At 70.0% G+C, this 57,671-nt stretch carries 46 protein-coding genes (2 of these 46 cut by a window edge); 22 read left to right on the top strand and 24 right to left on the bottom strand.

Going from position 1 to position 57,671, the window contains the following annotated elements:
- Positions 1-664, top strand: the 3' portion of a protein-coding gene (locus AC3EO4_RS31855) for a thioesterase family protein (protein ID WP_379582424.1). 167 nt of this gene lie to the left of the window's left edge; 664 of the gene's 831 nt are visible here — the last part of the coding sequence; its start codon lies off the left edge, out of view; it ends in the stop codon at positions 662-664.
- 18 nt (positions 665-682) lie between these two features.
- Here the strand turns inward: AC3EO4_RS31855 and AC3EO4_RS31850 are convergent, their stop codons facing one another.
- The 3 genes from AC3EO4_RS31850 to AC3EO4_RS31840 are packed head-to-tail and all read right to left on the bottom strand — an operon-like array spanning position 683 to position 3,602.
- The gene (locus AC3EO4_RS31850; protein ID WP_379582423.1) at positions 683-1,183 is read right to left on the bottom strand and encodes a flavoprotein; all 501 of its coding nucleotides are present in this window, start codon (positions 1,181-1,183) and stop codon (positions 683-685) included.
- A gap of 7 nt (positions 1,184-1,190) precedes the next feature.
- The gene (locus tag AC3EO4_RS31845) at positions 1,191-2,645 is read right to left on the bottom strand and encodes a 4-hydroxyphenylacetate 3-hydroxylase family protein (RefSeq protein WP_431899024.1); all 1,455 of its coding nucleotides are present in this window, start codon (positions 2,643-2,645) and stop codon (positions 1,191-1,193) included.
- A 24-nt stretch (positions 2,646-2,669) separates the two neighbouring features.
- Positions 2,670-3,602 (bottom strand): thioesterase family protein, encoded by a 933-nt coding sequence (locus AC3EO4_RS31840; RefSeq protein WP_379582419.1) that lies wholly within the window; start codon positions 3,600-3,602, stop codon positions 2,670-2,672.
- Positions 3,603-3,768: 166 nt separating this feature from the next.
- Here AC3EO4_RS31840 and AC3EO4_RS31835 point away from each other — a divergent pair, with 166 nt between their 5' ends.
- The 7 genes from AC3EO4_RS31835 (at position 3,769) to AC3EO4_RS31805 (ending at position 15,288) form a co-directional block, all read left to right on the top strand.
- On the top strand, positions 3,769-4,659 hold the full coding sequence (locus tag AC3EO4_RS31835) for an ABC transporter ATP-binding protein (protein ID WP_431899021.1): 891 nt from the start codon (positions 3,769-3,771) through the stop codon (positions 4,657-4,659).
- 2 nt (positions 4,660-4,661) lie between these two features.
- Positions 4,662-5,390 (top strand): tryptophan 2,3-dioxygenase family protein, encoded by a 729-nt coding sequence (locus tag AC3EO4_RS31830; RefSeq protein ID WP_379582415.1) that lies wholly within the window; start codon positions 4,662-4,664, stop codon positions 5,388-5,390.
- Between the two features lie 17 nt (positions 5,391-5,407).
- The gene (locus AC3EO4_RS31825) at positions 5,408-6,052 is read left to right on the top strand and encodes an O-methyltransferase (protein WP_431899019.1); all 645 of its coding nucleotides are present in this window, start codon (positions 5,408-5,410) and stop codon (positions 6,050-6,052) included.
- 14 nt (positions 6,053-6,066) lie between these two features.
- Positions 6,067-8,445 carry a lantibiotic dehydratase gene (locus AC3EO4_RS31820; RefSeq protein ID WP_431899017.1) on the top strand — a complete coding sequence of 793 codons (2,379 nt, stop codon included), beginning with the start codon at positions 6,067-6,069 and terminating at the stop codon, positions 8,443-8,445.
- 72 nt (positions 8,446-8,517) lie between these two features.
- Positions 8,518-13,035, top strand: a complete 4,518-nt coding sequence (locus AC3EO4_RS31815; protein WP_431899015.1) for an amino acid adenylation domain-containing protein — start codon at positions 8,518-8,520, stop codon at positions 13,033-13,035.
- Positions 13,032-14,075: an SDR family oxidoreductase gene (locus tag AC3EO4_RS31810; protein ID WP_431899013.1), complete on the top strand. Its 1,044-nt coding sequence runs from the start codon at positions 13,032-13,034 to the stop codon at positions 14,073-14,075. Before AC3EO4_RS31815 ends, AC3EO4_RS31810 begins: the two co-directional genes overlap by 4 nt.
- Positions 14,076-14,088: 13 nt before the next feature.
- Positions 14,089-15,288, top strand: coding sequence for a cytochrome P450 (locus tag AC3EO4_RS31805; protein WP_379582405.1), 1,200 nt, complete (start codon positions 14,089-14,091; stop codon positions 15,286-15,288).
- Here the strand turns inward: AC3EO4_RS31805 and AC3EO4_RS31800 are convergent.
- A complete protein-coding gene (locus AC3EO4_RS31800; RefSeq protein ID WP_431899011.1) occupies positions 15,257-16,927 on the bottom strand; it encodes an AMP-binding protein in 1,671 nt (556 codons plus the stop codon). The two genes, AC3EO4_RS31805 and AC3EO4_RS31800, sit on opposite strands and share 32 nt — an antisense overlap.
- A gap of 159 nt (positions 16,928-17,086) precedes the next feature.
- Here AC3EO4_RS31800 and AC3EO4_RS31795 point away from each other — a divergent pair, with 159 nt between their 5' ends.
- A complete protein-coding gene (locus tag AC3EO4_RS31795; protein ID WP_379582401.1) occupies positions 17,087-17,362 on the top strand; it encodes an acyl carrier protein in 276 nt (91 codons plus the stop codon).
- 8 nt (positions 17,363-17,370) lie between these two features.
- Here the strand turns inward: AC3EO4_RS31795 and AC3EO4_RS31790 are convergent, their stop codons facing one another.
- Positions 17,371-18,423 carry a phosphotransferase family protein gene (locus AC3EO4_RS31790; RefSeq protein WP_431899009.1) on the bottom strand — a complete coding sequence of 351 codons (1,053 nt, stop codon included), beginning with the start codon at positions 18,421-18,423 and terminating at the stop codon, positions 17,371-17,373.
- Positions 18,420-19,682 carry a cytochrome P450 gene (locus AC3EO4_RS31785; RefSeq protein WP_431899007.1) on the bottom strand — a complete coding sequence of 421 codons (1,263 nt, stop codon included), beginning with the start codon at positions 19,680-19,682 and terminating at the stop codon, positions 18,420-18,422. Before AC3EO4_RS31785 ends, AC3EO4_RS31790 begins: the two co-directional genes overlap by 4 nt.
- A 169-nt stretch (positions 19,683-19,851) precedes the next feature.
- Here AC3EO4_RS31785 and AC3EO4_RS31780 point away from each other — a divergent pair, with 169 nt between their 5' ends.
- Positions 19,852-20,670 (top strand): FAD binding domain-containing protein, encoded by an 819-nt coding sequence (locus tag AC3EO4_RS31780; RefSeq protein ID WP_431899005.1) that lies wholly within the window; start codon positions 19,852-19,854, stop codon positions 20,668-20,670.
- Positions 20,663-23,488, top strand: coding sequence for a molybdopterin-dependent oxidoreductase (locus AC3EO4_RS31775; RefSeq protein WP_431899003.1), 2,826 nt, complete (start codon positions 20,663-20,665; stop codon positions 23,486-23,488). Before AC3EO4_RS31780 ends, AC3EO4_RS31775 begins: the two co-directional genes overlap by 8 nt.
- On the opposite strand, the gene AC3EO4_RS31770 is transcribed toward AC3EO4_RS31775, so the two are convergent.
- Positions 23,421-24,956, bottom strand: a complete 1,536-nt coding sequence (locus AC3EO4_RS31770) for a GMC family oxidoreductase (RefSeq protein ID WP_431899001.1) — start codon at positions 24,954-24,956, stop codon at positions 23,421-23,423. The genes AC3EO4_RS31775 and AC3EO4_RS31770 overlap by 68 nt on opposite strands.
- Positions 24,957-25,028: 72 nt before the next feature.
- Here AC3EO4_RS31770 and AC3EO4_RS31765 point away from each other — a divergent pair, with 72 nt between their 5' ends.
- Positions 25,029-26,132, top strand: a complete 1,104-nt coding sequence (locus AC3EO4_RS31765; protein ID WP_379582392.1) for an XdhC family protein — start codon at positions 25,029-25,031, stop codon at positions 26,130-26,132.
- A gap of 67 nt (positions 26,133-26,199) precedes the next feature.
- Here the strand turns inward: AC3EO4_RS31765 and AC3EO4_RS31760 are convergent, their stop codons facing one another.
- On the bottom strand, positions 26,200-27,042 hold the full coding sequence (locus AC3EO4_RS31760) for a DUF7064 domain-containing protein (RefSeq protein WP_431898999.1): 843 nt from the start codon (positions 27,040-27,042) through the stop codon (positions 26,200-26,202).
- 90 nt (positions 27,043-27,132) lie between these two features.
- Here AC3EO4_RS31760 and AC3EO4_RS31755 point away from each other — a divergent pair, with 90 nt between their 5' ends.
- Together AC3EO4_RS31755 and AC3EO4_RS31750 are read left to right on the top strand one after the other, a co-directional pair.
- Positions 27,133-27,906, top strand: a complete 774-nt coding sequence (locus tag AC3EO4_RS31755; RefSeq protein ID WP_431898997.1) for a thioesterase II family protein — start codon at positions 27,133-27,135, stop codon at positions 27,904-27,906.
- Positions 27,899-29,107 (top strand): cytochrome P450, encoded by a 1,209-nt coding sequence (locus AC3EO4_RS31750; protein ID WP_431898995.1) that lies wholly within the window; start codon positions 27,899-27,901, stop codon positions 29,105-29,107. The genes AC3EO4_RS31755 and AC3EO4_RS31750 overlap by 8 nt, the downstream gene beginning before the upstream one ends.
- Here the strand turns inward: AC3EO4_RS31750 and AC3EO4_RS31745 are convergent.
- From AC3EO4_RS31745 to AC3EO4_RS31730, 4 genes are read right to left on the bottom strand one after another with little or no spacing between them, the layout of a single operon-like run.
- A complete protein-coding gene (locus tag AC3EO4_RS31745) occupies positions 29,077-29,964 on the bottom strand; it encodes an alpha/beta fold hydrolase (RefSeq protein WP_431898993.1) in 888 nt (295 codons plus the stop codon). The genes AC3EO4_RS31750 and AC3EO4_RS31745 overlap by 31 nt on opposite strands.
- A gap of 28 nt (positions 29,965-29,992) precedes the next feature.
- Positions 29,993-30,280 (bottom strand): acyl carrier protein, encoded by a 288-nt coding sequence (locus AC3EO4_RS31740; protein WP_379582383.1) that lies wholly within the window; start codon positions 30,278-30,280, stop codon positions 29,993-29,995.
- Entirely contained in the window at positions 30,262-31,782 is a 1,521-nt protein-coding gene (locus tag AC3EO4_RS31735; protein WP_431898991.1) for an amino acid adenylation domain-containing protein, read from the bottom strand. The genes AC3EO4_RS31740 and AC3EO4_RS31735 overlap by 19 nt, the downstream gene beginning before the upstream one ends.
- The gene (locus AC3EO4_RS31730) at positions 31,779-32,915 is read right to left on the bottom strand and encodes an acyl-CoA dehydrogenase family protein (protein WP_379582379.1); all 1,137 of its coding nucleotides are present in this window, start codon (positions 32,913-32,915) and stop codon (positions 31,779-31,781) included. The genes AC3EO4_RS31735 and AC3EO4_RS31730 overlap by 4 nt, the downstream gene beginning before the upstream one ends.
- Positions 32,916-33,081: 166 nt before the next feature.
- Here AC3EO4_RS31730 and AC3EO4_RS31725 point away from each other — a divergent pair, with 166 nt between their 5' ends.
- Both AC3EO4_RS31725 and AC3EO4_RS31720 read left to right on the top strand, forming a co-directional pair.
- Entirely contained in the window at positions 33,082-33,735 is a 654-nt protein-coding gene (locus AC3EO4_RS31725; RefSeq protein ID WP_379582377.1) for a class I SAM-dependent methyltransferase, read from the top strand.
- 43 nt (positions 33,736-33,778) lie between these two features.
- The gene (locus tag AC3EO4_RS31720) at positions 33,779-34,162 is read left to right on the top strand and encodes a VOC family protein (RefSeq protein WP_431898988.1); all 384 of its coding nucleotides are present in this window, start codon (positions 33,779-33,781) and stop codon (positions 34,160-34,162) included.
- Positions 34,163-34,229: 67 nt separating this feature from the next.
- On the opposite strand, the gene AC3EO4_RS31715 is transcribed toward AC3EO4_RS31720, so the two are convergent.
- From AC3EO4_RS31715 to AC3EO4_RS31705, 3 genes are read right to left on the bottom strand one after another with little or no spacing between them, the layout of a single operon-like run.
- A complete protein-coding gene (locus tag AC3EO4_RS31715) occupies positions 34,230-35,390 on the bottom strand; it encodes a cytochrome P450 (protein ID WP_431898986.1) in 1,161 nt (386 codons plus the stop codon).
- 60 nt (positions 35,391-35,450) lie between these two features.
- Complete coding sequence (locus AC3EO4_RS31710) at positions 35,451-36,632, bottom strand: cytochrome P450 (protein ID WP_431898985.1); 1,182 nt, start codon at positions 36,630-36,632, stop codon at positions 35,451-35,453.
- Entirely contained in the window at positions 36,629-37,942 is a 1,314-nt protein-coding gene (locus AC3EO4_RS31705; RefSeq protein ID WP_431898983.1) for a tetratricopeptide repeat protein, read from the bottom strand. Before AC3EO4_RS31705 ends, AC3EO4_RS31710 begins: the two co-directional genes overlap by 4 nt.
- Before the next feature lie 218 nt (positions 37,943-38,160).
- Between AC3EO4_RS31705 and AC3EO4_RS31700 the strand changes: the two genes are divergently transcribed.
- On the top strand, positions 38,161-39,198 hold the full coding sequence (locus AC3EO4_RS31700; protein WP_379582368.1) for a methyltransferase: 1,038 nt from the start codon (positions 38,161-38,163) through the stop codon (positions 39,196-39,198).
- A 5-nt stretch (positions 39,199-39,203) separates the two neighbouring features.
- On the opposite strand, the gene AC3EO4_RS31695 is transcribed toward AC3EO4_RS31700, so the two are convergent.
- From AC3EO4_RS31695 to AC3EO4_RS31670, 6 genes are all read right to left on the bottom strand, one after another.
- Positions 39,204-40,817, bottom strand: a complete 1,614-nt coding sequence (locus tag AC3EO4_RS31695; protein WP_431899162.1) for a (2,3-dihydroxybenzoyl)adenylate synthase — start codon at positions 40,815-40,817, stop codon at positions 39,204-39,206.
- A 30-nt stretch (positions 40,818-40,847) separates the two neighbouring features.
- The gene (locus AC3EO4_RS31690; RefSeq protein ID WP_431898982.1) at positions 40,848-42,026 is read right to left on the bottom strand and encodes a pyridoxal phosphate-dependent aminotransferase; all 1,179 of its coding nucleotides are present in this window, start codon (positions 42,024-42,026) and stop codon (positions 40,848-40,850) included.
- Positions 42,020-42,772, bottom strand: a complete 753-nt coding sequence (locus AC3EO4_RS31685) for an SDR family NAD(P)-dependent oxidoreductase (protein WP_379582364.1) — start codon at positions 42,770-42,772, stop codon at positions 42,020-42,022. Before AC3EO4_RS31685 ends, AC3EO4_RS31690 begins: the two co-directional genes overlap by 7 nt.
- A 2-nt stretch (positions 42,773-42,774) precedes the next feature.
- Complete coding sequence (locus AC3EO4_RS31680; protein ID WP_431898980.1) at positions 42,775-46,221, bottom strand: non-ribosomal peptide synthetase; 3,447 nt, start codon at positions 46,219-46,221, stop codon at positions 42,775-42,777.
- 127 nt (positions 46,222-46,348) lie between these two features.
- Positions 46,349-47,599 (bottom strand): condensation domain-containing protein, encoded by a 1,251-nt coding sequence (locus AC3EO4_RS31675; protein ID WP_431898978.1) that lies wholly within the window; start codon positions 47,597-47,599, stop codon positions 46,349-46,351.
- Positions 47,587-48,822 carry a cytochrome P450 gene (locus tag AC3EO4_RS31670; RefSeq protein WP_431898977.1) on the bottom strand — a complete coding sequence of 412 codons (1,236 nt, stop codon included), beginning with the start codon at positions 48,820-48,822 and terminating at the stop codon, positions 47,587-47,589. Before AC3EO4_RS31670 ends, AC3EO4_RS31675 begins: the two co-directional genes overlap by 13 nt.
- 542 nt (positions 48,823-49,364) lie before the next feature.
- Between AC3EO4_RS31670 and AC3EO4_RS31665 the strand changes: the two genes are divergently transcribed.
- Complete coding sequence (locus tag AC3EO4_RS31665) at positions 49,365-50,636, top strand: hypothetical protein (RefSeq protein WP_431898975.1); 1,272 nt, start codon at positions 49,365-49,367, stop codon at positions 50,634-50,636.
- Between the two features lie 340 nt (positions 50,637-50,976).
- Here AC3EO4_RS31665 and AC3EO4_RS31660 read toward each other — a convergent pair whose 3' ends face one another.
- The 3 genes from AC3EO4_RS31660 to AC3EO4_RS31650 all read right to left on the bottom strand — a co-directional run bounded on the left by AC3EO4_RS31660 (position 50,977) and on the right by AC3EO4_RS31650 (position 54,243).
- Positions 50,977-52,377 (bottom strand): polysaccharide lyase 6 family protein, encoded by a 1,401-nt coding sequence (locus AC3EO4_RS31660; protein WP_431898973.1) that lies wholly within the window; start codon positions 52,375-52,377, stop codon positions 50,977-50,979.
- Between the two features lie 67 nt (positions 52,378-52,444).
- The gene (locus AC3EO4_RS31655; RefSeq protein ID WP_431899160.1) at positions 52,445-53,257 is read right to left on the bottom strand and encodes an AraC family transcriptional regulator; all 813 of its coding nucleotides are present in this window, start codon (positions 53,255-53,257) and stop codon (positions 52,445-52,447) included.
- 5 nt (positions 53,258-53,262) lie between these two features.
- Positions 53,263-54,243, bottom strand: coding sequence for a hydroxyacid dehydrogenase (locus tag AC3EO4_RS31650; RefSeq protein WP_431898972.1), 981 nt, complete (start codon positions 54,241-54,243; stop codon positions 53,263-53,265).
- Between the two features lie 155 nt (positions 54,244-54,398).
- Between AC3EO4_RS31650 and AC3EO4_RS31645 the strand changes: the two genes are divergently transcribed.
- The 4 genes in view from AC3EO4_RS31645 to AC3EO4_RS31630 are tightly spaced (at most 6 nt apart) and all read left to right on the top strand, a layout consistent with a single transcriptional unit that may run on beyond the window.
- Positions 54,399-55,715: a sugar ABC transporter substrate-binding protein gene (locus AC3EO4_RS31645; protein ID WP_431898970.1), complete on the top strand. Its 1,317-nt coding sequence runs from the start codon at positions 54,399-54,401 to the stop codon at positions 55,713-55,715.
- Positions 55,712-56,641 carry a carbohydrate ABC transporter permease gene (locus tag AC3EO4_RS31640; RefSeq protein ID WP_431898968.1) on the top strand — a complete coding sequence of 310 codons (930 nt, stop codon included), beginning with the start codon at positions 55,712-55,714 and terminating at the stop codon, positions 56,639-56,641. The genes AC3EO4_RS31645 and AC3EO4_RS31640 overlap by 4 nt, the downstream gene beginning before the upstream one ends.
- Positions 56,638-57,504 carry a carbohydrate ABC transporter permease gene (locus AC3EO4_RS31635; RefSeq protein WP_379582346.1) on the top strand — a complete coding sequence of 289 codons (867 nt, stop codon included), beginning with the start codon at positions 56,638-56,640 and terminating at the stop codon, positions 57,502-57,504. The genes AC3EO4_RS31640 and AC3EO4_RS31635 overlap by 4 nt, the downstream gene beginning before the upstream one ends.
- A gap of 6 nt (positions 57,505-57,510) precedes the next feature.
- On the top strand, positions 57,511-57,671 hold the 5' end (the start) of the coding sequence (locus tag AC3EO4_RS31630) for an alpha-L-fucosidase (RefSeq protein ID WP_431898966.1). Its footprint extends 1,054 nt past the window's final position; only the first 161 of its 1,215 coding nucleotides appear in the window; its start codon is at positions 57,511-57,513; its stop codon lies beyond the right edge, outside the window.

Genomic DNA, 57,671 nt, shown 5'->3' with positions numbered 1-57,671 from the left:
CACCCACTTCCTGTCCGGCGCCCGCCATGGCCACGTGGACATCGACGTCACTACGCTACGGACCTCCAGAAGGGCGGAGTCCATCCGGGTGTCGATGTCCCAGGAGGGCCGTCCCGTCTGCGAGAGCCTTGTCTGGATGGTCGCCACCGACCTGGTGGGACTCGTCCACGACCACGTGCGACGGCCGGACCTGCCCGGCCACGAGCAACTGCTCTCGATCATCGATCTGGTGGGCCCGGACATGGAACCGCCGATGCCGATCTTCCGCAACATCGAATGGAAGCCCTTCGCATGGCAACACCCAGGCGTGCCCGACCCCGCGGCCGCCGAGGCACGGTGGTCCGCCTGGTGGCGCTTCCTCCCGCAAGCGACCTTCGACGACGCCTTCGTCGACGCGGCCCGAGCGGTGATCCTCCTCGACCTCAACACGTGGGCGGCGGGCAGCAAGGGGCGCCCGTACGAGATCAGCTACCTCGCGCCGACCATCGACCTGTCCATCCAGTTCCACCAGGCCCAGCCGGACTCCGAATGGCTGCTGGTCGACGGCATGGCCGACATCGCAGACGAGGGGCTGGTGTCCGGCCAGAGCCGCCTGTGGAGCTCGGACGGCACGCTGATCGCCTCCGCTTTCAGCACCCTGCTCTGCAGGGAGATCCGGTCCTGAGCCGTCTCACCTGGCAGGTCACGGCCGGCCGTTCGACCTCTGGAGGGCGGCCAGCGCCAGGTGCCACGGGAACGCGCCGGCTCCCTCGGGGGTGCGCACCACGTGGACACCCTCGGCCCGCAGGCTTTCCACTGCGGCGCGGAACGGAACGCGCGCTGCCAGAGCGCTGTTCACCGCGGGCAGGACCACGAGCGGGATGCCCAGGCCAGGAGCCTCGGCCATGACCCCCAGGGCATAGGAGTCCGTGATGCCCTGGGCGAACTTGTTGATCGTGTTGAAGGTCGCCGGAGCCACGACGATCGCATCCGCTCTGGGGGACTTCGGCTCGTTGGGCTTGCGGTACGTGCTCCGAACCGAGCGGCCGGTCTGCTTCTCCAGCGCCGGGACGTCGATGAAGTCGAGTGCCGACGGCGTGGCGACGACCTGGACGGCCCACCCCTCGTTCTGGGCCATCTCGACCAGGCAACCGACATCCCCGGCCACACCGGCCGCGCATATGATCACGTAGAGCACCGGCACCTGCGGCTCACCAGTCGTCGTCGAGGCGGTAGGAGGCCAGGAACTCCTCCACGTCGGCGAGCGACTCCTCGTACCCGAAGTTGCGGTACGCGTATCCCTTCGCCACGTACGGTGCGCCCGCGTAGAACATCTCGTACTGATGGTGGCGTCCGCCGAACTCGCTGCCGACAGCGTCCCAGGCGAGCTTGAACAGCTTCACGCGCTCCTCGGCCGGGACACCGGGCGACTGGACGTATCGGTCGATGTCGGGACGTGTGGCAGGATTGCGAAACTCGGCGACCGACGACGGCACCTGCAGCACGCCACCGCCGGTGAGGTCGCGCAGGATGGCGAGCACCCGCGGGTACAGCTCGGCCTGCATGGCCATCGCGCCGTAGAGCGGTCGCGGCCGCGGCAGCCACACGCCGGCGTCGTCGGGTTCGGCACCGTACTCGGCTGCGAGCACCGCCGACTCCACGAGGGACACGATCGCGGCGAGCTCGCCGAGCTTCTCCTGTACGCCGGGGACGCGGTCGACGCCGGTCGTCTGCGCGACCTTGCGCGCGATTCCGGCGAGGAACCGGAGCTTCGTGGCGAACCTGATCTGTGCCTGCGAGTTGCCCAGGACGTGGGCCCCCGTGGCGAAGAACTGGCGCCTCAGGCCGTCGATGTCCCGGTAGACGAAGACCCGTTCCCACGGCACGAACACGTCGGCGAAGACGACCAGCGCGTCGGTCTCGTCGTAGCGGCTGCTGAGCGGGTAGTCGTACGGTGAGGTCGCCGCGGGGGCGTAGGGGCGCCGGCAGTACAGCTTGAGACCGGGTGTAGCGATCGGCACCACGAAGCCGAGCGCGAAGTCGCGGTCCTCCGGCGTCAACGGTTTGATGCACGACACGAAGATCTCGTCCGCGACCGCCGCGCCGGTCGCGAGCATCTGGGCGCCGCGCACCACGATGCCGTCGTCGCGCTCGTCGGCCACGCCGACCTGGATCAGGTCGCCCTCCCACGCGTGCGCGGTCGTGATCCGGGAGACCTGTGGCGGGATGATGGCGTACGAGACGTAGAGGCTGTCACGCAGCAACCGCTCGTAGTACGTGGTGACGTTTCGCGAAAAGTCGTGTTTCTCGGATCGGAACGCCTCGGGATGAGCGGCGAAGCCGGCCAGGAACGAGCCGACGTGATCGGGGCCGCGGCCCACCCAGCCATAGGTGTGCCGCGCCCACGTCTCGATCGCTTTGCGCCGCGCCACCAGCTGCTCGTGACTCTGCGGCATGGAGTACACGATGTTGGCCGGTCCGTCGATCTCCCTGGCGTACGCGGTCATCCCGCTCGCCGGGTCGGCGGCGATGTCGTAGAGCTCCGACACCGTCCGCGCGATCGGCGCGAACGCCGGATGTCCGGTGACGTCGCGGACGCGCTCGCCGTCGACGTAGACCTCGCGCTCGTCCCCGATCGCGGACAGGTAGTCCGATCCCTTACGCATGGGCTGTCCCTCGGCTCCCTGCCGTCACTCCTCTGTCAGCTGGAACCACGACTTGCCCAGGCGCTCCGAGGTCTTGGGCTCCGCGAAGTCGTGGTAGGTCATCTTGGAGTTGGCGGTGGCGATGAAGTCGCCATCGCGCGTCCAGAGCCTGGTCTCCGCGCCGAGGATGCCGTCGCCCGCGTAGCTGCCGACGGCGTCCGCCAGCAACCATTGCGCTTCCGGGTGGAAGGTGTGGAAGTCGACGGTGAGGCTCATCGTCGGCGCGATGAACTGCAGCGGCGGCGTGAAGGGGTCGGCGACCGTCGCGAACTGCATGGCCGCGGTGATGATGATGGAACGGCAGGCGTCGACCCACGGATCCTTCTGTCCCTCGCCACAGGCCATCCGCTGCCATCCTCGGATGTGCGCGTCCCGCCTCGGAGTGAACTTGAGCTCCTCCTGCGTGAGGTGGTCGATCCCCGGGTAGTTGTGCGACCCCATCAGTCCCTTGATCATGCGGAACTCGAGGTTCTTCCAGAACGGTTCCTCGCCCATCAGCGCGAGCACGTCGTCGTCGAGAATGGTCGCCTCGGAGTCCTCCGGCGCGGGTGCGGCGGGAGCCTCCTGCCAGTTGAGTTTCGGCCCGACATCGACGGCGGGTGCGGCCGCCACCAGCGCGGCGAGGATGTCCCGGCCATCCTGGGTCATCCGTACGAGGAACGACGACGCCCGGTCGGTGCTGCGCAACGTCGTGACCTCGAGGTCGGCTGGGCCGACCCTCGCCTCGTTCAGATAGTGGCACGACACGCTGACCGGCTGGGTCGTCGTACTCGACGCGTGGGCCTGAGCCGCGCGCAGGGCGATCGAGGTCAGGTACCCGCCGACCGGTACCCACATCCTCCAGTCCTCGACGATCTCGCCTCTGTAGGTCCCGTCGCCTGTCCGTTCGACCGCGGTTTGCCGCTCCAGATTCGACATACGGGACACCTACCACGGGCGAAATACCAGCCGACAGCAGCGCTTTTCGCGCGGGGACGGTGCCGACTGTGGGAATGCCGCAGTTGGTCACTTCTTCGTGCGTCACAGGGAATGGCAGGATGTGCGGGCCGTGGGGGTTGCCCCTACTAACGGTCTGGAGGCTCGTATGAGCGTTGACGATGAATCCGGAGAGGCTGCCCTAGCCTCGACTCGGCCCGCCGCGCGGGTCCGGGGGCTGCGGAAGGCCTACGGCGACGTGATCGCACTCCAGGGACTCGACCTCGATGTCATGCCTGGGTCGGTGGTCGGTCTGATCGGGCCCAACGGCGCCGGCAAGACGACCGCCGTGCGGTGCATGGCCGGGCTGCTGAAGCCGGATTCCGGCGACGTGGGCATCGCGCCGAGCAGGACACCGGGCCGATCGCCTGTGGCGATCGCCGCCCAGGAGATCGAGTTGTATCCGGGGCTGCCCGTCGAGACGAACCTGATCTTCTTCGGTCACCTGTCGGGGGTCGAGAACGCGGAGGAGGTGCTCGCCGAACTGGCCGTCGAGCTCGAGCTCGGGCCGTTGCTCGGCAAGCTGCCCAAGGACCTGTCGATCGGACAGCAGCGGCTGGTCCACGTCGCCGCGGCCATGGTGGCGGTGCCGGACCTGCTCCTCCTCGACGAGCCGACGGCCGCGCTCGACGTCGGCTCACGCGAGACGCTGTTCGCCGCGGTGGCGCGCCGTCGCGAAGCCGGTGTCGCGGTGCTGCTGTCCAGCCATCAGCTCCAGGAAGTCGAAGCCACCTGCGACTCGATCGTGATGATCAACCATGGCGAGGTCATCGCCGCCGGTGACGTCGACGACCTGATCGGCAAGCACGGGGGCGGCCAGATCGAGATGACCGTGGACGGGACGGTGCAGGTGGTCCAGGGCGATGACATAGCCGCGGCGATCGCTCAGGTGACCGCCGGCGGCGGCCGGTTGGAGGCTGTGAACGTCATCAAGCCATCCCTCGAAACGGTGTTCATCAACCTCACCGGCATGCGCAGCATGGATGTCGAGGCGTCCTGATCGTGGCTGGATACCACGAGTATCTCGAACTCGACCGTCTGCTCAGCCTGCAGCGGCCCCGCACCGGGCACACCGCAACCGAGCTGCCCTTCATCGTGGTACACCAGGTCAGCGAGCTGTGGTTCAAATTGATCATCGAAGACATCCAGGGTGCGATCCAGGCCCTCGGCGCCGACGAGGTGGGTGCGGCCCTGCAACGGCTGCGCCGCGTTCGTGAGGTGGAACGGCTGCTGATCGACCAGTTCGTGTTGATCGACCAGCTCCCTCCTGGAGGCTTCGGCGCGCTGCGCCCGGCCCTGGGCACGACCTCCGCCGCCGAGTCACGGCAGTTCGCCGTCATCGAGCGGCTCTCGTGCCCACCCCCCGGCCCCGGAACCCCGGCTGCCGACCCGGGCGAGGATCTCTGGTCCGCGCTGTGCTTGCACGCACAGGGCGACGGCCACGACATGCCCGTCGACGACACCGGCGAGGCCCGCGCCCGGCGGGCGCGCGCCCTTCTGGAGATCTACCGGCAGGCAGGGCCCATGTTCGCGCTCTGCGAAGCGCTGCTCGACCACGACCAGGCGTTCAGCATCTGGCGGCAGCGGCACGCCCTGGCCGCCGCACGGCAGATCGGCAATGCTCCCGGCACCGGCGGTACGACCGGCGTCGCGTTCCTGGAGCACCGTTGCAACCGCAGGTTCTACCCCGATCTGTGGTCGATCCGGCCAGATCTCCAGTTCTCCGGCTGAATCAGAGGCGACCTGTCATGATCGTCCGACCCAAGATCGAGCTGTACGCCGAGGAGCACACGAGCCCGCCCTCGCCGCTGCTCGCCAAGGTGGCCGCCGCCACCAGATCGACGATGGAACGACCCGAGATGATGATCGGCGCGGTCGAGGGCGCGCTGCTCGCGATGCTGGTGGCGATGGTACGGCCGCGGCGCATCCTGGAGATCGGCACGTTCACGGGTTACTCGGCGCTGTGCATGGCCGAGGCCATGCCCACCGGCTGCCGGATCGTGACCCTCGAGGCTGACGCCCCCACCGCCGCGATCGCCCGCACCCACATCGCGGCCTCGCCGTACGCGGATCGGGTCGAGGTGCGAGAGGGACTGGCCCTCGACACCCTCGCCGAGCTCGGCGGGCCTTTCGAGCTGGTCTTCCTCGATGCGGACAGGCCGTCCTACATCACATATCTCGACGCCGTGCTTCCCCTGCTCGGCGAACAGGGGTTCATCGTGGTCGACAACGCGCTGCAGTTCGCCATCACCCCCGACCCGGAAGAGGCGGCGGCCGTCCACGCCTTCAACGCTCACGTGGCGAGCCGGGCCGACCTCGTCCAGGTGATGCTGACGATCCGCGCCGGAGTGACCGTGATCCGCCGTGCCTGCCCCGAGCCGACCACTCGGTGATGACTGGAGCACACATGACCGATGCCATCACCGGCGAAGCCACCACCGGCATGGTGCCGGACGCGTCCGGCACAGCCGCAGAACCGCTCGCCCGTCTGGACGCCCCCAGCCCGCAAGCCTCGTCACTGCCACCGGGCACTCTCCTCCCGCTGCCAGGGGGGTTCACGGTGCTCTCGCAAGGCGTGCTCCGCAGCGCCGGGTTCCCGATCGGCGGTCTGCTCGAACTCGGCGACGCCGACTACGCCGCGGCCGTGGACCGCCGGCTGGACGAGGCGGGCGGCGATCTGGACGCGGTGGTCGCCCGGGCCGGCGCGCGGCAGGCCGAACTGCTGCGCAGGATCGCCCGCCGCAGCGATTTCCAGGAGGCCATGGCCTGGCAGAACCCCGACCTCATCGAGCCGATGATCATCACGCTCGGACAGTCGGGCCCGGACACCCCGAACAACCACCGGCTGCGCAAGCGCCAGCGGCTCGTGGCCAACTACTGGACCAGGTACTGCGCGAAGAACGAGACGATCGGCTTCTTCGGCCCGGTGAGCTGGTTCGGCCTCCGGTCGAGCGGGGAGACGCTGCGCATGAGACCGGGCCCCGCCCTGGCGAGCCATGGCGAACTCTTCCTGGAACCCTGGGCCATCGACGTGCTGGCGGCGACCCTGTCCCAAGACCCAGAAGTGCGCCCGTGGATCGCACCGCGCCGCCACCCCACCGTCTACGTCTCGGGCACGCACGCCCGGACCATGGCGGGGCCGGTCGAGCTCTCCGCCGACGAAGCCCGGCTGATTGCCCTCCTGGACGGCGGGCGGGCCGCGCGGGAGATAGCCGCCGAGTACGGCTCCGACCCCGCCGAAGTGTACGCAGAGCTGGACCGCCTGGCCGCCAAGGGGCTCGTGCTGTGGGACCTGGAGCCGCCGCTGGTGCAGAACGCCGAGCGTGAGCTGCGCAGGCGCCTCGACGCCATCGGCGACGCCAAGGTCCGTGAGCGGGCGACCGAGAAGCTCGACCGGCTCGAACAGGCGCGTGACGCACTCGCGGGCTACCGCGACGTGGCCGACCTGCTCCGCCTGTACCGGAGCCTGGAGCGGGAGTTCACGACGCTGACCGGAGTCGATCCGATGCGGCGCCCCGGCCAGGCCTACGGTGGCCGGCGTCTGGCCTACATCGAATGCGGTCGTGACGTGGAGCTGTCGTTCGGGCCTCAGGTGTTGGAATCCTGCGCCGTCCCGCTGTCGCTGCTGCTGACGAGCGCCCGCTGGTTCGCCAGTGAGGCGGCACGGCAGGTGCGGGCCGTGTTCTCCGAGGCGTTCGACGCGTTGGGCGTCGAGACCGTCGGCCTGGCCGAGCTCGTGTTCGCCTGCGCCGACAAGGTGTTCGTGCCCGGTGATCGCCCGGTGGACCATCTGGCGAAGGAGTTCGTGGCGCGCTGGCGCGCGGTCCTCGACCTGGACACCGACGCTCACGTGGTGACGCGCGCCGGCGACGAGATCCGCCCGCAGGTCGAGGAGACCTTCGCGGACGCGACCCCGAGCTGGGGATTCGCCTGGACTCACAGCGTGGACCTGCTCATCGCGGCCGACGACGCCGAGGCGTTCGCGCGCGGCGAGTTCCAGCCCGTGATCGGCGAGCTCCACGTCGCCTACTGCCCGTTCGAGATGCCCGTCTTCGCAGGGGGACACCCCGACATCGAGGAGCTGCGTGCCACGCTGGCGACGGTCATCCCCGACAGCCGGGTGCTGCTCAGCCCGGTCAAGGACTATCCCCGGGTGGCCGCGCGGATCTATCCGTGGCTCCACGACGAGCACGACTGGTGGCTGTGTGTGTCCCCGTTCCCTCCGCGCGGTTCCGACCGGCTGCTCCCGCTGTGCGGGCTGGAGGTCCGCCGCGAAGACGGCAGGCTGGTCACCGGGCTGCCCGGCGCCGACCGGTGGTTCGACATCGCCGACGTCCACGGCACCTGGCTGATGTACGAGTTCATGGACGTGTTCAAGCAGGTGGTCAAGGGATATGACCACACGCCCCGGGTGGTTGTGGACAACACGGTCGTGTTCCGCGAGACATGGTCCTTCCGGGTCGCCGAGCTGGACTGGATCTCCGTGCGCAGCGACGCCGAGCACTTCCTGGCCGCCCGGCGCTGGCGGCGCGAGCACGAACTGCCGGAGATCGTGTTCGCCTCGGTCAGTTCGGAGACCAAACCGGTGTTCGTGGACCTCCGCAGCGAGGTTCAGGTGGCCAACCTGGCCAGGCTCCTGCGGGCCGTCGCCGTGAACCAGGACGCGTCGGTGACCTTCTCCGAGATGCTGCCCGGACCCGAGCAGTCGTGGCTGGCCGACTCCGAAGGGAACCGCTACACCGCGGAGCTGCGGCTGCTGTTCGTGGACCGTGCCACGGCCGACTGAGCGTTTTCCCCACTCGAACACCGATACAGACGCGTTCTACAGTGCACACCGGACACGCGAGAAAGGACGGGCGTGAGCGATATCGAGTCAGACGCCCACCCCGCCGAACTGGTCGATCGGCTCGAGGCGGTCGGTGTCCAGCTCTGGGCGGAAGCCGGTGAACTGCGGTTTCGAGCGCCCCGCGGGGTGCTGACCGATGACGACCGAGCGGAGCTGCGGCAGCACCGGTCGACGCTGCTGGAGTACCTGAGGCAGGACGTCGGCCCGAGCCTGCTCGTGGCGGACCCGGCCAACGCCGGCGAGCCCTTCCCGCTCACCGACATGCAAACCGCCTACCTGCTGGGGCGAAGCGACGGCCTGGACTACGGCGGTGTGGGCTGCCAGGTCTATCTCGAAGCCGACCTCGCCGACGTCGACCCGCGACGGCTGCCCGCCGCCTGGCGGCAGCTCATCGAGCGGCACCCGATGTTGCGGGCAGTGGTCGATGAGCGGGGATTCCAGCAGGTACTGTCCCACGCTCCCGCCTTCGAGATTCCCGTTGTGGACCTGCGTTCCGAAGCGGCGGAAGACGTGTCCGCGGTTCGCGAGCAGATGTGCGACCGCTCGTATGAGCCAGGCCGTTGGCCGATGTTCGACGTCAGGTTGTCGCTGACGGCGCAGCGCTCGGTGCTGCACCTCTCGTTCGACTTGCTGATCGCCGACTTCATGAGCGTCCAACTGCTGCTCGACGAGTTGCACCAGCTCTGCCAGGCCCCAGACGAACCGCTGCCCGCACTGGATCTCACCTTCCGTGACTACCTCGCGGCGCAGACGCGCCTTGCGGATCGGCGGGGTCACCGCCGCGCGCGTGACTACTGGTGGGCACGGATCGACGATCTTCCGCAGGCGCCGAGGCTGCCGATGAGGGCCGACCCGCGCAAGCGCGGGCACGCCCGCTTCCACCGGTGGCAGGCCCGGCTGGCTCCCGCGCAATGGCGGCGGCTGCGAGAGCTGACCGCGAGCCGCGGACTGACGCCGTCGGGTGCCGTGCTGGCCGCCTACGCGGAGACGGTCGCACGCTGGACGTCGCAGGACCGCTTCACGCTCGGCGTGACCATGCTCAACCGGCTGCCGGTGCACCCGCAGGTCGACCGGATCGTCGGCGACTTCTCCTCCGTGGACCTGCTGGAGGTGCGGCCACGTGCGGCTGACTCCTTCACCGAGGCGGCGCGCGCGCTGCAGGCGCAGCTGTGGATGGACCTGGACCACATGGCCTGCTCCGGCGTCGAGGTGTTGCGTGAGCTCGGGTCGCGCAGGGGACGCGGCGAGGCGCTGATGCCGATCGTGTTCACCAGCGCCCTCGCGCTCGACGGGGAGTCGGCGTTCTGGCGGGACGCCACGCTGGTGCACGGCCTGACCCAGACCCCGCAGGTGTGGATCGACTGCCAGACGCTGGTGGCCGACGACGCGTTGCTCGTCAACTGGGATGTTCGCGAGGGGATCTTCCCTGACGGGCTGATCGACGACATGTTCGCGGCCTTCGAAGGCCTGCTGCACAGCCTGGCGGACAGCGACGACGGCTGGGAGCGGCCGGTGCTCGTGCCGCTGCCTGACGCTCAGTCCGAGCGTCGCCGGGCGGCGAACGCGACCGCCGCACCCGACCTGCCCGCGCACCGGTTGCTCCACGAGCCTGTGGTCCGCCAGGCCCTCCGCACACCCGATCTCCCCGCCGTCGCCGGCTCCTGGGGCACCCTGAGCTACGACGAGGTCCTCCGCCGGGCGGTCGGCCTCGCCGTAGAGCTGACGGGTACGGGCGCGCGGCCCGACACGCCGATCGCGATGATCTCCGATCGCGGCCCCGACCAGCTCATCGGCGTGCTCGGCATTCTGCTGGCCGGCGCGCCGTACCTGCCGATCGACACCAACCAGCCGCCCGCCCGCCGCGACCGGATGTTGTCCGACGCCGGTGTCACGACCGTGGTGACGCAGGAACATCTGCGCGCGGGGACGTCCTGGCCGGCCGGATCGACCGTCGTGGCCGTCGACGCGCCGGGCGGGCGCGAGACGGACGTGGACCTCGCCTCGTTCTGCCGTGAGGCGCTCGCGCGGCCCGTCCCCGACCTCGCCTACGTCGTCTACACGTCCGGCTCCACCGGGTCGCCGAAGGGCGTGCGGATCAGCCACAGAAGCGCGCTGAACACGGTGGAGGACGTGAACCGGCGGTTCGGAGTCGGTCAAGGCGACAGGATCCTCGGGCTGGCGAACCTCGGTTTCGATCTCTCGGTCTACGACATGTTCGGTCCGCTCGCCGTCGGTGGCTGTCTGGTCGTGCCCGACCACGACCGGCGTGGCCTGCCCGCGCACTGGGCGGAGCTGATCGCCAGGCACAGGGTGACGCTGTGGAACTCGGTGCCCGCTCACCTGCAGATGATGGCCGACTTCCTCTCCGCGTCCGGCGCTGACATCTCTTCGTTGCGGGTGGCGCTCCTGTCCGGCGACTGGATCCCCGTGAGCCTGCCCGATCGGATCCGCCGTCTCGTTCCCGGCCTCGAGCTGATCAGCCTCGGCGGGGCGACAGAAGGGTCGATCTGGTCGATCCACTATCCGATCGGTCCCGTCAAGGAGGGGTGGCGCAGCATCCCGTACGGTAAACCGCTGTCCAACCAGCAAATGCACGTGCTCGACCGGCGCTGGCAGTCATGCCCGGACGGTGTGACGGGGGAGATCTTCATCGGCGGCGCGGGTGTCGCCGAGGGCTACCTCGACCCCCGGCTCACGGCGGAGCGGTTCGTCGTGCACCCGCTGACCGGTGAACGGCTCTACCGGACGGGCGATCTCGGCCGGTACCTGCCGGACGGGAACATCGAGTTCCTTGGCAGGCAGGACGACCAGGTCAAGATCAGGGGACATCGGATCGAGCTCGCCGAGGTCGAGGCGGCACTGGCCGCCGATCCGCAGGTCGGCAACGCGGCCGTGATCGTGGACGATGCCAGGGATCGACGGCTGGTCGCGTTCGTCCAGCCCGCGGCCCGAGCCCGCGGCGCCGCCGAGCCGGCGTCCGCCGTGGCCGAGACGGCCGCCGCGACGGCCGACGCCGGCGCTGCCGACGTCGACCGCGCCCAGTACGTCGCCTATCTCCGGCGGCTGGACGACCTCGCGTTGTTGTGCATGCTGCGGGCGTTCCAGGACGACGGCCTGTTCCAGGACCTGGGGGAGGTGCACTCGCTGGAGCGGATCCTCGCCGGGACTCAGGCGCCGCCACAACACCATCGGGTGGTTCGCCGCTGGGTCCGGGTGCTGACCGACCACGGCCTGCTGGTCGAGGAGGGAGCCGGTCACTATCGCGCGGCTCTCCACGTCGAACCGTCCGCCATAGCGGCGGGCTGGTGCGAGGTGGACGATCTGGTCGCGCGGCTGGACCCTGCCTCGGCCAAGGTCCACGACTACTTCAAGGCGTCTACGGAAAGCCTGTCCGAGGTTCTCAGAAGCGAGGGGGGCGACGCCGTACAGCTGCTGTTCCCCGAAGGCAGGATGGACATCGGTGAGTCGCTGTACAACGTCACCCTGTTCAACCGCTGGGCCAACGAGGTCCTCACCTCCGCGGTCACGGCCGTCGCAGCCGACGCCGCGCATCCGCTGCGCGTGCTCGAGATCGGCGCCGGAGTCGGCGGCACCAGCATGGACGTCATCCCGGCCCTGGCCGACTTCGACGTGGAGTACACCTTCACCGACCTGTCGCAGTTCTTCCTCAACCGGGCCAAGGAGACCTTCGGGGAGTATCCCTGGGTGCGCTACGCGATCCTGGACATCAACACCGACTTCCGCGCCCAGGGATTCGCGCCCAACTCCTTCGACGTCGTCGTCCTGGGCGACGTCTTCCACGCGACCAGGCATGTCGGCGAAAGCCTCGCGGCGGTACGTGAGCTCCTGGCTCCGGGGGGCTGGTTGTTGTTCGCCGAGATGACCCGCGACCACTACCAGATCATGACCTCGATGGAACTGCTGCTCGGCCAGGGCGAAGACTTCGCCGACATGAGGCGCGGCCGGGACCAGACGTTCGTGTCGCACCCGGACTGGCTGAGGCTGCTCGGCGACGAGCTGGTGTTCGCCATCCCCGGGGAGCACGACGCCTTCACCGAGATCGGGTTGTACGTGTACGGCGTGCAGGTCAAGACCGACCGCGTGACGCTACGGCCGCAGCAGATCACCGAGGCCGCCGCCGGACGACTGCCGCCCGCGATGGTGCCCAGCCTGGTGCAGATCCTGGACCGGCTGCCCGCTTCCGCCACGGGGAAGGTCGACAGGGAGAGGTTGCGTGGCCTGATCCCCAAGCAGGCCGGGGTCGCGGACCTGTCGGCCGACGGGCCGGCAGACGATCTCGAGCGCCGGATAGCGGTCCTGCTCTGCGAAGTGCTCAACCTGCCGGCGGTGGGACGCTCCCAAGGCTTCTACGAGCTCGGCGGGGACTCCCTGCTCGCCTCTCAGGCGGCCGGGCTGCTCATCGAGCGGGTCCTGGAGGCGAAGCCGTTGTCGTTCAACACGCTGCTCCGAGTCCTGCTGGAGGGTCCGTCCGTGATGGCGCTGGCCGCATACCTTCGAGATGGCCCATGACCGCGATCGGGGTCATCGGCGGGTACGGATCCGTCGGCCGCGCCGCGGTGGCGCAGCTACGGGCCTGGGGGCTGGGACCGATCGTGGTCGTCGGCCGGGATCCGGCGCAGGCGGACGTCGTGGTCGACGGGGACGAACCGGCCGGGCTGGACCGGTTCTGCGCGTCATTGAGCCTGGTCGTCAACTGCACAGGCTCGCCGCCTCGGAACAGGGTGGCGGTGGCCGACGCGGCGGCGAGGGCGGGCATCCCCTACATCGACCCGGATGGGGACGAGCCGCTCCACACGCTGCTGTCGGACAGATCCTGCGCCGAGCCGGTCGTGTTGTCGGCCGGCATGCTGCCCGGCCTGACCGGGCTGCTCCCGCGACTGCTCGTGACGGAACCTGGCGGCCGGCTGGTCTGCTACGTCGGCGGACAGGACCTGTTCACGATCGCGGCGGCCACCGACTACCTGGCCGCCGTGGACAGGTCGGCCGGCCGTACGTTCGCCGTGTGGCGCGGCGGTTCCCGGGTGGAGCGAGCCGGTGTCCCCGTCATCGAGGGCGATGTTCCGCACTTCTCGGAACCGGCGAGCGGCGTGCCGTTCCTGAGTCCCGAGATGGAGCGGCTCGCGAGCCGCCTCCACCTCGCCGAGCTCGTGTTCTATTCGGTCTTTCCTGGCAGGCGGCTGCGGGCGGCCCTGGTCGCCGCCCAGCGTGACGCGGTGGACGCGGAGGCGGTCGTCAGGGCCAGCGAGCTGGACGCCTTCGGGCGTTCGCGCTACCACCGCCTGGTGTTCCAGCTGCGCGGCGAGCCGACGATGCCGACGATCGTCCTGTCGGGCCGGGGCTCCAGCGAGCTGACCGGGGCGACGGCGGCGATGACGGCCCTGGCCGTACTGGAGGGCGCGGTCGCCCCCGGCCTGCACTTCGCGGCCGACGTGCTCGATCCCGCGTGGGCCAGGGAGCGCCTGCTCGCCGCCGACGCCGTGACCGGGTTCCGGATCTTCGAGGCGGGTGCTCCGGTGGATGCGCTGGAGCCGGAGGAGGGCACGATATGACGGGGCAGACTCCGTGACCGTCACCCTGCCGCCGAAGTACGACGCGGTGGAGTTCGCGGTGCTCGACGACCCGTACCCCGGCTACCGGCGGCTGCGCGAGGCCGGGCCGCTGTGCAGGGGAGGCCCGGCGCAATGGGTGGTGACCAGGTACGCCGACGTGGCCCCGCTGGTCGGCGACGACCGGCTCGGCGCGGAGTTCGACAGGGAATACCACCGGATCGCGCTCGGCGACGGGCCCCTGGCGGACTTCTTCGGGCACGTCATGTTGAACCGCGACCCGCCCGCGCACACGGTGCTGCGCCGCCTCCTCGGCCCCGAGTTCACCACCCCGGCGGTGCGCCGGCGGCGTCGCCGCATCGACGCGCTGGTCGCCGATCTGCTCGCGCCGGTCGCCGACGGGGGCAGGTTCGACGCGGTGACGGTTCTGGCCGACAGGCTGCCGATCCGGGTGCTGGCCGAGTTCGTGGGGTTGGAAGCGGAGGACATCGACGCGGTACGCCCGCGGGCGAGGACGCTGTCGCAGGCCTTCGCCACCTACCTGGCGCAATCGGAACGAGCGGCGACGGTCGAGGCGCTGGTGTGGATGCGGGAGCTGGTGAGCGCCCGGTTCGAAGCGAGGGGAAGCGCCGCCGGCGACGACCTGATCTCCCGGCTGCGCCAGGTCGATCCGGCTGTGGCCGGCCGGCAAGCCCTGATCGACAATGTGGTGTTCCTCCTGTTCGCTGGCTTCGCGACGACGACCGACCTGCTGTCGAACGGCTGCGCCGCGCTCGCGGCCCACCCGGGCCAGATGGCGATCCTTCGCGACGACCCGGGACTGGTCCCCAGAGCCGTCGAGGAGCTGTTGAGGTTCGACGCCCCCGTCCAGGTGAAGAGCAGGCTGGTGCACCGGCCGGTCGAGATCGGCGGGCGGATGATCCGGCCGGGCCGGGTCCTCGTGCTGCACCTGGGCTCGGCCAACCACGACGAGGCCCGCTTCGAGCGGCCGGGCGAGCTGGACGTGACCCGCCATCCGAATCCGCACCTCAGCTTCGGAGGCGGAGGGATCCACCTGTGCCTCGGCGCGGCGCTCGCCCGGGCGGAGGCGGCGTCGGTGTTCACGTTCCTGGCCAGGCGCTTCGCGTCCATGGAGCCGGCCGGTCCCGCCGTACGGCGGCACACCCCGAACTTCCGCTCCTACCTCAGCGTGCCGCTTCTGGTCCACCCGTCTTGACGGGGGAAACGACCTCGGTTCCGTCGAGTTCCCCTGCGACGTACGACGCCCACATGTCACCTCGTTTGGGCTTGCCGCTGGTCGTCCGCGCGATCGATCGGCGCGGGACGTCGAGGATCACGTACGACGCGTGCTCCGTCATGCGCCGCAGCGTCGCCGCCGCAGCCGCGATCCACTCGGCGGCGGGCCGTTCGAGGAGGACCACGCCCGTCGCGCCGCCGGCCCGCGAGCCGAGTAGTACGGCCGCGCGCAGCCGCGGCACGCCTGCCTCGACCAGCGCGCTCTCGATGTCCTCCGCGAAGACCGTGCGGCCGCGGACCTTCATGGCATCGCCGAGGCGGCCGATGACGAACAGCTGCCCGTCGTCCAGGAAGCCCGCGTCGCCGGTCCACAGCACGTCGTCGCGCCATTCCGTGAGGCCCGTCGAGCCCTCGTCGGCGGGGCTCGTCGAGCCTCCGCGCCTGAAGTACCCCTCGGCCAGCGAGGCGCCGCGTATCACGATCTGCCCCAGATGCTGGTCGGGCAGCGGGTCGCCCGCTTCGTCCACGACCGTGACCTCGACGCCGTCCAGAGCGCGCCCGCACCCGACCACCCGCGGCACGTCCTCGCCCGCCGACGCCACCGGTTTGCCCAGCCGCAGTTTCTGCGGCACGACCGGAATCGTCGTGAGCTCCTCGCGCAGGGCCAGCCCGGTGACGGCGAGGGTCGCCTCCGCCAGCCCGTACGCAGGCAGGAGTGCGCGCCGATCGAATCCGAGCGGGCTCAGCAGCGCCGTGAACCGATCGAGCACGTCGATGTCGATGCGCTCCGCACCGACGATGAGGGCCCGCCAGCCGGAGAAGTCCAACCCGGTGAGGGACTCGGCCGACAACCGGCGGAGGATGTATTCGGGGCCGAAGGGCGGCATCGCGGTCATCGTGGCACCGTGCGCGCCGAAGCAGGCCAGGTAGCCGGCCGGGTCGCGGATGAACTCGGCCGGCTCCAGCAGCCACAGGTCGCGCTGGTTGGTGACAGGTGTCAGCAGGCACCCGATCAACCCCATGTCGTGGTGCACCGGCAGCCACGACGCCGTCGCGTCGCCTTCACTCATCTCCAGCCAGCTGCCGATGGCCGCCACGTTGGCGGCGAGGGCGGAGACCGGCACCCGCACACCTTTGACCCGCCCGCTCGATCCCGAGGTGAACTGCAGCAACGCCGCGCTCGCCGGCGGGCGGTCCACGCTGCCGCCGGCGGCGGCGAGCTCGGACGTGGTGCTGACCCGGCCGTCGAAGTCCAGCCGCTCCACGAGGTCGGATGCGGTGGCCACCAGGGCCGGCCGCGCGATGTCGAGGATCGCGTGGAGGTGCCGGGCGTACAGTGTGGCGTTCTGGAAGAGGTACGGCGGTGCGACCGGGCAGGGGATCGCCCCGGCGAGCATGACGGCGTAGAGCGTCGCGACGAAGTCGGGCCCGGTGGGCTCGACGATGACGACGCGGTCGTCGTGCCCGACGCCCGAGGCGGACAGCCCTCCGGCGATCCTGCGCGCCAGGCTCGCGAGGTCCGCGTACGTCCACAACTCCCACTCGCCGCCCCGCAGGAAGCGGATACCCAGGTGTGCCGCCGGCGCGTCGATCCAGGAGATGAGCGGATTGGCAATCACTTCGGGCCCTTCCTTCGTGGCGTCGGACGCAGGAGATGCTCGGGCGTTAGGGGCAGGATGTCGGATCAGCAGCGGTTCAGGCATCATGTGCGCTAAACGGTCCGCTGTCGCAAGGGCATGCCGGAGCCGGCCGAGGATGAGAACGGTGGCGAAGACTGAATGAGCAGCGAAGCCAGAGCCGATCAAGACGTTCGAGCCAGAATCCGATCGATCATCCTGCAGGTGGCGCCGAACCCCGAGGGCGTTCGCGCAAGCGAGACCAGGCTGATCGAGGACCTCGGATACCATTCGCTCGCGCTGCTCGAACTGGGCTTCACCATGGAGGACGAGTTCGATCTGCCTCCGCTCGACCAGGCCCAGGTGCAGCACATCACCACGGTCGAGGAGGTCGAGGACCTCGTTCTCGACCTGTTGCGGGCGAGCGCCGAGGGCTGAGCCAGGCGTCAGCGCAGAAACGAGTCCGAGCCCAGGTCGATGGCGTGCATGCCGTGCCTGTTCGCCATGATGGCGAACAGGCCGTCGCCATGATCGGTCCGAGCCACCAGCGTGGAGGCGACGATGCTCGTCAGCAGACCGCCGAAGGCGTACCTGCGGTAGTCGCGCCAGCAGTCGTCCACCCGCAGCTTGACGCCGTGGTCCGCCAGGGCGCGAACGTAGCGGCGTACCACGGCTCGCTCGATCGCCCGCCGCCGCGGGACGTCGAGGCTGCCGCCGAGGAAGTAGGCGAGATCGGTGGCCGCGGGCTCGTACGCGGCGGTCTGCCAGTCCAGTACGGTGATCCGGCCCTCGTCGACGACGAGGTTGTCCGCGCGGAAGTCGCCGTGGACCACCGTTCGCGGGCCGGGGCGATCACGAAGGTAGCGCTCGACCCTCGGTACGAAGAAATCGAGGAGGTCGAGGACCTGGGTGCTCAGCCGGTCGCCGAACCGGCGCAGGAAGCGGGGGTGGACGCGCTGGACCAGGGAGGCCATCCAGGCGGCGTCCGGGCCGTCGTGGCGCGGCAGCCAGGCGAGCGAGGCCGGCGCCGGGTCGCCCCACATCGGCCCGTGCAGCGCCGCGAGCTGGTCCACGGCACGCTCCACCTCGCCGGGAGCACATCCCGCTGCCTGATCGGCGACGCGGCCGTCGCCCGCGTCCTCCAGGAGCAGGGTGAACGCCCGGGTCCGCTCGTCATAGCAGGAGACGTAGCAGCGCGGGCTGCGCACCGGCAATCTGGGCGCGAGGTGCTGGTAGAAGCGCGCCTCGATCTCGTACGCACGGGTCACCTTGGCCGCCGTGCGGGTCGCGGGCGAGGCGGAGGCGAGCTTGGCGATACAGGTGGCCGGCCCGGCGCCCGCGGGCCGGTAGCTCAGCCGTACCCGGTAGGTGTCCGCCATCTGACCCGTGCCCACCGCGGTGGCGGCGACGTCGGTCACCCGGGCGGAACCGATCCATCCGGAGAGGGCCGCCGAGCACCACTGCGGGGTCATCTCCTCGATGGATCGCAGTGCTCTCACAGGACGAGGGGTAACGCGTAGAGCCCGCGCAGTCCTGCGGCGGGCTTCCACCGCAACCGGCTCGCGTCACCGCGGAAGCCGGGAAAGCGCTCGAGCAGTCGCGACAGCGCTGCCGCCCCTTCGACGCGCGCGAGCCAGGGACCCGCGCAATAGTGCGAGCCGAGGGCGAAGCCGATGTGCTGGTTGTCGGTGCGTGCCAGGTCGAGCCGGCGCGGCTCGTCGAACTCCGCCGGGTCGTTGTTCGCCGCTCCGATCAGCACCGTGACCGCCCGCCCGGCGGGAACCCGCACGCCGGCGATCTCCAGGTCCTCCGTGGCGATCCGCCAGGCAGCCTGGATCGGCGACTCGTACCTGACGAACTCCTCGATCGCCGAGGGCATCAGGTCCGGGTCGTCGGTCAGCAGCTTGCGCTGTTCCGGGAAGCGCAGCAGGGCGGCCACGGCGTTGCCGACGAGGTTGGTGATGACCTCATGCCCGGCGATCATGAGCATCATGATCAGGACGCGGAGCTGGACGTCGTCGAACTCCCCATCGCGGTGGCGCTCCAGGAGCCGGGTGATCAGGTCGTCGCCTGGCTCGGCGCGCTTGCGGTCCAACGTCTGGACGACATACGGGTCGAACTGGTGGAAGGCCACATTCATCCTCGCGATGCCGGCGCCTTTGATCAGGGGGTCGACCAGCACCAGATAGCTGTCCGACCACTCCTGGAGCTTACGAGCGTCCTGCGGCGGGAACCCGAGCAGCTCGGCGGCGACGAGGACCGGCAGCTTGGCCGAGAAGTCCTCGATGAGGTCGAACTCCTGGCGGCCGGCGGCCTCGTCGAGCAGCTTGTCCACCCAGAACTCCATCCGGGGGAGGAGCTCCGTGATCCGCCGCCTGCCGAAGTCGTGGGCGATCGCCTTGCGCATGCGCTGGTGCACCTCGTCCGGCACGGCTCCCAGCGTGTTGTCGAGCGCGTTCCTCTCGACGGGGGTGAAGCGCGCCAGGCGGAAGAACATGCGGCTGCGCAGCGAGGTGTCGAGCCCGCGGTTGCTGCTGTAGCCGCGGTCGAGGAGCGCCTCGGACGCCAGCGCATAGCTGCTGATCACGTAGGAACCGGTCACCCTGCTGTGGTAGACGGGTGCGGCCGCGCGCAGCCGGTCGAGCTGCCGATACGGATCGCGGATGTAGGCCGGGTCGTACGGGTTGTACCGGCCGGCGAGCGGACCTATCGGAAGCCGCCATTGCCGGTCCACCGCACGCTGTGCAAGTCCGAGCACAGGACGGTCCCTTCTCGGTGGTCGCGGTAGCTCCGCGTAAAGGATGGCCGCGCGCCGCGGCAGGCGGCAAACGTTCGCCCTCGGTCCTCCCGCCACATGAGGACGTGATCCTTGACCGCCGTTTTCCGGGACGGCTAACGTCCGAGGCGATCCGGGAGGCGGTCACGACGTGAAACCTGCCCCATTCGCTTACCACGCACCCACCTGCACCGAGGACGCCGTCGCCTTGCTGGCGGAACACGGCGACCAGGCCAGGCTCCTCGCCGGCGGGCAGACGCTGATGCCGCTGATGGCGAGCCGGAAGGTGCGCGGCGGGCATCTGATCGACCTGAATCGGGTGCCGGAGCTGTCCTTCGTGAGCCGAACGGACCGGTTGAGGATCGGCGCGCTGACCCGGCTGCGTCAGCTCGAGAACGACCCGGTGGTCCGTACCGCAGCGCCGCTCCTGTCCCGGGCGACGGCGCTCGCCGGGCCGGTCCAGGTGCGCAACCGGGCCACCGTGGGCGGCGCGCTGGCGTACGCGGATCCCGCCGCCGAGTTGCCCGCTGTGGCGGTCGCGCTGGGAGCCCGCGTAGAGCTGCGCGGATCGGGGGTCAGGAGCGTGCCGGCCGAGGACTTCTTCCTCGGTGCGCACCAGACCGCGTTGAGCGGTGCGGAGGTGCTCGCCGCTGTGGAGTTCCCCCCGTCCGACTCGGCGTGCGCCATCGAGAAGATCTTCCCGCGGCCCGGTCTCGCGCTGGCCGGCGCGGTGGCGGTCCTCGGCGGCGACACCTGCAGGCTCGTGCTGTTCGGCGTCGCACCGACGCCGGTGCGACCGGCGGCGGCGGAAGCGGCGCTGGCCAGGGGCGCGCCACCGGATGAGGTCGCGGACGCGGCCATGGCCGGGCTGGACCCGCACGGCACCGGTACGGCCTCCCGGCACGTGCTGGCCCGTGGCGCGGTCGCGCGGGTGGTGGCGACGGTACGAAACGAGGTGACGCATGGCTGAGCGCATTTCCGTCGAGATGACCCTGAACGGCCGGCGGCTGCGCGCCGACACGACGTCCCGTACGACGCTGGCGGACTTTCTGCGCGAGGAGTGCGGGCTCACCGCCACCCACATCGGCTGCGAGCAAGGTGTCTGCGGGGCGTGCACGGTTTCGATGGACGGCGCCACGGTCCTGTCCTGCCTGGTGCTCGCGGTGCAGGCGGACGGCGCTGAGATCCGGACCGCGGAGGGCCTCGGCGGCGGGTCGCCGCTGGCTGAGGCCCTGCACGCCGAGCACGGCATCCAGTGCGGCTACTGCACGCCCGGGATCCTGATGCGGGGCACGGAACTGCTCGGTGAGCAGGCCGCGCCGAGCGAGCAGGAGATCCGCAGCGGGCTGTGCGGGAACCTGTGCCGCTGCACCGGATATGCCACCATCGTCAAGGCGGTCGCCCGCGCTTCCTCCGCCGGCCCGGCCTCGCCACCGGCGCAGGACGAAACGGGGGCTCCGCGGCGGCGGGAGGACGAGCACCTGCTCGCCGGGCGCGGCGAGTTCGTGAACGACGTGTCCCCGCCCGGGACACTGCACGCCGCGTTCCTGCGGAGCGCCGTCGCGTCCGGGCGGATCGCGCGCGTGGAGGCAGGCGCGGCGCGGGCGCTCGACGGGGTCGTCGCGGTGTTCACAGCCGACGACCTGAACCAGCACGCCGGCTCGATGGTGCCGACACCCCTGCTGGGCACCGACGAGCCGCCCCTGCGGCCGCTGGCGGGAAACCGGGTGCACTACGCGGGGGAGCCGCTGGCCCTGGTCGTGGCGCGTGACCGCTATGTCGCCGATGACGCGCTGGAACTGATCGAGGTCGAGATCGAGCCGCAGCCCCCCGTTCTCGAGCCGGAGACCGCGGTGGACGACACCGCGGGCCTGGTGTACCCGGAGGCCGGATCGAACCTCTGCCAGGAGCTGGCCTCTCCGGTGCGGCCGAAGCTCCGGCGCGCGCTGGAAGACTCGCCGCACGTCGTGCGCGTCACCTCCCGCCAGCAGCGCCAGACCAACGCGCCGCTGGAGCCGCGGGGTGTGGTGGCCTCCTACGACCCGGACACCGGGGAACTGGTGGCGTCCATGTCGACGCAGAATCCGCACGAGGCGAAGCTGGCGATATCCAGGGTGACCGGGGTGGCGGCCGAGCGGGTGCGGGTCACCGCCCGCGATGTGGGCGGCAGCTTCGGGCTGAAGGTCTGGACCGGCCGCGACGAGCTGACGGTGGCTCTCGCCGCACGCGTGCTCGGCCGTACGCTCAAGTGGATCGAGACCCGGCAGGAGAACCTGACCGCGTCCGGCCACGCCCGGATGGACATCGGCGCCGCGACCTTCGCGCTTGACCAGGACGGACACTTCCTCGGTACCTACCTCGACCATCTCGAGGACACCGGCGCCTACCCGACCGGCGTGGTCGGGAAGGCCGGTCCGTTCGTCGGCATGATGTTCACCGGCCCCTACCGGGTTCCCCTGCACGCCTTCCGCTTCCGCTCGGTACGCACCAACACCTGCCCGCGCGGCGCCTATCGCGGGCCGTGGGCGTTCGCCACGGTCGCACGCGAGCAGATGGTGGACGAGGTGGCCCGCGCGGTCGGGCTGGATCCCCTGGAGCTGCGCCGCCGCAACATGCTCACCGCCGACGAGCTGCCCTACACCATGCCGACGCGGCTGGTCCTCGACCACGTGACCCCGGCGGAAACCCTGGAGCAGGTCGCGCGGTGGCTCGACCATCCGGGGCTTCGACGACGCCAGCGGACGCTGCTGGAGGAGGAGGGCCGCCTGATCGGCATCGGGCTCGCGATGGGTCTGGAACCGTCCAGCATCGGCACCATGGAGCCGATCGACAGGGACACCGCGCGGCTGCGGGTGGAACAGGATGGCACGGTCACCGCGTTCCTCGCGACCGGCGCGGGCGGCCAGGGCGTCGAAACGACGATGGCCCAGGTCGTGGCCGCCGAACTCGACCTCGACCTGGGCGACGTCAGGGTGGTGCAGGGCGACACAGGAGCCACGCCGTACGGCCGGGGCACCGGCGCGAGCGGCACCGCGGTGATCACCGGCAGCGCGTGCAGGGCCGCGGCCGCCGAGCTGCTGGTGACGGCGAAGCAGCTCGCGTCCGAACTCCTCGACGTCCCCGCCGACCGCGTCGAGTCGCGCCGTGGGGTGCTCGTGGACCGCCTGAACCCGGGCGTCGCACTGTCCTGGGCCCAGCTGGCCAAGGCGGCCACGGCCCAGGAGATCGCGGAAGGGCTCGGGGCGGCGCCGGGAGTGCTCGAAGCTTTCGGCCACTACAAGGCGCCCATGATGACCTGGTCCAACGCCTGCCACGGCTGCGTGGTGGAGGTCGACCGCGACCTCGGGAGGGTGCGGATCGAGCGGTACGTCGTCGCCGAGGACTGCGGAAAGATCATCAACGCGAAGGTCGTCGAGGGGCAGATCGCGGGCGGGGTGCTGCAGGGCATCGGCGGCGCGCTGTCGGAGGAGGTGCGCTACGACGCGCAGGGCCGGCCGCTGACGCTCGGGCTGGCGGAATACGTCCTTCCCACCGCGACCGAGGCGCCCCCGATCGACTTCCTGCACATCGAGACCCCCTCCCCGACGCCCGGCGGTCACAAGGGCATGGGCCAGGGCGGTGCGGCAGGCGCCCTGGCATGCGTGTTCAACGCCGTCGCCGACGCCCTGGCGCTGGTCGGCGCGCGCGTGGACCGGACACCGCTCGACCCGGAGAGAATCCTCACCGCGCTCGCAGAAGCCCGTTCCGGATCGCCGCGGCCAGCCGCTCGGCCACCATCACCGTCGTGAGATAGGGCGGTACGCCACACGGCACCGGCATCACCGAGGCGTCGGCCACCCACAGCCCGTCCACCCCGAGGACGCGCCCTTCCTCGTCCACCACGGTTCCCCGCTCGCCGGCCGGCCCCATCCGGCAGGTGCCCGAGGGGTGGTACAGCGTGCGGCAGTTCTCCCGTAGCCACTGGTCGAGGGCTCCGTCCGGCCGTGCCTGGCGGCCCTCGACGACCTCGCGGAAGGCGGGGTGATCGAGTAACTCGGCGGCGTGCAGGACGGCGTCGCGCAGCCGGTCCAGGTCGCCGCGATCGCTGAGCAGGCGAAGGTCGAGCGAGGGGTCGTCGGCAGGATCCCGGCTGCGCAGCCGTACGCTGCCGGTGGACTCGGGCCGCATGAGCGAGACCATCAGCCCGCCGGAGGCGGGGCCGACCGTCCGATCCAGAGGGAGGACCTGGATGTCGTCGGCCCGGCCCGCGCGCAACAGGCAGCAACCTGAATCGGTCTCCAGCGACCGCGCGGCGGCCGCCTCTGTCAGCCGGAAGCCCAGCATCACCGCGGGATGGTCGCTCAGCCCTGCGCCGACGCCGGGAAGCGGGGCGACGATCTCGATGCCCAGCGGGCCGAGCCGGTCCGCTGGACCGACCCCCGATCGCAGCAGGATGGCGGGGGAGTACACCGCGCCGGCGCACAGCACCACAGCCGGCGCGGACACCACCTCGCGGTGCCCCTCGGCGGCCAGTTCGACGCCGCGCACCCGGCCGGCGGAGAAGAGCACCCGCGACACCAGGTGCCGGCCGGCGACCCGCAGCCGGGGGCGGCTCCTGGCCGGTTCGAGGTGGCTGTCGTTGCTGGAGACGCGCATGCCGTCCCGGCGATGCCACGCCGCCGGGGAGATCCCGGTGCTGCCCTCCGCGTTCAGGTCGCGATGCTCGGGGTGGCCGAGTCCGACCGCGGCGGTGTACAGGGCCGTGCTGACCGGCCCGCGCCGGTCAGCGGGCACGCGAGAGATCGGCACGGGGCCGCGCGAGCCGTGGCCGGGGTGGCCGCCGAAGTCCATGTCCCGTTCGAGGCGGACGAACGCAGGCTGTACGGCCGGCCAGGACCAGCCGGCGCAGCCGGCGCGTACCCAGGCGTCGAAGTCGGCCGGCGTGCCGCGCACCGCGAGCTGGCCGTTGATCGCCGAGCTTCCGCCCGCACCCCGCCCGCACGCGTAGGCGCGCGGCGGCTGGTGCTCGGTGAGCCGGGCCAGCAGCCCAGGCCAGCGCAAGGAACGCATGGCCAGCGCCCTGCCGATGTCGGTTCCCCGCACCGCGGCAGGGGCGTCGGCGCTGCGATAGTCCGGCCCTGCCTCGACCAGCAGCACGTCCGCTGAACCTGCCTCAGAGAGCCGGGCGGCTACCACCGCACCGGCCGCTCCGGCCCCTACTACCACGACATCGGCGGCTCGCGGAACCCCGCAGTCTCCGGCTGGCACGGTGCACATCATGGCGCTCTCAGCCCTCCGCCACCAGACTGATCGTGGTAGCGAGCACTTGCTGCGCGAAGGACACGAATCATGCGTGACATCCTCGAACCGATTCTCGATTGGTACGACAGCGGTATGACCTTCGGCCTGGCGACGGTCGTCCACACGTTCCGCAGCGCACCTCGGCAGCCCGGCGCGGCGATGGCGGTCTCGGCGCAGGACGAGGTCGTCGGCAGCGTCTCAGGAGGATGCGTGGAGGGGGCCGTCTTCGAGGCCTCCAAACAGGTCATGGAGACCGGCGAGCCGTCGTACGAGGAGTACGGCTTCAGCGACGACGACGCGTTCGCGGTCGGCCTCACCTGCGGCGGAATCCTGCACGTGTACGTGGAACAGGTGAACCGGCGGATGTTCCCCGAGCTGCGCGCGGTCGCCGATTCGGTGAGGGCGCACGAACCGGTCGCCGTCGCGACCGTCGTCAACGGAGCAGGGAAGACGGGCGCGCGACGGGTGATCTGGGCGGACCGGGCCGGCGGCTCGCTCGGCTCGCCGGGACTCGACTACGCGATCGACGACGACGCCAAGGGCATGCTCGCGCAAGGTCTCACCGGTCAACGCCACTACGGGCTTGACGGCCAGCGTCGGATGGACGAGGTCTCGGTCTTCGTGCAGTCCTTCGCGCCACCGCCCCGGATGCTGGTGTTCGGCGCCATCGACTTCGCGGCGGCCGTCGCCAGGGTCGGCAAGTTCCTCGGCTATCACGTGACGGTGTGCGACGCGCGCGGGGTCTTCGCCACGGCCAAACGATTCCCGGACGCGGACGAGGTGGTGGTCCGATGGCCACACGACCATCTCAAGGAGATCACCGTCGACGAACGGACCGCGATCTGCGTTCTCACCCACGACCCGAAGTTCGACGTGCCGCTGCTCCAGGTCGCGCTGCGGACGCCGGCCGGCTACATCGGCGTGATGGGCAGCCGGCGCACGCACGACGATCGTCTTGCCAGGTTGAGAGAGGTGGGGGTCGCCGAGGAGGAGCTGGCCCGCCTGCACTCGCCGATCGGGCTCGACCTGCACGCGCGAACCCCCGAGGAGACGGCGGTGTCGATCGCCGCCGAGCTCATCCAGACGCGCTGGGGCGGTTCCGGCAGGTCGTTGTCCCGGACGCGGGGCCGTATCCACGGTCCGGCGAGCTGAGACCGGCGCGTCGATGCGCCGCCGGCCGGCACGGGAACCTCGGCGCGCGAGTGAGGAAAACTCTCAGTCAGGCACGGCGGGCCGCGCGCTCGGGCATGTTGCGCTCCCGCCATCCGATGCCGTGCCGTGTCGCACCGGCCCGCACCCTGGTCATCGCCCGTCGCAGCCGGCTCTGCTCGCCGTCCGGCGAACGCAGGTCGATCGTGACGTGAGCGACGTCCGCGAACTCCAGCAGGGTGTCGTTCATCCGCAGTGCGTCGGCGCCGACGGCGACGTCGCGTACGGGCTCAGGCGGGCCACCCGGCGCCATGAGGTAGCCGTCCGGCGGGATCCGGCCACGCGCGTCCAGATGGGTGGCCTGGAACCGGGTGCCGTCGGAAAGCCGGCCCGCGCACCACGTCCAGCCGATCCGCCACCAGTCGCGCACACCCCACGAGTGGTCCCGCTGGCCGGGGCCGTCCAGCGGGAACGACCGTCCATCGAGGGTCACCTCGCCGACCGCCCAGCCCGGCTGCTCCATCCTGCTGCCACGCGCGTAGCAGTACTCGGGAGCCTGCTCCCGCCAGGTGACATCCAGCCCGAACCCGTCGCCGCCCGCGGCGATGCGCCAGCCGCCCGCGGCCGGCTCGGCCACGAACCGGAGCGCAGGGGACGCCGCCTCCCAGGGGACGTCCCTGCGGGTGGGCAAGGGGAGATCCAGCGCGTACCCGGTCGCGTGCGCGCCGGCCACCACGTAGGCCCAGTACCAGCGCCGGCCCAGACGGGGATAGTCCCCGACCCGGACGAAGCCGCCGGCGGAACCGTCCACCGCGGCGAAGTCGAAATACCACGACTCGCCCCACAGGCGGTCGGTGCCGGGCCGGTGCACGCCGGCCGGGGCCGCACCTACAGCGTTCTGCTCGGAGTCCATGTCCCCCACACGGTAGAGGAGCCTCGCCGGCCAGGGGTGGTTGGAAGCGCGGCCGTTGTGGAGGGCGGCCGATCCTGCTGAAATTCGACCGTGAATGACGGCAGCCTGAGGCCCCTGGGCGAGGCGTCCGGGCATGCCACGTGGTTGGTCTGCTGTCCGCATGCCGGCGGGACGGCCGCGTACTTCCGGGACTGGCCGCGCCGGTTCCCTCCCACGATCCAGGTTGTGCCGGTGCAGTACCCCGGGCACGGGGACCGCCTCGACGAGCCGTGCGTGAGCGACGTCCACGAGCTGAGTGCGATGATCGCCGACGAGGTGGCCGGCCGGCCAGAGGTGATCGTGTTCGGGCACAGCTTCGGCGCCGCTGTCGCTTTCGAGCTGGCGGTACGGCTTGCCGGCGCGGGATCGCCACCACAGGCCGTGCTGATCTCCGCCCGGGAGGCGCCACACCACCAGCGCGTCAGCCCGCCGCGCACCGACGCGGCGATCTGGGAGGAGATGGTCCGGCTGGGCGGGACGCCGACCGAGATCGCGGCCGATCCCGACTGGCGCGAGCTGCTGACCCCTCAGTTCCGCGCCGACTTCCGCGCCGACGCCTCCTACCGGCCCAGCCGTACCCGCCTGCCCTGCCCGGTCACGGTCATGCTGGGCCGGGACGACGAGGATCTGTCGCGCGCTTCGATCGACGCCTGGCAGGAGTACACCGCGTCGGAGTTCGCCGTCCGGGTGTTTCCCGGAGGGCACTTCTATCTGGCCGATCACGTCGGCGACATCGCGGCCGAGGTCGTGCGGCACGCGTCGGCGGCCACCCCTCCCCGGCGTCCCGGCGCACGGTCGTCCACCTTCGAGGCCTCCCGTGATTGACACCGCCGGCCTGACCATGCGGGAGCTGCGCGAGATCGACCTTCTCGATCCGAGCACCTTCGTCGACTACGACCTGACGTCGCTGTGGCGGACGATGCGCCGCGAGGCGCCGGTGTACCGTCACCCGCGTGGTTTCTGGGTGCTGACCCGCTACGCGGACGTGGTCTCCGTCTACAAGGATTCCACCCGGTTCGGCTCCGACGGCGGCAACGTGCTCTCGACGCTGACGGCGGGTGGCGACTCGGCCGCCGGCTCCATGCTGGCGGTGACCGACGGCGCGGGCCACCGGCGCATGCGTGCGGCACTGGTCGACGCACTGCGGCCCAGGACGATGAGCGCCCTGGCGGAAAGGCTCAGAACCCGTGCGCTTGAGCTGGTGCGGAGGATGGCCTCCGGCGAGCCCTTCGACTTCGCCGCCGAGGTCGCCGAGCGGCTGTCGATGGGCACGATCTGCGATCTGATGGGTGTCCCCGAGGGTGATCGCGCCCAGTTGCTGGAATGGAACAAAGAGGCGTTGAGCTCGGACACGCGGGGAGCCACCGAGTCGGACGCGCTGCTGGCCCGTGCCGAGATCCTGACGTACCTGACCGAGGTGGTCCAGGAGCGGCGGGAGAGCGCCGGGACCGATGTGGTGAGCGAGTTGATCGCCCACCGGCCCGACGACGGAAGGCCGCTGACCGACGAGGAGATCGTCTACAACTGCTACAGCCTGCTGATCGGGGGAGACGAGTCCAGCCGGATGTCCGCCATCTGCGGGGTGCTCGCCTTCTGCGCGCGGCCGGACGCATGGCGTCGTGTGCGTGCGGGTGACGTGAGCATCGAGTCGACGGTCGAGGAAGTCCTGCGCTGGGCCACGCCTGCCATGCACGTCGGGCGGCGGGCCAGACGAGCTGTCGACTTCCGCGGGCAACGGATCGACGAGGGCGACATCGTGACACTGTGGAACATCTCCGCCAATCGCGATGAGACGGTCTTCCAGGCGCCGGACACCTTCGACCCCGCACGGCAGCCGAACCGCCATCTCGCGTTCGGGTACGGACCACACTTCTGCGTCGGTGCCCAGCTCGGCAGGCTCGAACTCGGGATCCTGCTGGAGGCGCTGCGGGCGTCGGTCGAGGAGATGGTGCTCGCCCGGGAGCCGAAGCGGGTCTACTCGAACTTCCTGTTCGGCTACAGCGCGCTGCCCGTGGTGTTCTCCTGACAGCCATCGCAGGAGTGCAGGAACCCCGTTACCAGGCGCATGAAGGTGGCATGGTCACCCCGGTGGATCTCGTGTCCGCAGCCGGCGACGTCGTTCGCGCTGGAGCCGTGGGGGAGATGCTTCAGGGCGAGCTGCCAGTCCACATCGCTCAGCATGCCTCCGCGCCCGGGACTCCCGCGCAGGACCAGCGCGGGTTCCGCCAACCGCGCCAGGAGGGGAAGGAGCGGGCCGGCGGCGGCGCCGTCGTCGATCGTGCTGAGGTAGACGTCCGGATCGGCGCTGTAGACGTTCTCCAGCAGGCTCCGGCGATCGACGACGTGCCAGTCGCGGCACACCAGCTCCACCCATTTCTCCGCGTACTCCCGAGGGCTGCGCATCAGGCGCAGGAAATCCTGGACGACCGGCTGGGAGCGCGTGGAGGCCATGTCGGGGGGCAGCTCTTCGAGGACGAGGCCGCTGAGGGCGGGAGGAACCCGATCGCTCAGGGCGCCTGTCGCCAGCGCGAGAGCGATCGCGGCACCCCAGCAGTGCCCGATCAGCAGGGGTGCGCGGATGCTCAGGGCATCGATGAAGTCATGCAGGTCGGCGGCCGCGTCGTGCAGGCCGTACGAGCCGACGGGCGGTTTGACGCTGGATCCGTTGCCGCGCAGGTCGAGGGCGAACACGTCCATGTCCGCAGCGTTCAGCGCCGGTGCGACCCTGGACCACGTCGCCCAGGTGCCGCCGTTGCCGTGCACCAGGATCGCGGTGGGAGCGCCGATGTCCCGTGCCCATCTGCGGTAGTGGAACCGGCCGGCGGGCAGGTCCACGTAGTGAGAGCTCCCTGATGCGGCCGCGGCGCCGATGTCCTGATTCATCTACCGGCTCGCGATCAGGTGGGACGGCTTACGGCAGGCCGCCTCCCCGGGCTGCGCCGGCGCGGCCACCGTTCGAGCGAACCAGCTCCGCGATGCTGCGGATGTCGTGGAAATTCGTCGCATTGAGCTGCTCCGGCGGGATCGGTGAACCAAGCTCGTCCTGAATAAAGGCTACGAGCCTGGCCGTCTTGAACGAATCGAGCACGCCCCACGCGAGCAGCGGGGTGTCGTCGGTCAGCTCGCCCGCGGGATCACCATCGAGAAACTGGGTGCGGATGAACACGAGGAGGTCGGACACTATCTGGTCGTCGGCCACCTTTCCTCCCTTCCTGCTGTCTCCCCGCCGGCGGGGTCGTGATGGGCTCCACGGCCGAGCGCGGCCCGGTCGACCTTTCCGTTCCCGGTGCGCGGGAGCCCGGTGACCAAGTGGATCCGGTCGGCGATCATGTACGGGGGGAGGCGCCCGGCGCTGTGCCGCTTGAGCGCCAGCAACCCGGGAGCCCGGCCTGCCACGGGCACCACGAACGCCTCAAGCCGCGCGTCCGGGCCGTCACCGACCACGACGACCGCGGCTTCGTCGACATCGGCGTGGGCGGTCAGCGCCGACTCGACGTCACCCAGCTCCACCCGGTGCCCGCGCACCTTCACCATGAGGTCGCGCCGGCCGACGTAGTCGAAGGCGCCTCCCGGCAGCACCCGGACGATGTCACCCGTGGGATAAGGCCCACGCTGCGGTTCGCGTCCCCAGTAGCCGAGCATCACGCTCGGCCCGTCGACCCACAGCTCGCCCTCCTCGCCCGGCCGGGCGCGGCCGCCGTCGGCTCTGACGGCCCAGAGCGTGTCGCCGCTGGCCGCGACGCCGATGGGCGCAGGGCGGTCACGTTCCAGGTCCGCGGGCTCGACCTGGTGACAGGCGCACACGTTGGTCTCGGTCGGGCCGTACAGGTTGAGCAGCCGCGCGGGGCTCCACGCGGCCAGCCGGCGTACCTGGGTGATGGGAAAGGGCTCGCCGGCGAACAGCAGGGCGCGCAGCGTGCTCGGCGCCGGCCGATCCAGCAGGCCGCCTTCGCGGATCATCAGGGTCAGCGCCGACGGAACCGAGTACCACACGCTTATCCGCTGCTCATGCAGCAGCTCGACCAGGCGTTTCGGCGAATAGGCCAGTTCGCTGGGGACGAGATGGACCATGGCGCCGCTCGTGAACGCGGCGTAGAGGTCCAGGACCGACAGGTCGAAGGCCAGTCCCGCGTGGTTGGCGAACCGGTCGGCAGGCGCGGCGGCCAGTTCGGCCGCCGCCCAGTCCACGAACGCCCGGGCGTTGCGATGGCTGATGCACACGCCCTTCGGCACGCCGGTGGAACCGGAGGTGTAGAGGATGAAGGCCAGGTCGTCGCCGTCAGCAGGCTCGTTGACGGGATCCGCGCCGCCCGGCATCGCCCCGGTGACATCCAGGCGGCGGGGGGCAGGGCCGTACTCGCCGGACAGCAGCGACAGCCGCGGCCCGTCGCCGCACACCAGCCGCGCGCCGGAGTCACGCACCACGGCGGCACAGCGGGCGACCGGGACGGCCGGGTCCACCGGCACGTACGCGGCGCCCAGCCGGAGCACGGCCTGCATGGCCGCCACCACGTGCGGCGACTTCTCCGCCCAGATGACCACGCGATCGCCCCGGGCGACGCCGGCTTCGCGCAGCCTGGCGGCGAGGGCGTTGGCCCGGCGCTCGAGGTCGGCGTAGAGCAGCACGCCGTCGGCACCGGCCACGGCGGGCCGCTCCGGGTACCGGGCCGCCGCATCGATGGCCAGCTGGTGCAGGGTCATAGCCCGGCTCCATTGGCGATGATCTCCCGCTGGATATCGCTGGTCCCGGAGAAGATGACGCTGGGCACCGAGTCGCGCAGTTGTCCCTCGCTCCCGGTGCCCGCGAGGTAACCGAGGCCGCCGAAGATCTGGATGGCGTCCAGGCTGTTGGCCACCGTCGCCTCCGAGACAGCGAGCTTGGACAGCGCGGTCGCCTGTGTGTCCGGTCTGCCCTGGTCCAGGAGCCAGCAGGCCCGGTAGAGGAGCAGCCTCGCCGACTCCAGCCGCTGGGTCATCGTGGCGATCCGGTGCGAGACCGCCTGGAAAGCGCCGATGGGCCGGCCGAACTGCCGGCGCCGCTTCGCGTGGGCCACGCAGTCGTCGAGCTGGCGGCGCATCTGGCCCAGGTAGATGGCGAACAGGCAGTTCCGTTCCCAGGTCATCGAGTGTTTGAAGATCGTGTGGCCTTGGCCCTCAGCGCCGAGCCGGTATCGCACCGGCACCCGGCATCCGGAGAACTCCACCCGCCCCGCCGGGCAGGCATGCAGGCCCATCTTGGTGAACGGTTCGCCGACCTTGATGCCAGGCAGATGCCTGGGCACCGCCAAAGCGGTCTGGCCCAGGAAACCGGCTTCCCGATCGGAGGTCCCGTAGACGACGAACACATCGGCGGCCGAGGCGTTGCTGACGAAGGACTTCACGCCGTCCAGCACGTACTCGTCGCCGTCACGGACGATCGTGGCACCCAGCTTCCCGACGTCCGATCCGGCCCCGTCCTCGGTCATCGCGTTCGCGGCGACCAGCGCGCCGCCGGCCATGCCTTCGAGCAACTCGGCGCGCAGGGGGTCGGCGCCGTAGTCACGCACAGGGACCGCGCAGGCCAGCAGGTGGGCGCTGGCGGCGAAGGCCAGGCCCGTATCGGCTCCGCCCTCGGTGAAGGCCTCCAGGCACAGCGCGGTGTCCAAGGCGCCCAGGCCGCCGCCGCCGTACTCGGCCGGCAGGCACAGACCCGTCACGCCGAGGCCGGCGGTCGCCGACCATTCGGCGCGGGAGAACGGCACGCGCGGTTCCGCCAGGCCCGGACCCTGCCCGCGGACGCCCGCGAGTACCTCCTCATAGCGCCTGCGCTGTGCTTCGCTGAGGTCGAAATCCATGCTTGCACCATCTCGTCAGAGGCGAAGAAGGGCACGGTGGCCGACAAGACGTTGGCAATGTGACACAGGGGCCACCGTCTGTCGAGCGTGTCGGCGCATACCTAGGTCGGATCAGCGGCGGCGTGCCATGATGGGTCCGCAGGATCGGGCTCTAAGGAGGGCAAGGTTGTCCGAGCGATCGAGAACCCCAGCCGAAGATCCTCTCAGCGGCCGCCCCCTGACCAGTCACGAACGGCAGGCGGGAGAGCCGTGGGACGCGTCCTACCACGACGGCCCCGCGCCGTGGGACATCGGCGGGCCGCAGCCGGCGATCGTCCGTCTGGCGGCCGAGGGTGCGATCACCGGAACGGTGCTCGACGCGGGCTGTGGGAGCGGCGACAACGCCCTCCACGTCGCCTCGCTGGGTCTGAAGGTCCTGGGCGTGGACGTGGCCGTGACGGCCCTGGAGATCGCCAGGGGCAAGGCGCGCGAGCGCGGGATCGAGGCCGAGTTCGCCGCGGCCGACGCGCTCCGCCTCGAGACGTTGGGCCGCCAGTTCGAGACGGTGCTGGACTGCGGCCTTTTCCACGCCTTCGACGACAAAGAGCGGCTGGAGTACGTCGCAGGTCTGGCGTCGGTGACCGCGCCCGGCGGAACCCTGTACGTGTTGTGCTTCGGCGACCATGGCCAGGAGCCCGGCCCGCACCCCGTCAGCAGGGAAGAGCTGAGAGCGGCGTTCGGTCTCGGGTGGGATGTCATCGCGATCGAACCGGACCTGGTCCAGACCAGACAGCAACCTGACGGTGCGCCGGCCTGGCTCGCCACGATCAAGCGCGCCTAGGCGCTCGGGCCCGCCGGCGACGAGAGAATCAAGGGTGATCACGATGGGAACCTCAGAGTCCTGGCACCGGCCGACCGTCACGCCGCGAATCATCACCGGCGACCCGGCGGGGCTCGTCGGGTTCATCCGGCAGGTGTTCGGCGCCCAGGGCGAGGTCGAGGGCGATCGCCCGGTGGAGATGCGCCTGGGCGACTCCCTCGTCATGGTCAGCGATGGCGGGGGAGTGCACGCGGCCGCGCCGGCCTTCCTCATGGTCTACGTCGACGACACCGACGCCGTCTTCGCCCGCGCCGTAGCGGCAGGGGCCGGCGTGCAGGAGAAGCCCGAGGACATGCCGTGGGGCGACCGGCGCGCGACCGTCCGGGACAGCTGGGGCAATACGTGGCAGATCGCCACGTCACGGTCCCAGATTCCCGCCGACGTCTGAAGATTCCCGCCGACGATCACCACAGGCTGCCGGAACGAGCCTCGGCGCGCTGGGTGATCGTCTGGGGTCACGCCTGGAACGTGACCGGCAGCGAGGCGAAGCTGCGCACCGTCGTCGTGGGGAGCCGGATCGGGGTGCCGGTCAACCGCAGCGGTGCGGGTGCGTCATGCAGGGCACGAGCCAGCTCCCCGAGGGCGAGCTGCCCGAACAGCGACCCGAGGCACGAGTGCGGCCCCCACCCGAACGACAGGTGCCTGTTCGGGGCGCGGTCGAGCACGAGCTCCTGAGGCCGCGGGAACTGATCCGGATCGCGGTTCGCGGCGCCGAGCACGATGAAGACCGGGTCGCCCTCCTTGACCGTGACACCGCGCACCTCGGTCGTGCGCTTGGCGATCCTGCTCGTGGCCTGCGACGGTCCGTCGAACCGCAGGAACTCCTCGATTCCCGAGCCCAACAGGCGCGAGTCGCGGAGTTGGTCGAAGACGTCGGGCCGCTCCATGAGCATGAAGGCGAAGCTTCCGGAAGAGGCGAAGATCGTCCCGAAGCTGCCGATGAACAGCAGGCCGATGAGGTTCTTGACCACGCCCACGTGGACGCCCATCTCCTCGGCCCGGTTCTTGAGGGTCAGGACCGTGCCATGGGTTTGCGGCGAGCCGAGCCACCCGTCGATGAGGCCGCCGAACGCCTCACGGACCCGGCGCTCCGCCTCCGGGTCGTCGCCGGCGAGGTCCGCGTCGAACTTGCGGGCCATGCCCTCGACGATCGTCTTGAAGACCTGGGGGTCGGGTTCGGTGACCCCGAGGAAGTCGGCCGTGATCGTGCCGGAGAGCCGCGCGCCCACCTCGATCATCCAGTCGAACGACGGTCGTGACGCGACGCCCTCGAAGATCCGGTCGATGCTCGCCCGGACGCTGCGGCCGATCTGCTCGAGGTCCTGGGCATGAATCGAGCCGGTGACGAGCCGCCTCAGCTCGCTCACCGCCTTGCGATCGAGGGCCTGGACGCTCTCCTCGGACTCCGTGGAGACCTCGCTGACCCGGCGGGGGTCTCGAACGAACCGCTCGGAGTCCATGAGGATCTCCCGGCAGTCGTCGTAGCGGGTGACGACCCAGGCGCCCACCTTCTCGTCCCAGAAGACGGGGTGCTTGGCCTGGAGTTCCGCGTACACAGGGTAGGGGTTCTCCAGCATGGCCGGGCTGAGCGGGTCGAAGTCCGGAGCGGAACTCATGGGTTGGCCTGCCTTTCGGTGACTTCCGGGTCGTTGCTGGGTTCGCGCTTCCCGACGGGGTCAGCGGACGGAGATCCTCACCCGCGTCGGGCCCCGCCGGTTCAGCAGGCTGTTCCACGTCGGCTCCTCGACGAGCTCGAGGCCCGGGAAGCGGCGGACCATCCGGCCGAAGGTGAGCTGGCCGTGGAGGCGGGCGAGCGCGGAGCCGAAGCACGTGTGGATGCCGCGGGCGAAAGAAAGGTGCTCGTTGGCGCGGTTCCGCCGCAGGTCGAGATCGTCGGCGGTCGGTCCCCACCTGTTCTGGTCGTGGTTCGCCGACGCGAGGGACATGACGATGGCCGTGCCGGCCTCGATGGTCTTGCCGTGCAGTTCGACGTCCTGCAGGGGGTAGCGCCCTGTGAGCTGGAGAGGCGCCTCGTAGCGCAGCATCTCCTCCACGGTGTTGCGGTCGAGCGAGGGGTCACCGCGCAGCTCGGCGGCCTGCTCGGGATGGCGCGCGAGAGCCAAGGCCCCGAATGCGAGCAGGCTCGCGGTCGGTTCAGGGGCGGAGACGTGGAGCAGCATGACGTGGCTGATGAGTTCGTCGTCGGTGAAGGCGTCGGTGGCGCTGAGCAGCCTGGACAGGACGTCGTCACCCGGGTGGGCGCGTTTGTGGGCACAGACGTCCTGGAGGTACTCCCGCATCTCGTCTCTGGAACGGACGATCGCGCGGGTGACCTCCGGGCTCGCCACCGGCTCTGTGAGGTTGACGATGTCCGAGACCCAGGCGTGGACCTGGGCCCGGTCCGCCTCAGGCATCCCGAGGAGCTCGAAGATGGCCTGGAACGGGATCGGGATCGCGACGTCGCCGAGGAAGTCCACCTCGCCCTTGTCCTCGAGCAGGTCGAGGTGCTCGTCGACGAGCTGGGTGAGGCGGGGGCGGTACGCCTCGATGCGGGTGGGGGTGAGCCCATGGGACAGATGCTTACGCCACCTCGTGTGCTCCGGGGGGTCACGGAAGAGGATGACGGCGAAGTCGTCGTACGCCAGGTCCTGCTCGGGGCCGCGCTTGAGGTTGCGGTGGTCGACGCTGAACCCGTCCCGGTCGTGCAGGATGGCGTCGATGTCGTCATAACGCGTGAGCAGCCACACGCCGTCGGCTGCGGTGATCTGGTGGCACGGGTCCGCCTCCCGCAGCTCCTTGAAGAACGGGTAGGGGTTGGCGACGAACGCGGGGTCGAACGGGTTGTAGACGACCGTCATCGTGGACCCCCCACCTTGTCGGCGTTGCGGGGCAGGCCCGCCGCCGCCAGATCGTCGACATAGCGGACGACGTCGCTCTGCGGATGGATGCGGTCGAGCGAGGGGATGAGCTCCTTGGCGATCTCGGCGGTGATGTCCGGGTTGATACGCAGGATCTGCTGGGTCAGCTCGTGGGCGTACTTCTTGTCCCCTTCGCGCTGGTGATAGGCGGCCAGCCCGATCCGGACCAGGATGTTGTCGTCGTTCTCCCGGCGGACCTTCTCCAGCAGTTCGTACGCCTCGGTCTTACGGCCTGCGCCGATGTTGATGTAGGCGAGCGCCATCAGCAGTCCATGCGGCGGAAAGGGATCCAGGCGCAGCGCCCGGCGGATGGACCGGCTGGCCTCGAGGCGTTGATGTCCCATGGTGAGCGCGACGCCGCGCATCGCATGCGGCCAGGTGATGCACGGGTCCGCGGCGATGGAGCGGTCCTCGTGCTTGACCGCCTCCCGCCAGTTGCCCCGCACGAGCTGGACGACGCCGAGGATGCCGTGTCCCACCCCGGAGTCAGGGTCGAGTTCGACGCCCCTGGAGGCGAGCTCCCACGCGCGGTCGAGGTGGCTGTCGTCGAGGCTCCAGCCTTGGGTGTGCTCCTGGGTGTAGGTCCCGGCGAGCAGGCCGTAGGCGCTCGCGAGCTCCGGGTCGTCGTCGATGGCGCCCTGGAACAGGGCGCGGGCGGCGAGGAGGTCTTTATGGTGTAGCTGACGCATGTGGTAGTAGCCCCGCCACACCGCCTCGACGGAGCGGATGCTGTTCGGCGGCCTGGTCAACCGGTCCAGCTCGGCCGACTCCAGCTCGAAGCCGACAGCCCCGAGGATCCTCTCGACGATCTCGACCTGGACCGCGTGCATGTCCGTGAGCCCGCACTCGAACGACGCCGACCAGAGGGTGGTGCCTGGGGCGGCCTCGATGAGCTCCGCGTCGATCCCGAGCCGGTCCTCGCTGCGCGCCACCGACCCGCGCAGGATGTAGCGGACACCCAGTTCGGTGCCGATCCTGGTGGGATCGGGCTTGGTGCCCTTCAAGGAGAAGGCGCTGTCGGCGGAGATGACGAACACGGCGTTGCTGCTTCGCGCGATGCTGTTGGTCAGGTCCTGCGTCACGCCGTCGGTGAGGTACTCGTCGTCGGTGCTCGCGGTCGCGAACGGCAGGACGACGATGGACGGGCCTTTGTCCGGCGGCGCGGGGTTCTTCGGCGGCTTGCTGATCCCCAGGGCGTCGATCACGAGGCCGCGAAGGTATGGGCGGAAGTCCCACCACATTCTGGTCATGAGCTCACCCTCAGTCGTCGGGGAAAGAAGCTCGTCCGCATGGCTTTCGCCGCTTCATGGTTATCGCGGCGCTTGTTCGGCCACAACAGCGGTGGAATGCGCGCGCGAGCCGGTCGCGGGCGGGGCGTCCACGCCCGGCCGGTCGGCCCGGGCGGACGCCTTGCCGCAGAACGGGTTTCGTATCAGGATCTCTTGCATCCGCAGCGAGGGAGATCAAGATGCCCGACGGTGTCAGCACGGCTGGTCGGCCCCACATCGACATCACATCGATCCAGCGGTTGGCCGAACTGGCCGACTACATCGTGCCCTTCGCGATCCGGGCGGTCTGCACGCTCGGCGTGGCCGATCACCTCGTCGAGGGACCGCTGCCGATCCCCGACCTCGCCAAGCGTTGCGGCGCGGAACCCGATGCGCTGACCCGCGTTCTTCGCGCGCTGGCCGGCAAGGGCATCTTCACCGAGTCCGAGCCGGGCGTCTTCGGCCTGACCCCGCTGGCCCAGGTGCTGCGCAGTGATCATCCCGTTTCGTTGCGCGACGCCTATCCGCTGCTCGTCGGCGATCTGCAGGCCTGGGCGCACTTCGACTACACCTTGCGCACGGGGCGTTCGTCATTCGAGTACGTCCACGGGATGGGCTACTGGGAGTACATGGCCGAGCACCCCGAGGAGAGCAAGCGGTTCGACGGCTCTCAGGCGGCCGGGACCCGGATGGAAGTGCGCACGGTGATGACGGCCTACGACGCGTGGGCGGGGCTGACCTCGGTGGTCGACGTCGGCGGCGGCAACGGGACGTTCCTGATCGGCCTCCTGAGCCGGCTGCGCCATCTGCGTGGCACGCTGTTCGACCAACCGCACGTCGTGGCCGCCGCGCCCGACCTGCTGCGCGAAGCCGGGCTGGCTGATCGGTGCACCGTCGTGGGCGGCAGCTTCTTCGACGGGGTACCGGCCGGTGCCGACGCCTACCTGCTCAAGCGCGTGTTGTGGTCCTGGGGGGACGACCGGGCCCACCAGCTGCTCAGCGAGATACGCGCGGCGATGCGCGAAGACAGCAGGTTGCTGCTGCACGAGCCGGTCGCCGCCCCCGGCGACAGCGACGAGGTCGGCAAGGCCTACGACCTGATCCTGCTGGCGATGGGTGGTGGCTGCGCCCGCACCGAGGAGCAGCTCCGCGTGCTGCTCGGCGGCGCCGGGTTGCGCATCTCCAGGGTGATCCCGACGCCGATGTTCCCGCTGGTCGAAGTCGTTCCGGCGACCTGACCACGTCACGTCCTGTTCGGACCCGAGCCCGCCTTGGTGATGAATTCCGCGCGCAGACGCTGCTTGTCGATCTTGCCGACGGTTGTGCGCGGCAGCGCGGTCACGGCCTCGACCCGGTCGGGAAGCTTGTACGGCGCGACACCGTGCGAGGTGAGGAACGAGCGAACCTCGGGCAACGAGGGCACCGCGCCATCGCACACGGCGAAGACGCACGGGACCTCCCCCATCAACTCGTGCGGCACTCCGACCACGACCACCTGGCGGAAGGCGGGGTGCAGGCCGAGGACGTCCTCCAGCTCCGCCGCGACGATCTTCTCGCCACCCTTGTTGATGACGTCCTTCAACCGGCCCTCGACGACCATGTTCCCGTCCGGGGTGATCCGTACCAGGTCGCCGGTGCGCAGAAAGCCGTCGGTGGTGAACGCCCGGGAGTTGACCTCGCCGGCCCGGTAGTAGCCGCGGATGGTGTACGGCCCGCGCGTGAGCAGCTCGCCCACCTCACCACGCGCAACCTCGGCATCGGTCTCGTCGACCACCTTGATCTCGTCGGCCGCCGCCATGGGGCGGCCCTGCGTCCCGATCACGACGTCGTACGGGTCGTCGAGGCGGGTATAGGTGAGCAGCCCCTCCGCCATCCCGAACCAGTGCGTCAGCCTCGCCCCCATCTCGGTCATGATGCTGCCCGCCAGGTCCGGCGACATGTGCGCGCTGCCGACCTGGATCACCAGGCGGGACATGTCGACGTCGAAGAACTCCCTGGCCTCCCGCCACACCTGGACCATCGGCGGCATCAGTGTCGTCAGGGTCACCCGCTCCGTCTCCAGCAGGTCGAAGACGACGTCCGGGCTGGGGTTGCGGGGCAGGACGACCTTGCCGCCGACCGCCAGCGTGCCCAGCAGGCCAGGACAGCCGAGCGCCGCGTTGTGCGCGATGGGCAGGGAGGCCAGATAACAGCCGTGCTGGTCCGTCCCGGTCGCCGCCGCGCTGGCACGAAGCTGATAGGCGTAGTCGTCGTGGGTGCGCGGAATCAGCTTGGGCAGGCCGGTGGTGCCACCTGACAGCAGGAAGAACGCGACGGCCGAGGGGTCAGGCCCCTGCATGGGCACCGGCTCGGCCAGCACGTCGTCGAATCCGAGGAACTCGGCGGGCTCGCCGACCACGATGACGTGCCGTACCGAGGAGACCTCCTTCTGGACTTCGCGTGCGAGGTCGGTGTAGGAGAAGCCCTGGTACTCGTCGGCCACGACGAGGCCGACCGCTGCCGAGACCTCGGCCAGGTAGCTGATCTCCCTGCGCCGGTGGCCGGGCAGCCCGTAGACCGGAATGGCGCCCAGCCGGTAGCAGCCGACGCTGACGGCGACGAAGGCGGCGATGTTCGGCAGTTGGACGACGATCCTGTCGCCACGCTCGATGCCGAGCCGCGCCAACCCGGCCGCGAACCTGTCGGCCTGACGGTCGAGTTCCGCATAGGACCATCGCCTGGCCGCCGGATCGACGACAGCGATGCGGTCGCTCTGGTTCCAGGGCCGGAGCAGGTCTCCCAGGACCTCGCCGCGCCAGTAGCCCTCGGCCCGGTAGCGCTCGGCGAACTCCGGGGGATATCCGGCCACACCCGACATCGGCACCTCAGTTCCCTTCGTTAGGAGGAGTCAAATCCCCAGGTAAGCCGTGAGCCGGCGGACACCCTCGATCGTGGAGTCCCGTTCCGCGCACAGCGAGATCCGCGCCAGGCGGTCCGCCATCGGGTGTCCAGCCGGCAGGAAACCCCGGCCGGGGGCGATGCCGACGTCGATGTCGGCCAGCGTTCGCTTACTGAACTCGTACGTGTCGTCGACGAAGGCGCCCAGGTCGAGCAGGGCGTACCAGCCGCCGGCCGGAGCCACGGGCACGAGCTTGTTGCCGAGCAGGTTCACGACCGAGTCTCTGGTCTGGCGCACATACTCGCGGTGCGCGGCCAGATGGCCCGTCGCGCCGAGCGCGGCCAGCCCGGCGTACTGCACCGGCGTGCTCGGAGCCACCAGGGTCGCCTCCTGAATCCGGGCCAGGAGCGCGGCGCGATCGTCGTTCGGGGCGGTGGCGTAGCCGAGACGGCAGCCGGTCATCGAGTAGCCCTTGGAGAACGTGTGCACCGAGAAGACCACCCGGTCCTCCGGCGGCAGCTCCAGGTCGAGGTTGGCCATCCGGCTCGGCTCACCGTCGTACACGAAGTCCTCGTACGCCTCGTCGCTGATGACCACGACCCTTCTGCGTACCGCCCAGTCATGGAGTTCGCGAAGCTCCTCGGCGGACCAGACCCGTCCTGAGGGGTTGCTCGGCGAGTTCACCAGGACCGCCACCACGCGGTCGCTCGCGCAGGATTCCAGGGCGTCCGCGATGGACCGGCCGTCGTCGCCGAAGGGGGCGAAACAGGCCGTCATGCCGGTCATCGCCACCTGCTGAAAGTGCATCGGCCAGTGCAGCTCCGACAGCACCACCTGCCCGCCGTCCACGGCGCTGGACTGCAGGATCGCGCTGATCGCCTGGCACGAGCCCGGGGTGACGAAGACGCGGTCCGCCGGCGGCCGGCCGTTCCCGGCCAGTCGCTCCGCGAGCGCGTCATGCAGCGCGCCCAGCCCGCGCGCGTCCAGGTACGCGGTGTGGCCGTCGCGGAGCGCCCTGCAGTACCCCTCGACCGCCTCCTGCGGCATGCGGATGTGCGGCTCACCCACGTGCAGGGCGATGACCGGCCGCGGATGCGCGCCGACCAGCCGGTGGATCTCGTGGAGGCAGGAGAGCGGAATGCTCCTGCTCCGCTCCGCCCCGGACCACGGGCTCTCGCCGATCAGCATGACCGGCCCCCGTCCACCACGAGCAGCGTGCCGGTCATCCACGATCCGGCCGGGCCGAGCAGCATCCGGATCCACGGAACCACATCCTCCGGCCTGCCCATCCGTCCGAGCGGAGTAGTGCGGATCATTTCCTCTCTCAACCTCCTGGTCGCGTTCTCGTCCAGACCGAGGTCCTCGTACATCTCGGTGTCGATGGCTCCTGGCAGCACGGCGTTGACCCGGATCTCGGGGGCCAGCTCACGCGCCAGAGACCGGGTGAGGTGATGCAGGGCCGCCTTCGTCGCGCCGTAGAAGGATCGGTCGGGTACGGCCAGCAGCCCACCGATGGAGCCCACGTTGACGACGACGCCGCCGGCGCTGCGCAGCAGCGGCGCCGCCTGCCTGATCAGCGCGGCGGGACCGGCCACGTTCGTCGTGAACAGCCGGACGAAGGTGTCGACCCCGGTCGATTCCAGCGGGCCGAAGGTGGCCACGGCCGCATTGTTGACGAGCATGTCGACGCCGCCGAAACGGTCTCGAGCCGCGGCGACGACGCGGGCCGCCGAGCCGGGATCCGACAGGTCGGCCGGCACCGCCAGGACGTCGTCCGGTGCGGCGCCGGCCTCGACGCATTCCACGCGGGTGGCGTCGAGCCGCTGCGCACGCCGTCCGACGAGAACCAGGCAGTTCTTGTCGGCGGCGAGGCTGATGGCCAGGCAGCGGCCGAGACCGGTCCCCGCGCCGGTCACGATGGCGACCGATCCCATGGTCAGATCCCGCCCTCTTCGAACTCGCCGGCCACGTCGCGCTGGACGTCGACCACGGCCGCCAGCTCGGCGACGGTGGGGGCGGAGAACAGCTGACGGAGCGTCACGGACACGCCGAGCCGCGTGCGGAGCGACTCCTGCATCCTGGTCGCCTGCAGGCTGTCGCCACCAAGGCCGAAGAACGAGTCGCGGCGTCCGACCTCGGGCAGATCCAGGATCTCGGCCCAGATCGCGGCGAGCGCCTGTTCTGTCGAGCCTTCCGGCGGCTCGCGCCGCGATGCGGTGGGGTGCGCCCGCTCCACCATTCCGGCCAGGCGCCGCCGGTCCACCTTGCCGGTGCCGGTGAGCGGGATCTCGGGGAGCGTCACGATCTCATCAGGAACCATGTACGGGGGAAGCGCGTCGGCGAGTGCCCGCTTCGCGGCGTCCGCGTCCGCTCCGACCAGCGCCGCGGCGATTCTGCGGTGCGGCGAGCCGATCGGGAAGGCGACCGCTCTCTCGACGCGGGGCAGGCGAGCGAGGGCCGCTTCGATCTCCCCGAGCTCGATCCGATGCCCGCCGATCTTCACCTGGTCGTCGGAGCGCCCGAGGAACTCCACCATCCCGTCAGGGAGGTAGCGGGCGAGATCCCCGGTGCGATACCACCGCTCACCGCCGTCGTGGACGAACGCGGAAGCGGTCAGCTCGGGCTGATCGCGGTAACCCATGGCCAGCCCGGAACCGCCGATCCACAACTCGCCGGGCACCCAGTCCGGACGATCCCTTCCCTGCCCGTCGGTGACGCGGAAGCGCTGGGCACGCAGCGGATATCCGTACGGCACCGCCGTCCATTCCGGCCGGAGGTCTTTCACCTCGAGCAGGTTCGACCAGATCGCAGCCTCGGTGGCGCCGCCCAGGGCCGCGAAGCGGGCATCGGGCCGCAGCCCGCTGACCTGTGCGGGAAGATCGGCGCTCACCCAGTCCCCTGAGACCAGGATGACCGCAGGCACGTCGTCCGGGCCCGACAGCCCTCCGCCGACCAGGAACATCTCCAGCAAGGCCGGTACGGAGTTCCACACCGTGACCCTGTGCCGCCGCACCAGCCGCCCCCAGCTGCGCGCCTCCTTCCGGTCCAGCTCGTCCACGAGCACGATGGCGCCGCCGGCCGACAGCAGCCCGAACACGTCGTAGACCGACAGGTCGAAGTCCAGGGCGGACAAGGCGAGCACCCTGTCGTGCTCGTCGATGCCGAAATGGTCGTTGACCGCCATGACGGTGTTCATCGCCGCGCGATGAGTGATCTCCACGCCCTTCGGTTCGCCCGTGGATCCTGAGGTGAAGATGATGTAGGCCAGCTGGTCGTCGTCATGCCGAACGCCGTCCCACGCCATCGGCTGGTATTCCGCCAACTGGCGTACGTCGAAGACCGGTAACGTGCCGGGCCAGTCCAGCCGTACGATCTCGTCGCCCACGCAGACGACGCCACCGACCCCTGCGGTCTGGTACATCCGTTCCCGCCGCGCGGACGGTTGGTCGATCCCGACCGGAACGTACGCCGCCCCGGCGGCGAGCACGCCCAGGACCGCGGCGATCTGCCACGGGCCCTTCGCCGCCGTCACCGCGACCGTGTCGCCGGGGGAGATCCCCACCGAGTGCAGGCCGCCGGCGATCCGACGAGCTCGATCCGCCAGTTCGCCGTAGCTGAGCTCGTCGGAATCGCCCCAGGCCAACGCCGTTCTGTCCGGGTGCAGGGCGGCTCTGTCGAAGAACCGCTCGTGCAACCGGCCCAGCGACAGGGCGCCGCCCGTTCCGTTGGCTCGCGTGCGCACCGCCGTCTGGCTCTGCGGGAGCCGTACCGCAAGGGGCTTCTGCCAGGACGCCGCGTCGGTGAGCGAGGTCAACGCCTCCTCGTAGGCCCCGGTCAGCGCCTCGACCAGGCCGCCGGGGAACACGCCGTCGGTGACATCCCAGTTGACCAGCAACCCGCCGTCGCCGCCCTCGATCACCTGCTGGTCCAGCCAGACCTGCGGCGTCTCGGAGGACGTCCACACCGGTGTGCCGAAACACTCGCGGACCTCAGGACCGAACAGCTCGCCCATGCCGATGACGCTGGTGAACACCACCGGCGCGCGCGGCCAGTTGCTGCGCGAACCGCGTGCCAGGTCGCGCAGCACCTCGACGCCCGAGTGATCGGCGTGGGTGAGGTCGGAGCGCAGCTGGGCCTGCACGGCGCGGGCCCGCTCGGCGAAGGTCGCAGGTTCGCCCGCGTCGACGCTGAGCAGCGTGACGTTGGTGAAGTCGCCGACGATCAGAGGGACGTCGTCGTGCAGTTCACGGCGTCCGAAGGTAGGGATGTTCAGCAGGAATCTGGGCTCGGCACTCCAGCGGCTCAGAACCTCGGCGTACACGGTGCAGAACACCACAGGCAACGTCAGGGCCTCGGCTTGGGCACAGGCCGCGATGCGCGCGACCTCGGTGGCCGAGAGCCTCTGGTAGTAGCGGGTGACACCCCGGTGTTCGCGCAGTCCGGCACCCTCGGCGAGCGGCAGTTGCGGCGGGCCGGGCAGATTCGCCAGCCTGCCGCGCCAGTAGTCCTCGGCGGCGCGGGTGGCGTCGGAGTTCTCGAACTCCTGCTGGTCGGCGAGATACTGAGCGAACGAGTAGCTCAGCGGCCTCAACCCGGCACCAGGCTCCCGGTACAGCGTGGCGAGGTCTGCCAGCAGGACCTGGTAGCTCTGCGCGTCGGCCACCAGCATCGCGATGCCGACGTGCATCCGGGTGCGGCCCTCGTCCAGCAGCGACAGCTGGACGTCGAAGACGTCGGCGCCCTCGATGTCGAACCGGCGATGAGACAGCTCCGTGCGAAGCCTCGCCAGCCCGTCCTCACCGGCCGCGCCCCGCAGGTCGTGCACCGTCAGTCCCGGCCACGGGCTTCGCGCCAGCACTTGCTGGCGGCCGTTGGGGGTGAACCGGGCGCGGAGCATGCCGTGGCGGGCCAGCAACGCGCGCACGGCCGCCTCCAGCCGGTCCGGATCGACGTCGGAGCCGTCGAACTCGGCGTAGAAGTGTGCGCTGACTCCACCCAGCGGCTGCCCGTCCTGCCCGCCGATCCAGTACGCCTGCTGCATCGGGGCGAGAGCATGCTCGTCGTTCTCGTCGACGGGTGTGCGCCCGGCCTGCGGTCCTGAGCCGGCCGGCCGGAGATCGGCGCCGGCCAGCAACGCGAGCCAACTCGCGAGGGTCGGTTCCTCCGCCAGGCGCTCGAACGTCACCCGCGCTCCCGCTCGGCGGAAGAGGTTCGCTATCCGCATGACCGCTATGGACTCGAGGCCGAGGGCGAGAAGGTCCTGGTGATCGTCGAGGTCTCCCGCGTGAATCCCCAGCAGCCCCGCCACGGCCTCCCGCAGATCGGCCGGCTCGAGCACGCGGTTCTGATCGGCCCGGCCGGAGGCCGGTTCGGTCGCGCTCATGAGGTTGTGTCCCTTCCTTGAGGGGAAGGCGGCGAACTTCGTGTACAGGCGATGACACACCGATGCAGGTCACGGCAACAACTGGGGCTACTCGCCCGGTCAACTGCGGACAATCCGCCATTGGGCATCATCGCGAGGCGACGGTCTTGGCCATGGCGAGGTAGTCGCCGACCAGCCGGGCCGCCAGGTCGTCGTCGAGCCGGGCGCGGTTGTAGCAGAGCACCACCCGCTGCTCGCCGTGCTGCGGATATATTTGGAACTCGCACTCGAATCGGCTGGCGAGCCGGTCGATGACGACGATCTCGGCGTCTGTCCCGGCCACGCGCAGGTTCCCCGGCAGTTCGGGCACGACCTGGAACATGACGTCGTCCGGCCGTCGCCCTGGCTCGGCCAGCATGTCGCCCCGCAGGAGCTGGTAGGGGAGTCGCTGGTGCACGAACGCGTCCATCGCCGTGGCGTGAGTACGGCGCAGCACCTCGCCGAAGTCGTCGCCGGGCTCGACCCGTGTGCGCAGCACGGTCATGTTCGCCAGCAGCCCCACGGTGTCCCGCAGTTCGGTGCGGGTCCGGTTGGCCAGGAACGAGGCGACCGCCAGGTCGTCATCGCCCGTGTGCTCGCGCAGGACCAGGTAGTAGATGGCGAGCAGGGCCGAGGCGAGGGTCGTGTGGCGGGGGCGGGCGATCTGCTCCAGGGCTGAGACCGTGACCGCGTCGATCGTGCCGGTAACGCTGGCGCTGACCCATGACCCGGGTGCCGCCTCCCGCAACGGGAGCTGCGGGACCCGGGCGCCTTCGAGGTGGTTCGTCCAGTACGTCCGGTCCTCGCGCATCTCGGGACCGGCCAGCCACTCGTCCTGCCACTGGCAGAACCGGGCGTACTGCCAGCGCACCTTGGGGAGCGGTGGACCGCCGCCGGTGAGTGCCTGCAGGTCGCGGACGATGAGCCCGCACGAGCTGCCGTCCGTCACCGCATGGTGCAGGTTGACGCACAGGCAGTGGTCGTCGTCGGCGAGCCTGAAGAGCGTGACGCGCGCGGGCCATCGGCCGGCGTCCACCGGCAGGCGCACTTCATCCGCGATCGCCTCATCCATGCCGCGATCGGGGTCGTCCGAGGTGATGTCCCTGCGGCACAACCGCACCGGTTGAGGCTCGTGCACGAGCTGGGTCAGCCGGGCGCCTCTCCCTGCGAGGGTCGTACGCAAGCTCTCGTGCCGCGCGGTCAGCGCCGACAACCCGTCGCTGAGGCGCTCCTCATCGAGCCGTCCACGCAGGCGGAGCACGATCGGACAGTTCGCGGCGCCTTCCCGGCCCCTGAACTGCTCCAACACCCACAGCAGGCGCTGAGCCACCGAGGCGGGGATCTGTCTCACCTCGGCCATACCGTCACCGGCTGGGTGGTGAACCCGCGCAGGACCAGGCTGTTTCTGCGCACTGGCCGTCCCCTGGGCATGATGCCACCGGTCGCCTCGATCAGCGCCTTGAGCGCGACCACCAGCTCCGCCTTGGCCAGCCCCGCCCCCAGGCAGCGGTGGTGCCCGTAACCGAACGCGAGGTGCGGGTTCGGCGAGCGCTCGAGATCGAACGTGGCCGCGTCCGCGAAGACTTCGTCGTCGCGGTTGGCAGAGCCGAACAGCACCAGGAGCCTGCCGCCGGCGGGAAGCGCGACCCCACCCAGCCGATCCTCGGCCACAGGGGCACGCCACAGTCCCTGCACCGAGGTGTCGTAGCGCAACGACTCCTCCACCACCGCCTCGGCGAGCTCTGGTGCTGCCCAGAGGCGTTGCAGCACCTCGGGGTGACGGAACAGGATATCGATGATGTTGGTGAACAGATTGGCCGTCGTTTCCACCCCTGCGACCAGCAGGAAGGCGCAGAACGCCAGCACTTCGTGGTTGGACAACCCGGCCGCGTCGGTCGCGGCCACGGCGCTGAGCAGATCGTCACCCGGTTCCTGCTTGCGGCGGCGAATCTCCGAGTAGAAATAGCGGAACATGTCGTAGCCACGTCCCAGGCGGAACTCGGGGGAGCCGATCATGTCGAGATCGTCCGTGATCACAGCGGCCCATTCCATGAACTCATCGCGTACCTCAGCGGACACGCCGAGCAACTCCGCCAGGACGAGCACGGGCAGTGGGGCGGCGAGGTCGCGGTAGACATCGGCTGTCCCGTCCTCGGCGTTCGCCAGCAGCCCAGCCACCAACCCCCTCGCGATCTCCTCGATCCTTGGCGTCAGCCTGGTGACCGCCGAGCGCGAAAAGGGAGCGAACACCGCGCGCCGCAGTCTCGTATGTTCGGGCGGGTCGGTCGCGATCAGGACCCGAACCCCTGGGGCTCCAATCCGATAGTCCACCGATCGAGGAGCGTGCACGCGGGGGACCGCGCCCATGCCCAGCTGCGATGAGAAGCGGCCCGGATCGCTCAGCACTTCGACGACGTCGGCATGCCTGGTCACCAGCCACAGATCATGGTCCGGTAGGTGACATACGGGGTCCTGTTCCCGCAACAACCGATACCCCGGATAAGGGTCGGCCGCGGTCGATGGATGATCCGGGTCGAAAGGACGCAAAGGCGGGGATTTCGCCGCCCTGTGGGGCACCTCCATGCCGCCCGAGCATGTCGGGTCGCGCCCGGCTAGTCGAGGGTCGGAATTTCTCCCTCCGGGATCCCTCCCCCCTTTCACCTTCACCGGCGATCGGTGGGTGTGGTGGCCGCCGGGCCCTGGCGATCGCGCCCTCTTGCGCAGGAGAGACGGTCACCATCATGATCAGATGAAAGGCTCTGGACAACGTACGGCTTCCGCGACCCCCACCCCCGGCGGTCCGGCTGTCAACGGCCATGAGGTTCTCCAGGTAGGTGGCCGTTGGTCCTGGCTCTGGCACCCAGCGGAAACGCCAGATGTTCCGCCACCGCGCCGGCCTTCTCAGGCCGATCGGGCAGCAGTGGATACGCGGTCCGATCAATCGACGCCACCCAGAACGCCGGAAGATCACCCCATAAGGGTGGCACCTGCATACGGCAGAAACGGGGCCGCGCCTGATCAGCGGTCGTTAGGATCTTGAGGATCGCGCCGAGGGCGCGGTGGGCCGAGCAGTTCGCCGACCAGAACTGGGTCCTTTCCCGGCGGATGAGGTGGATGGTGAACGTGTGGCGCTGAACCTTCCGCCACTGCTGCACGCCGTCGATGAGGTCGAGAGAGCTGTCACAGGCAATGTCCGCAGGTCTTTCAACGTCCTGCTGTGTCTGGTCGCCGTGGCGACGATCGGTTGGAGCGGCACGCTGCTGTGGCAGAACTGGAAGGGCCGACAGCAGATCGATGAGGCCTGCGCGGGGCTCGTGCCGGCCGGGCGGGTACTCGCGCTGTCCCCTGCGGGCGGCACCATCTCTCACCGGACGGCCGACAAATGGACGATCGAGCTCGACGCCGGCCTGCCTCAGTACTGCGAGCTCCTCAGCACCGAGGCGGGGGCGGAATACCGCACTGGCGAGCCGTGGTCCTTCTTCAAGGGCGTGGTGGGAGTCCTGCCTTCGAACGAACCGGTGATTCCCGAGACCCCGGGGGACAATCTTGTCGACAGGCGCAACCCCACCTATCCGTACGAACCCCTCGGCGGCGGCGTATCCGGCATAGTCACGGCCTCGGGCGTCAGCGTCGACCTCCCGTGCGCGCGGGGCATGTCGAACGGCCAGCCGATCACGGCGCTGTGGGCGTGGGCCTCGCTGAAGGATCCTGGCCCGCCGTTCACCGACAACGGGCAGCTGACCTCGCACGACCGCGACACGCTCGCCGAGATCGCCGTGATCACCGCCAACAACCTGGCCGAACGCCTGGGCTGCGCCGAGCGCCTGCCCGATCCACCCGAGGACATCCCGGCCTTGACGCCAGGCCCCACTCCGGCCGTCGGCGCGGACGGCACCTGCGCCTGGTATCGCAAGGCCGGCTTCGCACGCCGCAAGCAGCTTCCGGACCAGGTCCTCGAAAGCCGGGTCGACGACAAGCTGTGGTTCGAGCGCTGTGGTCTCGTGCTCAGCAGCATCCGCGCGAACGGCCTCTGGCGGTCCGACGCCGCGGAGCTCGACGACCTGTCCCGCCCCTCCGATCCGGGCGATTGGTTCGTCTCCCTTCACACCTACTCCGGAGAGAGGGCGAAGAGGGTCCACCTCAAAGCGACCCACGGTGAGCCTCCGGTCGTCGCGGAACCGGGCAAGGCAGGCCGCGGTGAGACATCGGTCTGGTGGGCCTCGTCCCGCTGCGAAGGCAAACCCCAGATCCACACGATGACCGTCGCCTACGGCTACGACAAGCTGATGAGGTCCGCGTTGGAGAAGGTGTTCCGCGCCTACGTCACCGACGTCGTCGCCCGCCGCGGCTGCACGGACACCGCGTTCCCCACCTCCTCAACCTTCCGTGCCGGCTAAGGCCTGATCGGCCGGACAAGGCTGCCACCAGAATGCGGCATGGACGGGCCTGGCTGAGCCGCTGACCGGACAGAATCGTTCCATCTGGTCTCTCGAACCGCATCACCCCAGGTCAGTGAGCCGACATCGGGTCGCGCGCCAATGCGGTCCCCACGATCGTATGGTGGCCCGGCGCTGAAGCCTCGGCCCATGTGCCGCCGCAAGCATGCGGGCGGTCCTGATCGGATCCAACATCGTCGACGTGACGCTGATTCTGGGCGCCGGAGACCCGGCCCGGCAGGGGACGGGGGCGGGCCGAACGCCCGCTCCCGTGCCGCTACGACTACAGCGTCATCCAGAGCTAGCCTGCCTGCCAGGACGGGCCGGTCTCCTCCGTCCGCGGCGGGGCGGGCGGGGTCCGGTCGCGGGAGGGGACGACCACGATGCCCTTGGTGCTGTTGGGCGGGTTGACGTCGAGCGTTCCCCCGTAGACGACGTTGCCGCGGAAGGTGTTCGGCTGGAAGGAGAACTTCGCCAGCGGCGGCGCCGTGTCCTGCCCCGAGGTGGTCACGGCCACGCCGCCCTTGGGCTTGTAGCTGAGGTTGCCGGTGAAGGTGTTGCGCTCGGGCAGCAGCACCATCTGGTAGCCGGGCCAGTGGTTCTTGTAGAACCAGCCGATGTGGATGTCGCTCTTGGCGTTGTCGGCGAACACGTTGCCGGTGAACGCGCTGTCGGTCACCTGCCCGTAGTGGAACAGGTAGCCATAGGGCGTGAGCGGGTTCGGCTGCGGGACGAAGTCCGGAGTCAGGTAGTCGAGCTTGTGGTTCTCGTCGAACAGGTGCTCCCCGCTGGTGACCTTGAGCCCGTAGCCGGAGACGCCCCGCACGTGGTTGCCGCGCACCACGTGGTGGTCGCCGCTGACGCGGATTCCCTCGCTGGCCGGGTAACGGTCGCCGATGATGGCGTTGCTCTCCACCGTGTTGTAGTTGCCGTAGCGCAGCACCAGGCCGCCGCTGGACTGTCTGATCGTGTTGTTGCGGACCGTGTTGTGGTTCGACTTCAGCGAGATGATCTCGTCGTCGCCGTCGACGTGCTCGAAGAGGTTGTTGTCGATGGTGAAGTACGCGCCCTCCTCGGCGCCCTCCTCCGCCCACTGGCCGTAGCCCCAGATGCGCAGCGCCTCCATGCCGTTGCGGCCGAGGTTGGGGACGTCGGCGAAGCGGGTGTGGTCGACCCTGTTGTAGGCGGCCGCCGGGCCCCGGTCGTTGCCGACCAGCGGCTCCTGGTGGGCCTTGCCCTTGAGCAGGCTGTGGTCGAGCCGGTTGTGCCCGCCCTTGAAGTAGACCCAGTAGTACGGCGTGGCCGGGTCGGCGGGGTTGAAGTCGACCACGGCGGTGTCGGTGACCCTGCCGCGGTCGCTGTTGAAGGAGATGACCGAGGCCGCGCCGCCGGGCGCCTGGCCGGAGGTGAAGGTCAGGCCGCTCACGGTCAGGTCGGGGCTGTTGAGCGACAGCGCCGACCTGCCGGTGAGCAGCACCTTGCCTGGCGTCTGCGCCCTGAGCGTGAGGGGTCCTGGGGCGCGCAGGTCGATGACGGTGTCCTGCCAGGTGCCGTCGGCCATGACGATGGTGCCTGCCGTCCCGATCGCCGCGTTCAACTCGGCCTGGTTCGAGACGAGCCGCTCCTCGTCCGCCGAGGCGAGGGCGGGCACGGCGGGCAGCAGCAGGAACGCCGCCGCGACAAGGGCTGCCAATCGGTTCATACCGGCAACGTAGGGAAAGCGTATTCCCTTGGGCATGGGCAAAACTCGGGCACTCCTAGGACGATCCTCAGGAGGCCCGGTGCAAGGCCCGGTACTGCGTGGGCGTCAGCGAGGTCACCTGGCGGAAGACCCGTGACAGGTAGGCGGCCTCCCAGCCCACCGCCCCGGCGATCTCCTCGATCCTCTGCTCGGTGTGGATCAGCGCCTGCTTGACCCGTTCGACCCGCAGCTGCCGGATGTACTGGTTGGGGGAGACTCCGAAGAGCTGGGCGAAGTAGGTGATGAAGTAGGTCGGGTTGTAGTGGAAGACCTCCGCCAGCCGCCCGACCGTCAGCACCTCGGCCAGGTGCGCGTCGATGTACTCCAGGATCCGCCCTGGCCCCTGGCTGAGCGGCCGCAACGAACCCAGCGGCGCGTGGTCCACCAGGTAGGCCGTCAGCTCCATGAGCACCGCCCGCTGCCGCAGCGGCCCTGTCACCTGCGTCGCGCCCTTGCCCGCCGCCAGCAGCCTGGTGAACATCTCCCGTACGGCGGGCGGATCCTCCACCTCCACCACCCGGGGGAGCGCGACCAGCGAGGCCAGCTCGCGCCCGGCCACGGTGGCGGTGAAGTTCGCCCAGTACTTGCGCAACGGGCGCTCCTTGGAGCTGGAGAAGGCCAGCGCGGACCCGGCGGGCAGGAAGTAGAGCTGGCCTGGCCGCGGCAGGTACTCCACGCCGTCCAGGGTGATCGAACCCACCCCGTCGAGGATGAGGTAGATCCGGTTGTAGCCGTCGGTCCGCGCCTCCCGCCCCCAGCCGGCGGGGACGGGATCGGCGTGCCCGGCCATGAGCAGGTCGAGGTCGAGCCGCCGCAGGTGCTCCCTGAGTGCCGGGTCCATCGCCGTCACGCCCGCAGGCTCGCCAGCGCCGGGTTCACCGCGTGCCGCAGCGGTTCGCCCGCGGACAGGCGGGCGACCTCGGCCAGCACCAGCTCGCCCATCCTGCCCCGTTCGGCGCCCATCGCCCCGGCTAGGTGCGGGGTCAGGACCACGTTGGGCAGGCCGTACAGCGGGGATCCCGGCTCCGGCGGCTCGGGCCAGGTGACGTCGAGGACCGCGGTGAGGTCGGGCCGCCCGCGCAGGACCTCGACCACGGACGGCTCGTCGAGGACGGCGCCGCGGGCGGTGTTGATCAGCGTCGCGCCCGCGCCGAGCCGTGCCACCAGCGGGCCGTCGACCAAGCCCGTGGTCTCCGGCAGCAGCGGGGCGTGCACGCTGACGACCTCGCAGGTCTCGAACAGCTCGGCCAGCGGGAGGAGCGGGATGCCCAGCCCGGCGGGGGCGTGCGGGTCGTAGGCGACCACCTCCAGGTCGAAGGCGCGCAGGTGGGAGGCGACCAGGCGGCCGATCTCGCCCAGGCCGAGCAGCCCCACCCGTGACCGGTAGGCCCCGGCTGCGCACACCTCGTCCGGGTAGCGGCCCAGCTCCTTGATCTCGCGGGAGATCCGGTGGAACTGCTTGAGCGCCAGCAGGATCTGGGCCAGCGTGAACTCCGCCACCGGGATCGCGTTGGCCGAGGCGGCCGACACGATCGGGATGCCGCGCGCCCAGAAGTCCGGCGTGGTCAGCGGGCGCACCGAGCCTGCCGCCACAAGCACCGCGCGCAGGCGCGGAGCGTGACCGAGCAGCCCGGCGTCGAGCACCGGCGCGCCCCAGCCGGACAGCAGGATCTCCACCTCCGACAGCACGCGGGGATCGGCTGCCAGCCGCTCGCGCGTCATCGCGGGAGCCTGCCATTCGACCAGGTCAGCCAGCCTTTCCAGGACGTGCGCGGGGTAGACGTCGGCCCGCCTGCGCTCCTCCATCACCAGCAGTGCTTTGATCATCTCTTCCTCATTTCATCGGATGTCTGGGGAAGCATGATGTCGTATGACGGAACAGTTTTATCGGTGATGGTTTAGTCATCGGAGCATTGACCGGGGAGCGCGATCACCGCTACCTTCCGGGAAATCGCTTGCCAAGTAGAGGGAGCCGTCCACATATGCGAACCGCCTCCACAATGCTGGCGTGCCTGGTGGTGCTCACAGCGTGTTCGTCAGGCACAGCCGGAACCAACGTCGAGCAGGACGCCAAGGCTACGCTCGAGCTCTGGACCAGGACCACGCCGGGCGGGCCCGGCGAGCAGGGCACGCTCAAGCTGGCCGCCGCGTTCGAGAAGGCGACCGGCCACAAGGTCAAGGTGACCGCGATCTTCGACGACTTCGAGACGAAGATGCAGCAGCGGGCCGCCCAGAAGGACCTGCCCGACATCGTCATGAACGACGTCGCCCAGCTGGGAACGATGCAGAGCCAGGGGTTGCTCCGGGAGATCGACCTCACCAAGCTCGCCGGGGCCAAGGACCTGTCCGAGCGTGCGCTCGCCTCCGGCAAGGGCGTGGACGGCAAGCAGTACGGCGTGCCGTACTCCGCGCAGGCCACAGCGCTGCTGATCCGCAAGGACTGGCGGGAGAAGCTGGGGTTGAAGCCGCCGCAGAGCTGGGCGGATCTGGCGGCCCTGGCCAAGGCGTTCACCGAGAAGGACCCCGACGGCAACGGCCAGAACGACACCTACGGGCTGGCCGCGCCCCTGTCGACCAAGCGCGGCTACGCCTCCTGGTACTTCTCCAACTTCCTGTGGGCGGGCGGCGGTGACTTCGTCGCCGACGCGGGCGGCGGCAGGTTCAAGCCCGCCATGTCCACCCCCGAGTCGATCGCGGCCACGCAGTGGTTACGCGACCTGGCGTGCAAGGACAAGGTCATCCAGCCGGGCGCCGTCACCATGGACACTCCGCCGACGAACGAGACGTTCGAGTCGGGCAAGACCGGCATGTACGTCGTCGGCCCCTACCTGATGCCCCGCTACGACAAGTCGCTCGGCAAGGACAAGTACGAGGTCGTGCCCATGCCCCAGGGCGCCAAGAACGCCGACGTGCTCGCCGAGGGCGGCGCGATCTACCTGATGGCGGGCTCGCCCAACAACGCGGGCCAGGACGCCTTCGCCTCCTACGCCATCTCCGCCGAGGGCCAGAAGATCGGCATGGAGGGCGACACCGCCTACATCGTGCAACTGCCCGTCAACAAGACCGTCGACATCAGCCAGGTCCGCCCCGACCCCAGGTGGAAGACCTACGCCGACGTCTACCAGAGCTCGGGCCACTACCCGCCGTCGATCCCCAACTGGACCCCCGTACGGCAGGCCGCCGCCGACACCGTCAACGCCCTGGTCGCCGACTGCGGCCTGGACCTGAAGGGTGAGCTCCAGAAGCTGGACGCCAAGCTCGCCGGGATCCTGGCCGAGCAGGGCGTCGCCGCGTCATGACGGCGGTGGAGGCCGAACCGGCCGCTCCGGCCGCTCGGGCCACGCGGGAGCCCGTGAGCGGCCGGAGCGGACGCTGGTGGGTTCCGTGGCTGTTCCTTGCCCCCGCGCTCGTCCTGTTCCTGTACTTCAAGTTCATCCCCATGGGCAACGCCCTGGTGATGTCCTTCCAGAACGTGCAGCCCTTCCTCGGCAACCAGTGGGTGGGGCAGGACAACTACGTCAAGGTCGTCACCTCCGACGGCTTCCAGCAGGCCGCCTGGCACACCGTGCTGCTCGCGGTGTTCCAGACGGCGGGCTCGATGCTGCTCGGGCTGGTGCTCGCGCTGCTGATGGAGGGGCGCAGCCGTAGGCTGAGCTTCATCAGGTCGGCGGCGTTCCTGCCGGTCGTGGTGCCGATGGCGGTCATCGCCGAGCTGTGGCGGATCATGTACCACCCGACCGGCGACGGCATGCTGAACTCGCTGCTCGGCCTGGTCGGGCTCGAGCCCTCCGGGTTCATCAACGACCCGCACACCTCGATGGCCTCGGTCATCGCCACCGGGATCTGGCGGGGCGCGCCGTACGACATGATGATCTTCCTGGCCGGGCTGGCGGGGGTGAACAGGGACCTGTACGAGGCCGCGATCGTCGACGGCGCATCGCGGTGGCGGCGGCTGCTGCACGTGACGCTGCCGGGGCTGCGCTCAGTGTTCTCGATCCTTTTCATCCTGGCGGCCATCCGCGGCCTGCGCGTCTTCACCGAGGTCTACCTGCTGACCAACGGCGGGCCGAACGGTTCGACCGAGGTCGTCATGACCCTGATCACCAAGCTGGGCCTGGAGCAGAACCGGCTGGGCGTGGCCTCCGCGGGGGCGGTGCTGCTGTTCCTGGCCACGCTGCTGCTGACCGTCGTCGTGTCCGTCCTCAGGCGGAGGGAGAGGGAATGAGCGCGGCCAGCGAGACCGCACTCGGGCTCAAGGAGAGCAGGACGCCGCAGGCGCGGCTGCTCAGACTCGTCGTCCACGCGCTGGTCCTGGTGGTGTTCGCCGGGCCGCTGCTGGCGCTGCTCGTCAGCGCGTTCAACCACGTCTCCGATCCGACGCAGCTCAGCGTCGTGCCCTCGCGCCCGACGCTGGACAACTTCGCGGTCGCCGTCGACCACGGGGTGCTGAAGTACCTGCTGAACTCCTTCTTCGTGGTCGGGTTCGGGCTGCTGCTGCAGGTGGTCGTCTCGACGCTGGCCTCCTACGCGCTGGCCCGCAAGCGTTTCACGTTCATGACGATCGTGTTCGTGGCGATCCTGGCCACGCTCATGCTGCCGGAGGAGATCCTGGCGATCCCGCTGTCGCTGATCCTGTCGGATCTGCCGGTGCTGCACATCAACCTGATCGGCACGCTGGCCGGGATCATCGTGCCGGTGGGCGCGTGGGCGTTCTCCATCCTGGTCATGACGGAGTTCATGCGGGACGTGCCACGCGAGCTGGAGGAGGCGGCGCGGATCGACGGGGCGGGGGAGCTGCGGATCTTCGCCCAGATCATCCTGCCGATGTGCCGTCCGGCGCTGGGCGTCATCGGGGTGTTCGGGTTCACCATGATCTGGGACCAGTACCTGCTGCCGATGCTGGTGGCCGACGATTCTTCGACCTACACGCTGCCGCTGGCGCTGCGCACACTGCGGATCGACCCGATCGTCACGCCCGGTGTGGTGATGGCGGCCTCGTTGCTGGCGCTGCTGCCGTCGGTGATCGTGTTCCTGTTCTTCCAGCGCTCGTTCGTGCATGGATTGTCGTCGGGCGCCCTCAAGGGATGATTTTTCATGAACTGGTTCGTCAATGATCGTTTTGGAATGTTCGTGCATTGGGGTCCGTACTCGCTGGCGGCCCGGCACGAGTGGGTGAAGACGCGCGAGAAACTGACCGACGCGCAATACCAGCCCTACGTCGACCATTTCTCGCCGGACCTGTACGACCCCGCCGC

The organism is Nonomuraea sp. bgisy101 (assembly GCF_057708945.1).
The sequence above is the reverse complement of the archived record's forward strand: the minus strand, read 5'-3'. Positions and strand labels throughout refer to the sequence as shown.

Coding starts and splice junctions, on each gene's coding strand:
- AC3EO4_RS31675 (WP_431898978.1), bottom strand. CDS start 47,599: ATGGCCGAGGTGAGACAGATCCCCGCCTCGGTGGCTCAGCGCCTGCTG.
- AC3EO4_RS31635 (WP_379582346.1), top strand. CDS start 56,638: ATGAGCGCGGCCAGCGAGACCGCACTCGGGCTCAAGGAGAGCAGGACG.
- AC3EO4_RS31845 (WP_431899024.1), bottom strand. CDS start 2,645: ATGCGTAAGGGATCGGACTACCTGTCCGCGATCGGGGACGAGCGCGAG.
- AC3EO4_RS31835 (WP_431899021.1), top strand. CDS start 3,769: ATGAGCGTTGACGATGAATCCGGAGAGGCTGCCCTAGCCTCGACTCGG.
- AC3EO4_RS31820 (WP_431899017.1), top strand. CDS start 6,067: ATGACCGATGCCATCACCGGCGAAGCCACCACCGGCATGGTGCCGGAC.
- AC3EO4_RS31640 (WP_431898968.1), top strand. CDS start 55,712: ATGACGGCGGTGGAGGCCGAACCGGCCGCTCCGGCCGCTCGGGCCACG.
- AC3EO4_RS31840 (WP_379582419.1), bottom strand. CDS start 3,602: ATGTCGAATCTGGAGCGGCAAACCGCGGTCGAACGGACAGGCGACGGG.
- AC3EO4_RS31810 (WP_431899013.1), top strand. CDS start 13,032: ATGACCGCGATCGGGGTCATCGGCGGGTACGGATCCGTCGGCCGCGCC.
- AC3EO4_RS31700 (WP_379582368.1), top strand. CDS start 38,161: ATGCCCGACGGTGTCAGCACGGCTGGTCGGCCCCACATCGACATCACA.
- AC3EO4_RS31775 (WP_431899003.1), top strand. CDS start 20,663: ATGGCTGAGCGCATTTCCGTCGAGATGACCCTGAACGGCCGGCGGCTG.
- AC3EO4_RS31645 (WP_431898970.1), top strand. CDS start 54,399: ATGCGAACCGCCTCCACAATGCTGGCGTGCCTGGTGGTGCTCACAGCG.
- AC3EO4_RS31685 (WP_379582364.1), bottom strand. CDS start 42,772: ATGGGATCGGTCGCCATCGTGACCGGCGCGGGGACCGGTCTCGGCCGC.
- AC3EO4_RS31650 (WP_431898972.1), bottom strand. CDS start 54,243: ATGATCAAAGCACTGCTGGTGATGGAGGAGCGCAGGCGGGCCGACGTC.
- AC3EO4_RS31690 (WP_431898982.1), bottom strand. CDS start 42,026: ATGCTGATCGGCGAGAGCCCGTGGTCCGGGGCGGAGCGGAGCAGGAGC.
- AC3EO4_RS31760 (WP_431898999.1), bottom strand. CDS start 27,042: ATGGACTCCGAGCAGAACGCTGTAGGTGCGGCCCCGGCCGGCGTGCAC.
- AC3EO4_RS31770 (WP_431899001.1), bottom strand. CDS start 24,956: ATGTGCACCGTGCCAGCCGGAGACTGCGGGGTTCCGCGAGCCGCCGAT.
- AC3EO4_RS31705 (WP_431898983.1), bottom strand. CDS start 37,942: ATGACCAGAATGTGGTGGGACTTCCGCCCATACCTTCGCGGCCTCGTG.
- AC3EO4_RS31730 (WP_379582379.1), bottom strand. CDS start 32,915: ATGGATTTCGACCTCAGCGAAGCACAGCGCAGGCGCTATGAGGAGGTA.
- AC3EO4_RS31735 (WP_431898991.1), bottom strand. CDS start 31,782: ATGACCCTGCACCAGCTGGCCATCGATGCGGCGGCCCGGTACCCGGAG.
- AC3EO4_RS31655 (WP_431899160.1), bottom strand. CDS start 53,257: ATGGACCCGGCACTCAGGGAGCACCTGCGGCGGCTCGACCTCGACCTG.
- AC3EO4_RS31715 (WP_431898986.1), bottom strand. CDS start 35,390: ATGAGTTCCGCTCCGGACTTCGACCCGCTCAGCCCGGCCATGCTGGAG.
- AC3EO4_RS31745 (WP_431898993.1), bottom strand. CDS start 29,964: ATGAATCAGGACATCGGCGCCGCGGCCGCATCAGGGAGCTCTCACTAC.
- AC3EO4_RS31695 (WP_431899162.1), bottom strand. CDS start 40,817: ATGTCGGGTGTGGCCGGATATCCCCCGGAGTTCGCCGAGCGCTACCGG.
- AC3EO4_RS31660 (WP_431898973.1), bottom strand. CDS start 52,377: ATGAACCGATTGGCAGCCCTTGTCGCGGCGGCGTTCCTGCTGCTGCCC.
- AC3EO4_RS31765 (WP_379582392.1), top strand. CDS start 25,029: ATGCGTGACATCCTCGAACCGATTCTCGATTGGTACGACAGCGGTATG.
- AC3EO4_RS31825 (WP_431899019.1), top strand. CDS start 5,408: ATGATCGTCCGACCCAAGATCGAGCTGTACGCCGAGGAGCACACGAGC.
- AC3EO4_RS31720 (WP_431898988.1), top strand. CDS start 33,779: ATGGGAACCTCAGAGTCCTGGCACCGGCCGACCGTCACGCCGCGAATC.
- AC3EO4_RS31680 (WP_431898980.1), bottom strand. CDS start 46,221: ATGAGCGCGACCGAACCGGCCTCCGGCCGGGCCGATCAGAACCGCGTG.
- AC3EO4_RS31795 (WP_379582401.1), top strand. CDS start 17,087: ATGAGCAGCGAAGCCAGAGCCGATCAAGACGTTCGAGCCAGAATCCGA.
- AC3EO4_RS31710 (WP_431898985.1), bottom strand. CDS start 36,632: ATGACGGTCGTCTACAACCCGTTCGACCCCGCGTTCGTCGCCAACCCC.
- AC3EO4_RS31670 (WP_431898977.1), bottom strand. CDS start 48,822: ATGGAGGTGCCCCACAGGGCGGCGAAATCCCCGCCTTTGCGTCCTTTC.